General features: G+C 49.0%; 68 protein-coding genes and 2 other annotated features. All 68 genes read right to left on the reverse strand.

The features are described from left to right. Positions 1-437 precede the first annotated feature (437 nt). The 68 genes from KNP64_RS13310 to KNP64_RS13645 all read right to left on the reverse strand — a co-directional run bounded on the left by KNP64_RS13310 (position 438) and on the right by KNP64_RS13645 (position 53,417). A complete protein-coding gene (locus tag KNP64_RS13310; RefSeq protein ID WP_138858568.1) occupies positions 438-1,088 on the reverse strand; it encodes a KinB-signaling pathway activation protein in 651 nt (216 codons plus the stop codon). Between the two features lie 10 nt (positions 1,089-1,098). Continuing rightward, complete coding sequence (locus KNP64_RS13315) at positions 1,099-2,130, reverse strand: Mrp/NBP35 family ATP-binding protein (protein WP_021066632.1); 1,032 nt, start codon at positions 2,128-2,130, stop codon at positions 1,099-1,101. Positions 2,131-2,272: 142 nt separating this feature from the next. Then, complete coding sequence (gene rpsI / locus KNP64_RS13320) at positions 2,273-2,665, reverse strand: 30S ribosomal protein S9 (protein WP_021066631.1); 393 nt, start codon at positions 2,663-2,665, stop codon at positions 2,273-2,275. A 25-nt stretch (positions 2,666-2,690) separates the two neighbouring features. Continuing rightward, entirely contained in the window at positions 2,691-3,128 is a 438-nt protein-coding gene (gene rplM, locus KNP64_RS13325) for a 50S ribosomal protein L13 (RefSeq protein WP_034781675.1), read from the reverse strand. Between the two features lie 154 nt (positions 3,129-3,282). Next, on the reverse strand, positions 3,283-4,023 hold the full coding sequence (gene truA / locus KNP64_RS13330; RefSeq protein WP_034781678.1) for a tRNA pseudouridine(38-40) synthase TruA: 741 nt from the start codon (positions 4,021-4,023) through the stop codon (positions 3,283-3,285). Further along, on the reverse strand, positions 4,020-4,811 hold the full coding sequence (locus tag KNP64_RS13335) for an energy-coupling factor transporter transmembrane component T family protein (protein WP_214793942.1): 792 nt from the start codon (positions 4,809-4,811) through the stop codon (positions 4,020-4,022). Before KNP64_RS13335 ends, truA begins: the two co-directional genes overlap by 4 nt. Next, positions 4,808-5,686: an energy-coupling factor transporter ATPase gene (locus tag KNP64_RS13340; protein ID WP_214793943.1), complete on the reverse strand. Its 879-nt coding sequence runs from the start codon at positions 5,684-5,686 to the stop codon at positions 4,808-4,810. The genes KNP64_RS13335 and KNP64_RS13340 overlap by 4 nt, the downstream gene beginning before the upstream one ends. Beyond that, positions 5,662-6,498 (reverse strand): energy-coupling factor transporter ATPase, encoded by an 837-nt coding sequence (locus KNP64_RS13345; protein ID WP_021066626.1) that lies wholly within the window; start codon positions 6,496-6,498, stop codon positions 5,662-5,664. The genes KNP64_RS13340 and KNP64_RS13345 overlap by 25 nt, the downstream gene beginning before the upstream one ends. Positions 6,499-6,567: 69 nt before the next feature. Beyond that, the gene (gene rplQ / locus KNP64_RS13350) at positions 6,568-6,921 is read right to left on the reverse strand and encodes a 50S ribosomal protein L17 (protein ID WP_012727650.1); all 354 of its coding nucleotides are present in this window, start codon (positions 6,919-6,921) and stop codon (positions 6,568-6,570) included. 24 nt (positions 6,922-6,945) lie between these two features. Next, on the reverse strand, positions 6,946-7,890 hold the full coding sequence (locus tag KNP64_RS13355; RefSeq protein ID WP_021066625.1) for a DNA-directed RNA polymerase subunit alpha: 945 nt from the start codon (positions 7,888-7,890) through the stop codon (positions 6,946-6,948). Between the two features lie 92 nt (positions 7,891-7,982). Then, complete coding sequence (rpsK, locus tag KNP64_RS13360; RefSeq protein ID WP_114166700.1) at positions 7,983-8,378, reverse strand: 30S ribosomal protein S11; 396 nt, start codon at positions 8,376-8,378, stop codon at positions 7,983-7,985. 16 nt (positions 8,379-8,394) lie between these two features. Continuing rightward, the gene (gene rpsM / locus KNP64_RS13365; protein WP_024372197.1) at positions 8,395-8,760 is read right to left on the reverse strand and encodes a 30S ribosomal protein S13; all 366 of its coding nucleotides are present in this window, start codon (positions 8,758-8,760) and stop codon (positions 8,395-8,397) included. A gap of 19 nt (positions 8,761-8,779) precedes the next feature. Further along, positions 8,780-8,893, reverse strand: coding sequence for a 50S ribosomal protein L36 (gene rpmJ, locus KNP64_RS13370; protein WP_003156543.1), 114 nt, complete (start codon positions 8,891-8,893; stop codon positions 8,780-8,782). A gap of 30 nt (positions 8,894-8,923) precedes the next feature. Continuing rightward, positions 8,924-9,142 (reverse strand): translation initiation factor IF-1, encoded by a 219-nt coding sequence (gene infA / locus KNP64_RS13375; RefSeq protein WP_021066622.1) that lies wholly within the window; start codon positions 9,140-9,142, stop codon positions 8,924-8,926. Between the two features lie 105 nt (positions 9,143-9,247). Continuing rightward, positions 9,248-10,006, reverse strand: a complete 759-nt coding sequence (gene map, locus KNP64_RS13380; protein ID WP_034781687.1) for a type I methionyl aminopeptidase — start codon at positions 10,004-10,006, stop codon at positions 9,248-9,250. Next, the gene (locus KNP64_RS13385; protein WP_029594431.1) at positions 10,003-10,653 is read right to left on the reverse strand and encodes an adenylate kinase; all 651 of its coding nucleotides are present in this window, start codon (positions 10,651-10,653) and stop codon (positions 10,003-10,005) included. Before KNP64_RS13385 ends, map begins: the two co-directional genes overlap by 4 nt. Before the next feature lie 78 nt (positions 10,654-10,731). Continuing rightward, positions 10,732-12,021 carry a preprotein translocase subunit SecY gene (secY, locus tag KNP64_RS13390; RefSeq protein WP_138858565.1) on the reverse strand — a complete coding sequence of 430 codons (1,290 nt, stop codon included), beginning with the start codon at positions 12,019-12,021 and terminating at the stop codon, positions 10,732-10,734. Then, positions 12,021-12,461, reverse strand: coding sequence for a 50S ribosomal protein L15 (rplO, locus tag KNP64_RS13395; protein ID WP_021066618.1), 441 nt, complete (start codon positions 12,459-12,461; stop codon positions 12,021-12,023). Before rplO ends, secY begins: the two co-directional genes overlap by 1 nt. Before the next feature lie 31 nt (positions 12,462-12,492). After that, positions 12,493-12,678: a 50S ribosomal protein L30 gene (gene rpmD, locus KNP64_RS13400; protein ID WP_214709841.1), complete on the reverse strand. Its 186-nt coding sequence runs from the start codon at positions 12,676-12,678 to the stop codon at positions 12,493-12,495. 15 nt (positions 12,679-12,693) lie between these two features. Next, a complete protein-coding gene (gene rpsE, locus KNP64_RS13405) occupies positions 12,694-13,194 on the reverse strand; it encodes a 30S ribosomal protein S5 (protein ID WP_034817136.1) in 501 nt (166 codons plus the stop codon). 20 nt (positions 13,195-13,214) lie between these two features. Next, a complete protein-coding gene (gene rplR / locus KNP64_RS13410) occupies positions 13,215-13,577 on the reverse strand; it encodes a 50S ribosomal protein L18 (protein WP_138858564.1) in 363 nt (120 codons plus the stop codon). A 34-nt stretch (positions 13,578-13,611) separates the two neighbouring features. Beyond that, complete coding sequence (gene rplF / locus KNP64_RS13415) at positions 13,612-14,151, reverse strand: 50S ribosomal protein L6 (RefSeq protein ID WP_034781691.1); 540 nt, start codon at positions 14,149-14,151, stop codon at positions 13,612-13,614. Between the two features lie 33 nt (positions 14,152-14,184). After that, entirely contained in the window at positions 14,185-14,583 is a 399-nt protein-coding gene (gene rpsH, locus KNP64_RS13420; RefSeq protein WP_021066614.1) for a 30S ribosomal protein S8, read from the reverse strand. Positions 14,584-14,614: 31 nt separating this feature from the next. Then, a complete protein-coding gene (rpsN, locus tag KNP64_RS13425) occupies positions 14,615-14,884 on the reverse strand; it encodes a 30S ribosomal protein S14 (protein WP_021066613.1) in 270 nt (89 codons plus the stop codon). A 20-nt stretch (positions 14,885-14,904) separates the two neighbouring features. Then, on the reverse strand, positions 14,905-15,444 hold the full coding sequence (gene rplE / locus KNP64_RS13430; protein ID WP_016508927.1) for a 50S ribosomal protein L5: 540 nt from the start codon (positions 15,442-15,444) through the stop codon (positions 14,905-14,907). Between the two features lie 32 nt (positions 15,445-15,476). Continuing rightward, on the reverse strand, positions 15,477-15,785 hold the full coding sequence (gene rplX / locus KNP64_RS13435) for a 50S ribosomal protein L24 (RefSeq protein ID WP_021066612.1): 309 nt from the start codon (positions 15,783-15,785) through the stop codon (positions 15,477-15,479). Between the two features lie 37 nt (positions 15,786-15,822). Then, positions 15,823-16,191 carry a 50S ribosomal protein L14 gene (gene rplN / locus KNP64_RS13440; protein WP_012727667.1) on the reverse strand — a complete coding sequence of 123 codons (369 nt, stop codon included), beginning with the start codon at positions 16,189-16,191 and terminating at the stop codon, positions 15,823-15,825. A 43-nt stretch (positions 16,192-16,234) separates the two neighbouring features. Then, positions 16,235-16,495: a 30S ribosomal protein S17 gene (gene rpsQ / locus KNP64_RS13445; RefSeq protein WP_021066611.1), complete on the reverse strand. Its 261-nt coding sequence runs from the start codon at positions 16,493-16,495 to the stop codon at positions 16,235-16,237. Between the two features lie 33 nt (positions 16,496-16,528). Then, positions 16,529-16,732, reverse strand: a complete 204-nt coding sequence (gene rpmC, locus KNP64_RS13450) for a 50S ribosomal protein L29 (RefSeq protein ID WP_012727669.1) — start codon at positions 16,730-16,732, stop codon at positions 16,529-16,531. Further along, on the reverse strand, positions 16,719-17,156 hold the full coding sequence (rplP, locus tag KNP64_RS13455; RefSeq protein WP_016508922.1) for a 50S ribosomal protein L16: 438 nt from the start codon (positions 17,154-17,156) through the stop codon (positions 16,719-16,721). The genes rpmC and rplP overlap by 14 nt, the downstream gene beginning before the upstream one ends. Before the next feature lie 32 nt (positions 17,157-17,188). After that, on the reverse strand, positions 17,189-17,848 hold the full coding sequence (rpsC, locus tag KNP64_RS13460; RefSeq protein ID WP_128124031.1) for a 30S ribosomal protein S3: 660 nt from the start codon (positions 17,846-17,848) through the stop codon (positions 17,189-17,191). Between the two features lie 13 nt (positions 17,849-17,861). Continuing rightward, a complete protein-coding gene (gene rplV, locus KNP64_RS13465) occupies positions 17,862-18,194 on the reverse strand; it encodes a 50S ribosomal protein L22 (RefSeq protein WP_034781699.1) in 333 nt (110 codons plus the stop codon). Positions 18,195-18,214: 20 nt separating this feature from the next. After that, on the reverse strand, positions 18,215-18,490 hold the full coding sequence (gene rpsS / locus KNP64_RS13470; RefSeq protein ID WP_012727673.1) for a 30S ribosomal protein S19: 276 nt from the start codon (positions 18,488-18,490) through the stop codon (positions 18,215-18,217). A gap of 66 nt (positions 18,491-18,556) precedes the next feature. Further along, a complete protein-coding gene (rplB, locus tag KNP64_RS13475) occupies positions 18,557-19,387 on the reverse strand; it encodes a 50S ribosomal protein L2 (protein WP_034781701.1) in 831 nt (276 codons plus the stop codon). 34 nt (positions 19,388-19,421) lie between these two features. Then, the gene (gene rplW / locus KNP64_RS13480) at positions 19,422-19,703 is read right to left on the reverse strand and encodes a 50S ribosomal protein L23 (protein ID WP_034781704.1); all 282 of its coding nucleotides are present in this window, start codon (positions 19,701-19,703) and stop codon (positions 19,422-19,424) included. Beyond that, a complete protein-coding gene (gene rplD / locus KNP64_RS13485; protein WP_034781706.1) occupies positions 19,703-20,326 on the reverse strand; it encodes a 50S ribosomal protein L4 in 624 nt (207 codons plus the stop codon). Before rplD ends, rplW begins: the two co-directional genes overlap by 1 nt. 28 nt (positions 20,327-20,354) lie before the next feature. Further along, on the reverse strand, positions 20,355-20,981 hold the full coding sequence (rplC, locus tag KNP64_RS13490; protein WP_034781707.1) for a 50S ribosomal protein L3: 627 nt from the start codon (positions 20,979-20,981) through the stop codon (positions 20,355-20,357). Positions 20,982-21,042: 61 nt separating this feature from the next. Then, positions 21,043-21,351 carry a 30S ribosomal protein S10 gene (gene rpsJ, locus KNP64_RS13495; RefSeq protein WP_012727678.1) on the reverse strand — a complete coding sequence of 103 codons (309 nt, stop codon included), beginning with the start codon at positions 21,349-21,351 and terminating at the stop codon, positions 21,043-21,045. Positions 21,352-21,729: 378 nt separating this feature from the next. Then, the gene (locus KNP64_RS13500) at positions 21,730-22,239 is read right to left on the reverse strand and encodes a nucleotidyltransferase family protein (protein WP_214712652.1); all 510 of its coding nucleotides are present in this window, start codon (positions 22,237-22,239) and stop codon (positions 21,730-21,732) included. Between the two features lie 110 nt (positions 22,240-22,349). After that, complete coding sequence (tuf, locus tag KNP64_RS13505) at positions 22,350-23,537, reverse strand: elongation factor Tu (RefSeq protein ID WP_131437953.1); 1,188 nt, start codon at positions 23,535-23,537, stop codon at positions 22,350-22,352. A gap of 115 nt (positions 23,538-23,652) precedes the next feature. Beyond that, positions 23,653-25,731 carry an elongation factor G gene (fusA, locus tag KNP64_RS13510; RefSeq protein WP_214709845.1) on the reverse strand — a complete coding sequence of 693 codons (2,079 nt, stop codon included), beginning with the start codon at positions 25,729-25,731 and terminating at the stop codon, positions 23,653-23,655. Positions 25,732-25,847: 116 nt separating this feature from the next. Further along, the gene (rpsG, locus tag KNP64_RS13515; RefSeq protein ID WP_021066600.1) at positions 25,848-26,315 is read right to left on the reverse strand and encodes a 30S ribosomal protein S7; all 468 of its coding nucleotides are present in this window, start codon (positions 26,313-26,315) and stop codon (positions 25,848-25,850) included. Between the two features lie 47 nt (positions 26,316-26,362). Next, positions 26,363-26,785, reverse strand: a complete 423-nt coding sequence (rpsL, locus tag KNP64_RS13520) for a 30S ribosomal protein S12 (RefSeq protein ID WP_012727683.1) — start codon at positions 26,783-26,785, stop codon at positions 26,363-26,365. Positions 26,786-27,073: 288 nt separating this feature from the next. After that, on the reverse strand, positions 27,074-30,673 hold the full coding sequence (gene rpoC / locus KNP64_RS13525) for a DNA-directed RNA polymerase subunit beta' (protein WP_138858562.1): 3,600 nt from the start codon (positions 30,671-30,673) through the stop codon (positions 27,074-27,076). A gap of 22 nt (positions 30,674-30,695) precedes the next feature. Further along, positions 30,696-34,244 carry a DNA-directed RNA polymerase subunit beta gene (gene rpoB / locus KNP64_RS13530; RefSeq protein ID WP_034781750.1) on the reverse strand — a complete coding sequence of 1,183 codons (3,549 nt, stop codon included), beginning with the start codon at positions 34,242-34,244 and terminating at the stop codon, positions 30,696-30,698. Between the two features lie 193 nt (positions 34,245-34,437). Continuing rightward, positions 34,438-35,034 carry a class I SAM-dependent methyltransferase gene (locus KNP64_RS13535; RefSeq protein ID WP_214793945.1) on the reverse strand — a complete coding sequence of 199 codons (597 nt, stop codon included), beginning with the start codon at positions 35,032-35,034 and terminating at the stop codon, positions 34,438-34,440. An 85-nt stretch (positions 35,035-35,119) separates the two neighbouring features. Next, on the reverse strand, positions 35,120-35,485 hold the full coding sequence (gene rplL, locus KNP64_RS13540) for a 50S ribosomal protein L7/L12 (protein ID WP_024372175.1): 366 nt from the start codon (positions 35,483-35,485) through the stop codon (positions 35,120-35,122). A gap of 59 nt (positions 35,486-35,544) precedes the next feature. Continuing rightward, positions 35,545-36,051 (reverse strand): 50S ribosomal protein L10, encoded by a 507-nt coding sequence (gene rplJ, locus KNP64_RS13545; RefSeq protein ID WP_138858561.1) that lies wholly within the window; start codon positions 36,049-36,051, stop codon positions 35,545-35,547. 45 nt (positions 36,052-36,096) lie between these two features. Further along, positions 36,097-36,250 (reverse strand) — a sequence feature (ribosomal protein L10 leader region). 59 nt (positions 36,251-36,309) lie between these two features. Next, positions 36,310-36,996, reverse strand: coding sequence for a 50S ribosomal protein L1 (gene rplA, locus KNP64_RS13550; RefSeq protein ID WP_034781720.1), 687 nt, complete (start codon positions 36,994-36,996; stop codon positions 36,310-36,312). A 98-nt stretch (positions 36,997-37,094) separates the two neighbouring features. Further along, positions 37,095-37,520: a 50S ribosomal protein L11 gene (rplK, locus tag KNP64_RS13555; RefSeq protein WP_021066593.1), complete on the reverse strand. Its 426-nt coding sequence runs from the start codon at positions 37,518-37,520 to the stop codon at positions 37,095-37,097. A gap of 148 nt (positions 37,521-37,668) precedes the next feature. Further along, positions 37,669-38,220: a transcription termination/antitermination protein NusG gene (gene nusG / locus KNP64_RS13560; protein WP_034781725.1), complete on the reverse strand. Its 552-nt coding sequence runs from the start codon at positions 38,218-38,220 to the stop codon at positions 37,669-37,671. 17 nt (positions 38,221-38,237) lie between these two features. After that, positions 38,238-38,408 carry a preprotein translocase subunit SecE gene (gene secE / locus KNP64_RS13565; protein ID WP_012727692.1) on the reverse strand — a complete coding sequence of 57 codons (171 nt, stop codon included), beginning with the start codon at positions 38,406-38,408 and terminating at the stop codon, positions 38,238-38,240. Between the two features lie 34 nt (positions 38,409-38,442). After that, positions 38,443-38,589 carry a 50S ribosomal protein L33 gene (gene rpmG / locus KNP64_RS13570; protein ID WP_034781727.1) on the reverse strand — a complete coding sequence of 49 codons (147 nt, stop codon included), beginning with the start codon at positions 38,587-38,589 and terminating at the stop codon, positions 38,443-38,445. A gap of 127 nt (positions 38,590-38,716) precedes the next feature. Beyond that, the gene (sigH, locus tag KNP64_RS13575) at positions 38,717-39,358 is read right to left on the reverse strand and encodes an RNA polymerase sporulation sigma factor SigH (RefSeq protein WP_034781729.1); all 642 of its coding nucleotides are present in this window, start codon (positions 39,356-39,358) and stop codon (positions 38,717-38,719) included. 221 nt (positions 39,359-39,579) lie between these two features. Continuing rightward, entirely contained in the window at positions 39,580-40,107 is a 528-nt protein-coding gene (locus tag KNP64_RS13580) for a YacP-like NYN domain-containing protein (RefSeq protein ID WP_034781731.1), read from the reverse strand. Continuing rightward, complete coding sequence (gene rlmB, locus KNP64_RS13585) at positions 40,104-40,856, reverse strand: 23S rRNA (guanosine(2251)-2'-O)-methyltransferase RlmB (protein ID WP_034781752.1); 753 nt, start codon at positions 40,854-40,856, stop codon at positions 40,104-40,106. The genes KNP64_RS13580 and rlmB overlap by 4 nt, the downstream gene beginning before the upstream one ends. Before the next feature lie 106 nt (positions 40,857-40,962). After that, a complete protein-coding gene (locus tag KNP64_RS13590) occupies positions 40,963-41,370 on the reverse strand; it encodes a Mini-ribonuclease 3 (protein WP_138858558.1) in 408 nt (135 codons plus the stop codon). After that, complete coding sequence (cysS, locus tag KNP64_RS13595; RefSeq protein WP_138858557.1) at positions 41,367-42,764, reverse strand: cysteine--tRNA ligase; 1,398 nt, start codon at positions 42,762-42,764, stop codon at positions 41,367-41,369. The genes KNP64_RS13590 and cysS overlap by 4 nt, the downstream gene beginning before the upstream one ends. Then, positions 42,733-43,422, reverse strand: coding sequence for a serine O-acetyltransferase (gene cysE, locus KNP64_RS13600; RefSeq protein ID WP_138858556.1), 690 nt, complete (start codon positions 43,420-43,422; stop codon positions 42,733-42,735). The genes cysS and cysE overlap by 32 nt, the downstream gene beginning before the upstream one ends. Before the next feature lie 49 nt (positions 43,423-43,471). Next, positions 43,472-43,675 (reverse strand) — a binding site (T-box leader). Continuing rightward, positions 43,672-45,129 (reverse strand): glutamate--tRNA ligase, encoded by a 1,458-nt coding sequence (gene gltX / locus KNP64_RS13605; protein ID WP_214712664.1) that lies wholly within the window; start codon positions 45,127-45,129, stop codon positions 43,672-43,674. Its footprint overlaps the feature before it by 4 nt. 45 nt (positions 45,130-45,174) lie before the next feature. Further along, the gene (gene ispF / locus KNP64_RS13610) at positions 45,175-45,648 is read right to left on the reverse strand and encodes a 2-C-methyl-D-erythritol 2,4-cyclodiphosphate synthase (protein ID WP_021066582.1); all 474 of its coding nucleotides are present in this window, start codon (positions 45,646-45,648) and stop codon (positions 45,175-45,177) included. Further along, on the reverse strand, positions 45,645-46,322 hold the full coding sequence (gene ispD, locus KNP64_RS13615; RefSeq protein ID WP_138858554.1) for a 2-C-methyl-D-erythritol 4-phosphate cytidylyltransferase: 678 nt from the start codon (positions 46,320-46,322) through the stop codon (positions 45,645-45,647). The genes ispF and ispD overlap by 4 nt, the downstream gene beginning before the upstream one ends. Before the next feature lie 59 nt (positions 46,323-46,381). Continuing rightward, on the reverse strand, positions 46,382-47,446 hold the full coding sequence (locus tag KNP64_RS13620; RefSeq protein WP_034781740.1) for a PIN/TRAM domain-containing protein: 1,065 nt from the start codon (positions 47,444-47,446) through the stop codon (positions 46,382-46,384). Between the two features lie 115 nt (positions 47,447-47,561). Next, complete coding sequence (radA, locus tag KNP64_RS13625; protein WP_034781742.1) at positions 47,562-48,938, reverse strand: DNA repair protein RadA; 1,377 nt, start codon at positions 48,936-48,938, stop codon at positions 47,562-47,564. A 54-nt stretch (positions 48,939-48,992) separates the two neighbouring features. Continuing rightward, positions 48,993-51,428 (reverse strand): ATP-dependent Clp protease ATP-binding subunit, encoded by a 2,436-nt coding sequence (gene clpC, locus KNP64_RS13630; RefSeq protein ID WP_214764617.1) that lies wholly within the window; start codon positions 51,426-51,428, stop codon positions 48,993-48,995. A 24-nt stretch (positions 51,429-51,452) separates the two neighbouring features. After that, positions 51,453-52,496 (reverse strand): protein arginine kinase, encoded by a 1,044-nt coding sequence (locus KNP64_RS13635; protein WP_205729346.1) that lies wholly within the window; start codon positions 52,494-52,496, stop codon positions 51,453-51,455. Further along, entirely contained in the window at positions 52,496-52,930 is a 435-nt protein-coding gene (locus tag KNP64_RS13640) for a UvrB/UvrC motif-containing protein (protein WP_034781746.1), read from the reverse strand. The genes KNP64_RS13635 and KNP64_RS13640 overlap by 1 nt, the downstream gene beginning before the upstream one ends. A 19-nt stretch (positions 52,931-52,949) precedes the next feature. After that, complete coding sequence (locus tag KNP64_RS13645; RefSeq protein ID WP_114166644.1) at positions 52,950-53,417, reverse strand: CtsR family transcriptional regulator; 468 nt, start codon at positions 53,415-53,417, stop codon at positions 52,950-52,952. Positions 53,418-53,631 lie beyond the last annotated feature (214 nt).

Here is a 53,631-nt window from a genome sequence, read left to right on the forward strand (position 1 = left end):
GCCAGCGTTCGTCCTGAGCCAGGATCAAACTCTCCAAAGAATTTGATATAGCTCTTTAAAAATGACGAAGCTTGCGCTTCATTCAAAAAATGTAAAACATTTTTGCCTCATCGTTCAGTTTTCAAAGACCAAGTGTCTGTCGTGTTAGCGACTTTTTAATAATAGCGATTTGACTTTTGAAAGTCAACCGTTTTTTATTATTTTTTTCATCCGCTTTCTGTTGTTCAGATTTGAACAGCAGCGACGTTTATTAATATATCAGCGCCCCGCATTTTCGTCAACTGTTTTTCTAAAAAAACTTTATTTTCTTCGGGAATCTTTTTTCCAACGTTGAAAACCGACTTTCCTCACATAAAAACAACGTAGAGTCCTCCCACCTAGGGCGACGCTACGTTGTTGAAGAGTGTAACTATCGAGTGCTTCCGTTCCTATTGATGTTAGGACGATTTAGAAGACACCCGCTTCTTAGATTTAGCTTTAGCCTGATTCTTCGTCGATGGTTTGGCATCCTCTGCTTGAGCAGGCGCTTGGAATCGATGTAGCATCAATACTTGATACGCGTTAGCAAATACGAGCGTCGCTAACGCTGGCCACAAGAGCGCAATCTCATCCGTCGCCTGGAGGGCTGGAATCCATTCGATCAATGTTATAACGATCATCAAGAAGAGCGTCGGGATGAACGCACTCGCGTTCGTCTGTTTCGCCTTACTCGTTGCGATAATCCATGAAACGATCACTAACACGACCATCTCCCCGATATACCGCCACATATGATCGTTACCAAAAGCGAGCATACGAAGGTAAACCGCATCAAATAGTGCGAAGGCGATTAACAGCACTTGTACACGATTCCATAGTTTTGGACCACGGAACAAATCCAAACCGACCCGGTGGACAATCAAGTAGGCGAAGAAGCCCATCATGCTAATCCCGGTCCATGTGCTCGAGTAACTGAGTGCCGTCACAATCGCTTCCCACGATTGACTCACTAAATAGCCAGGATTGGCCAGCAAGTTCATGACGAACCCAAACAACGTCCCGAAGACGAGCGTCGTCCAAAATAACCTTAAAAATCCTTGTACCTTCATCTCTAAACCATTACCCTTCTATCTGTTGAATGACCGCTTGCGCTAGTCCGTCGTATGTCTTCTCAAACGGATGCCCATCTCGGTAAACCGATGGTGCAAAGTCTTCTTCATTCTCATACGGCTGACCGAGCGGAATTTGCGCGAGCAATTTGCTCTTCAACGCTTCAGACAATTTTTCGCCGCCGCCATAGCCGAAGACGTACTCTTTCTCCCCTGTCACTTTACTTTCAAAATACGCCATGTTTTCGATGATACCAAGCACTTTGTGGTTTGTCTTGATGGCCATTGCCCCAGCACGCGCAGCGACAAAAGCAGCTGTTGCGTGTGGCGTCGTGACGATCAACTCTTGACATGCCGGGAGCATCGAATGAATATCGAGGGCGACATCACCCGTCCCTGGCGGCAAATCGAGGAGCAAGTAGTCTAGGTCGCCCCACTCAACATCGTTGAAGAAGTTATTAAGCATCTTCCCGAGCATTGGTCCACGCCAGATGACTGGAGCGTTATCTTCTACAAAGAAGCCCATCGAAATCACTTTCACGCCGAAACGCTCGACAGGAATGATTTTCTCGCCACGGACGACCGGCCGCTCTTCAATCCCGAGCATGTCAGGTACACTGAAGCCGTAAATATCCGCATCAATCAATCCGACCTTCTTCCCTGCCCGCGCTAGCGCGACTGCCAAGTTGACCGAGACTGTCGATTTCCCGACGCCACCTTTGCCCGAAGCAATCGCAATAAATGTCGTGCCAGCATTTTCACGGAGAATAGCTGGCTTCGTCGCTTCTTTCAAACTTTCGTCATTGAGCGCCTCGAAGCGAAGACCGACCGTCTTGAATCCTTTTCCTTTGAGCAACGTGACAATCTCTTGTTGAAGTTGGAGTTGCTCGCCGCTCCCGGTTTGACCGAGTGCCACTTTTACACTGACATAATCTTCTTTAATGCGAATATCCTTCACGCCAGCTGTATCTCCAAGCGTACGGTTGATTGTTGGATCGATCAACCCCGCCAATTCTTCACGAACTTGTTCTACTGTAAGCATGTGGTTTCCCCCTAATTTCTGTCTCGCTAACAGTATATCAAAAAAAGCGTTTTCTTGAGGGAATGGAAATCAACAATTTCATGAGTAACAAAAAAACTCTCTACCCCGATGGGCAGAGAGTTTGAACCAAATTGTTCGAAGATTAACGCTTCGAGAATTGTGGTGCGCGACGTGCAGCTTTAAGACCGTATTTTTTACGTTCTTTCATGCGAGCGTCACGAGTCAAGAAGCCTTTTTCTTTGAGGCTTGGACGGAATTCTGGGTCCGCTTGAAGAAGCGCACGTGATACGCCGTGGCGAATTGCTCCAGCTTGTCCAGTGAATCCACCACCGTTAACGTTAACGATTACATCGTATTTACCTTCTGTTTCAGTCAATACGAGTGGTGATTTTGCCATCATGATCAAAGTCTCATGTCCGAAGTATTCTGAAATATCACGGCCATTTACAACAACTTTGCCGTCACCTGCAACGAGGTGAACGCGAGCCACCGAGTGTTTGCGGCGGCCTGTTCCGTAGTAACGTACATCTGCCATCGTTTAGTTCCTCCCTGTGTCCCGATTAACCGCGAAGTTCGTAAACTTCTGGTTTTTGTGCTGCGTGGTTGTGCTCAGCTCCAGCGTAAACGTGGAGTTTAGTGAATGATTGACGACCAAGTGATCCTTTTGGAAGCATCCCTTTGATTGCGAGTTCAAGCATACGCTCTGGGCGTTTTGCGAGAAGCTCTTTTGCAGTTTGTGATTTCAAACCGCCTGGATGACCTGAATGACGGTAGTAAATCTTGTCGTTCATTTTGTTACCAGTTAAGTGGATTTTCTCAGCGTTGATGATGATGACGTGGTCTCCGCAATCAACGTTTGGTGTGAAAGTCGGCTTGTGCTTACCGCGAAGAAGTGATGCTACTTCACTAGTCAAACGACCAAGTGTTTTGCCTTCTGCGTCGATAAGGAGCCATTTGCGTTCTACTTCAGATGCTTTTGCCATGAATGTCGTGCGCATGTGGAATACCTCCTAAAATGTCTGTTTGCTTAATTTTTTTAGTGCTTGTTTGATGCTTTATCATAATCCTAGTTTACGGGGCTAAGATTGTGGTTCATCTCTCAATGTGAAAATGAAATGCCAATGAATATAATACGATTTTATAGAGGGAATGTCAATCTACTTTTTCATAATTCACATTCCACAAGTATAGACCGTGCGGTGGGGCTGTAATCCCAGCGCTACGCCGGTCTTTTGAGGCGAGCATCCGGCTCACGTCTGCCGGCTCATATTTCCCACGCCCGACCTCTAACAACGTCCCTACCATAATACGGACTTGGTTATAAAGAAAGCCCGAGCCGACGAAACGAATATACATCTCATCGCCCGCTTCGACGAGCTCCGCTTCATAGATTGTGCGGACACGATCCTCTACCTCAGCCTTCGTCACTGAAAAGGAGGTGAAGTCGTGAGTCCCGACGAGCATGCGTAGCGCCTGTCGGATCCGCTCATGGTCGAGCGTGTACGTGACCGTTACAGCATGGTGGCGCCGGAACGGGTCCGCGTCGCTTCGGAAGAAATAGCGATACTCTTTCCGTTTTGCCCCGTAACGCGCGTGAAACGACGTATCGACCTCTTCGGCGGATCGGACAAGAATATCATCGGGCAACATCGCATTCAGCGCTTTGACGAACCGGTCGGCTGGCATAGCGAGGTGCGTATCGAAGTGTAGCACTTGCCCCCGAGCATGCACACGGGCGTCCGTACGACCCGAGGCCACTACTTTGACGGTCTGACTATGCATCCGCGCCAGCACACCCTCTACTTCGGCTTGAACCGTATTTCCGTTCGGTTGGACCTGATAACCGGCATAGTTCGTTCCATCATACGCAATCGTCAATTTAATTCGCTTCATCCTATCCCTCGCAATCCAATCAAGATGAGTGTGATGACCACGAAGATGATGAGTAACACCGTGTCACGACGGTGCCACGTCATCTCACGCAAGCGCGTCCGTCCTTCACCCCCACGGTACCCGCGGGCCTCCATTGCCGTAGCGAGGTCCTCAGCACGTTTAAATGCCGACACAAACAATGGGATCATGAGCGGGACGACTGCCTTCAAGCGATCCTTGAGCGGACCGCTCTTCAAATCGACGCCTCGCGCCTGCTGAGCCTTCATGATGCGATCGGTCTCGTCGGCCAAGGTCGGAAGGAACCGAAGCGAGATCGACAGCATGAGGGCGATCTCATGGGCAGGCACTCGGAATCGTTCGAGGGGGCGGAGCCCTGCTTCAATCGAATCGGTCAGTTCCATCGGTGTGGTCGTCAGTGTGACGAGTGTCGTCAACATGACGAGATAGAAGAAACGGAGCGAGACGATCAAGCCCATCCGGACGCCTTCCGAATAAATCGCGAACGGACCGAGTGCAATCAACTCCGTCCCGTCCCGGTTAAAGAACAGTTGCAACAACAGTGTAAAAATGATGAGGAATAAAATCATCTTCAATCCATTCCATAAATACCGCCATGACAATTGAGACAGTCTCACGGCGAACAAGGTAAAGCCGAGCAAGAACACGTTCGTCCATAAGTTATCAGCCAAAAAGACGATTGGAATGAAGCCGAGGATGAACAACGTCTTGGCTCGCGCATCAAGTGTATGGAGCCATGAATGTCCGGGAATGTACTGTCCGATGATCATGTCGCTCTCCCCTTTCTCAATTCGAGCGCGATCCAGTCCGCCAATTCGTCTTCGGTCCGTAAGGCCGGTGTCGTGACACCGAACGCAGGGGCAAGCTCACTCGCGAAGCGAAGCACATGCGGGATTTCAAGCTGGAGCCCTTTGACAAGCGCCTCATCTTTGAACAAGTCAAATGGATTCCCATCAAAGGCGACCTCGCCCCGTTCCATGACGACGACTCGTTCTGCGTACGCTAACACGTCGTCCATATCGTGCGAAACGAGAATGAGCGTCAAATCGAGTTCTTGTTTTAGCCGTTTGAATAACGCCAGCATCTCACGACGGCCGAGCGGGTCGAGTCCGGCCGTCGGCTCATCTACGACGAGAACGTCAGGTCGACTAGCGAGCACGCCGGCAATGGCGACGCGACGCATCTGTCCGCCCGAGAGATCGAACGGGGAACGGCTCCATAACGTTTCATCCAGGCCGACGAGGCGCAACGCAGCATGAGCCCGCTCTTTCGCTTCGTCTTCAGACGCCCCAAAGTTTCGTGGACCAAACATGACGTCGCGTTCGACCGTCTCTTCAAATAGTTGATGCTCCGGATATTGAAAGACGAGCCCAACGCGGCGCCGAAGCGGTAGCAGGCTTTGCTTTTTGTCGCGACGCTTCGTAATCGCACGGACTTCGATGTCATCGACGACGACACGCCCTTTTGTCGGTCGCAGCAGTCCGTTCATATGTTGAACGAGCGTTGACTTGCCTGACCCAGTATGGCCAAGAAACGCAACAAGCGCCCCCGACGGAATCATTACATTCACATCGCGCAGCGCGGTTCGTTCAAACGGAGTATTCAATTGATATTGGTAAGTCACTTCTTCAATGCTAATCGGCATAGATGGTTCACCAACTCCGAATGTTGTAGCATCAGACGATCGAGTGGTATGCCCCGTTCCTTCAGTTCGAGTTGCATCCGGACAATAAACGGTACGTCGAGCTGGATAGCTCGTAACGCCTCCGGATTTTGAAACACGTCTTCGGGTGTGCCGGTCATCGCAATCTTGCCTTTTGACAATGCAATGATACGGTCGGCAAACAACACTTCGTCGAGCTCGTGGGTAATGGCGACAACGGTCATCCCTTCTGAGACGAGCTGTTGTACCGTTTCAATCACCTCTTTGCGCCCAATCGGGTCGAGCATTGAGGTAGCTTCATCGAGCACGAGGACATGCGGGCGCATTGCGAGTGCCGAAGCAATCGCAACGCGCTGCTTTTGTCCACCGGATAACTGATGCGGTTCACGGTCCGCTAGTTCCGATAATCCAACGCGCGCTAGACTGTCATCAATTCGACGAACCATTTCTTGACGTGGAAGTCCCATGTTTTCGAGAGAAAATGCCACATCATCGCGCACGGTCGCCCCGACAAACTGGTTGTCAGGATTTTGGAAGACGACACCGATCCGTTTCCGAACGTCCCACACGTCTGTGGCGTCCGTTGGATCGAGTGTCTCAACCCGGACTTCTCCTTCTTGAGGAAGCAAAAGCCCATTCCACAACTTCGTCAAAGTCGACTTGCCAGAACCGTTATGGCCAACGATAGCGAGCCATTCCCCTTTGTATACGTCGAGTGACAGCCCATTTAAGGCTGGCTCGGTTTGTCCCGGGTAACGAAACACGATATCGCGTACCATAATTTGAGATTCCATCTGCCGACTCCTTTCCGATGTGGAAACAGGGCAATACGTCACCGCATGCCCTGTTGACTGCCTAATGAATTAGACGAGTTCGATGATTACGACTTCTGCACCGTCACCGCGGCGTGGGCCGACTTTCATGATGCGTGTGTATCCACCTTGACGTTCAGCGTAGCGTGGTGCCACGTCTTCGAACAATTTTTGGATTGCGTCTTTTTCTCCAGCGTTCTCTTTACGAACGAATGAAGCTACTTGACGACGGGCATGAAGATCGCCGCGTTTCCCAAGAGTGATCAATTTTTCAACGACTGGGCGAAGTTCCTTCGCTTTTTGTTCAGTTGTTTGAATGCGCTCGTTGATAATAAGGTCAGTTGCAAGATCACGTAAAAGTGCCTTACGTTGTGAGCTTGTACGGCCGAGTTTCGAATAAGCCATTACATTTCCCTCCTTCGGTTGAACTTAGTCTTCTTTACGCAAGCCCAAACCGAGCTCGTCCAACTTGAGTTGAACTTCTTCGAGTGATTTACGTCCGAGGTTACGAACTTTCATCATCTCTTCCTCTGATTTGTTTGCGAGTTCTTGAACAGTGTTGATGCCTGCGCGCTTCAAGCAGTTGTACGAACGAACTGAGAGATCGAGTTCTTCGATCGTCATTTCGAGTACTTTTTCTTTTTGGTCTTCTTCTTTCTCGACCATAATTTCTGCATTGAGAGCCTCGTCAGTCAAGCCAACAAAGATGTTCAAGTGTTCTGTCAAAATTTTCGCCCCGAGCGATACCGCTTCTTCCGGACGGATTGAACCATCTGTCCACACGTCTAATAGAAGCTTATCGAAGCTAGCATCTTGACCGACACGTGTTTTATCTACTTCGTAGTTCACGCGTTGAATCGGTGTGTAGATCGAATCGATTGGAATAACGCCAATCGGCATATCATCACGTTTGTTATCTTCTGCCTGGACGTAACCACGACCACGGCGAGCAGTCAAACGCATGCGAAGCGTCGCGTTATCAGCGAGAGTCGCGATGTGGAGCTCAGGATTCAAGATTTCAACGTCGCTATCATGGGTAATGTCTGCCGCAGTGACAGCACCGGCACTTGAAACGTTAATCTCAAGCGTTTTCTCTTCGTCCGAGTACACTTTGAGAGCCAACTTCTTGAGGTTTAATACGATTTGCGTGACGTCTTCGACGACTCCGTCAATCGTAGAGAACTCATGAAGAACGCCATCGATTTGAACCGCTGTTACCGCTGCACCAGGGAGCGATGACAAAAGAATTCGACGTAGTGAGTTGCCGAGAGTAGTGCCATATCCACGTTCAAGCGGTTCCACCACGAATTTACCAAACGTAGCATCCTCGCTGATTTCGACCGTTTCGATCTTTGGTTTTTCAATCTCGATCATCTGAACCCCTCCTTGAGTGTATCCTGCCATGCAGCGCGAGCTGCATTGTATATGCTGTTTGTGCTAGGTAAGCCCTTCACACGCACAAGCGATTATACGCGGCGACGTTTCGGAGGGCGGCAACCGTTGTGCGGAACTGGTGTTACGTCACGGATTGCAGTTACTTCAAGACCAGTAGCTTGGAGGGCACGGATAGCCGCTTCACGTCCAGCACCAGGACCTTTAACGTTAACTTCTACTGTACGCATACCGTTGTCCATTGCAACTTTCGCTGCAGTTTCAGCAGCCAATTGTGCTGCGAACGGAGTCGATTTACGTGATCCTTTAAATCCAAGGTTACCAGAAGTAGCCCATGAGATCGCGTTACCTTGCGTGTCAGTGATTGTAATGATTGTGTTGTTGAATGTAGAGCGGATGTGTACCACACCGGCTTCAACATGTTTTTTGACTTTACGTTTTGAACGTACATTTTGCTTACGTTTCGCCATTGTTCAATTCCCTCCTTTACTTCTTCTTGTTCGCTACTGTACGGCGTGGGCCTTTACGAGTACGCGAGTTGTTCTTCGTGTTTTGTCCGCGAACAGGGAGACTACGACGGTGACGAACACCGCGATATGCGCCGATCTCGATCAAACGTTTAATGTTGAGTGAAACTTCACGGCGAAGGTCACCTTCAACTTTAATTCCGTCAATTGCTTCACGGATACGGTTGATTTCGTCTTCTGTAAGATCACGTGTGCGTGAATCTTCAGATACGTTTGCAGCCTTCAAAATTTCTTGTGCTCTTGTTTTACCAATACCAAAGATGTATGTGAGCGAAATAACGATACGTTTTTCGCGTGGAATATCTACACCAGCAATACGTGCCATGTGTGCACCTCCTCTTAGATTAACCTTGTTTTTGTTTGTGTTTCGGGTTTTCGCAAATTACCATTACTTTACCCTTACGACGAATAACTTTACATTTTTCGCAGATCGGTTTTACCGACGGTCTTACTTTCATGATTATACCCTCCTCCTGGAAAAATCGGAGTTACTTGTAACGGTACGTAATCCGCCCGCGAGTCAAGTCGTACGGAGACAACTCGACAGTTACGCGGTCACCTGGAAGGATTCGAATGTAGTGCATCCGAATTTTCCCTGAGACGTGCGCGAGCACCGTGTGGCCGTTTTCTAACTCCACTTTAAACATTGCGTTTGGAAGTGGTTCGACAACAGTGCCTTCCACTTCAATGACATCTTGTTTCGCCATCATTTATTCCCCTTTCTATATGAAGATATTTAGGAGCACAGACGATCTATCGCATTGTACTGTGAGAGAAGGATCCGTAACGGATCAGCACGAAGCAATAGAGCCTCATTCACCGGAATCGAGTTTCGTTAAAATCTCGTATCCATCGTCTGTGATGGCGATGGTGTGCTCAAAGTGGGCGCACATGCTACCGTCCACTGTCACAACTGTCCAGTTGTCAGCCAGTGTCCGAACATAGCGTTGACCAGCGTTGACCATTGGTTCAATGGCTAACGTCATTCCAGTCTTCAGGCGCGGCCCTTTCCCCGGTGGACCATAGTGCGGAATTTGCGGTTCTTCATGCAAATTTTGTCCGACACCATGACCGACGTATTCGCGGACGACAGAGAAATCATGAGATTCCACATACGCTTGAATCGCATGCGAAATGTCTGTCAAACGCTGTCCAGCCTTAGCGTGCTCCAATCCTTTATACAGACTTTCTTCAGTCACGTCAAGTAACTGCTGTGTCTCTTCCGAGATTGTTCCCACTGGATACGTCCAAGCGGAATCTCCATGGTATCCGTTATAGTAGGCACCGATGTCGATCGAGATGATATCCCCATCGTTCAATACCCGTTTTCCGGGAATCCCATGAACAAGCTCTTCGTTCACTGAAGCACAAACGCTACCGGTAAACCCGTTATAGCCTTTGAACGACGGTGTCGCACCTTGGCTGCGAATGTATTCTTCCGCGATCCGGTCGAGCTCAAGCGTCGTAATACCTGGTTTGATGTGCTCTTTGAGCACCTGGTGTGTTCGAGCAACAATTTGCCCAGCCTCACGCATAATCGCTATTTCACGAGGCGTCTTCGTGATGATCATTCAGTACCACCGAGTAACGCTTTGACATCGGCGTATACGACATCGATTGGACGATCTCCATCCAATGTACGAAGATACCCTTTTTCAGCGTAAAAGTCAATGAGTGGTTTCGATTGCTCGATGTTGACGTCAAGGCGACGGCGGACCGTTTCCTCTTTATCGTCTTCACGTTGCATGAGAGCCGACCCATCCACATCACAGATGCCTTCCACTTTAGGTGGGTTGAAGATCACGTGATATGTCGCACCACACGTCGGGCAGATCCAACGACCTGTCAAACGCGGGACGAGAATTTCCGCATCCACATCGATATTCACGACATGGTCAATCTGTTTTCCCAAATCTTTAAGCAAACTTTCGAGTGCCTCTGCTTGAGCAACAGTACGCGGGAATCCATCGAGCAGGAAGCCGTTTTTCGTATCATCTTGACTCAAGCGTTCGCGTACGATTCCGATTGTTACCTCATCCGGTACGAGTTCGCCTTTATCCATGAACGATTTTGCTTCTTTGCCGAGTGGCGTTCCGCCTTTGATTGCCGCACGAAACATGTCGCCTGTCGAAATGTGTGGGATTTGGTACTCTTCAACGATTTTAGCCGCTTGAGTCCCTTTCCCTGCACCCGGTAAGCCCATGAGTACTAGATTCATCTCAGTTAGCCTCCAGTTTTGATTTTCACAACACGTCGTAAACACGACAGGAAGGAAGGGTGTACCCTTCCTTCCGCTTTAACGGATAAAGCCTTTGTAGTGTCGTTTTACGAGTTGACTCTCGATTTGTTTCATCGTTTCGAGGGCTACCCCGATGACGATCAACAAGCTCGTTCCTCCGATTTGCACCGAAGTTGGGAGACCGGCAAGCTTAATGAAGATTGTCGGCATGATCGCTACGAGCGATAAGAAAATCGCTCCGAAGAATGTCAAACGATAGAGCAACTTCGTGATGTACTGTTCTGTTTGCGCCCCAGGACGAATCCCAGGAATATAGCCACCTTGCTTCTGCAGGTTTTCTGCCATCTGTTCAGGATTGACCTGAATGAATGTATAGAAGTAAGCGAACGCGATGATGAGCGCTACGTAGATCGACATTCCGATTGGAGCTGTCGTATCGAAGTAAGTCTGCAACTTCTGCGTCGTTTCCGGAGAAGCAATGAAGCTTGCAACAGTTGGTGGTGTCACCATGAAGGAAATCGCGAAGATAACCGGGATGACACCGGCAGCGTTTAGTTTGATTGGCAAGTGCGTCGACTGACCGCCCACAGGGGTACGGTTCGCCGTGCGTTTTGCGTATTGAATCGGAATTTTGCGAGCAGCCTGTTGAACATAAATGATCCCCATGGTCACCGCAAGGATAACGAGCAATAGCACAACCAAGTAAACGATGTTAATGAATAACGCATCTCCAGCATTTTGGAGCTTCGTTTCATAAATCTGCGTGAAGATTCTTGGGAACCCAGCGACGATACCGGCGAAGATAATGATGGAAATACCATTCCCAACACCTTTCTCCGTCGTCATCTCACCGAGGAACATCAAGAACGCCGTACCGGCAGTCAGTACGATCGCGATCACGAAATAGGTTGCCGTGCCCCACGTCTCATTGACGAGACCTGGATAGAGGCGGTTAAATCCAAACGACAATGATGTCGCTTGAATAAACCCTAACATGATCGTCCCATAGCGCGTGACCGTCGCTAGCTTTTTACGGCCAGACTCGCCTTGTTTTGCCCATTCGGCAAACTTCGGAACGACGTCCATTTGTAAGAGCTGCACAACGATCGATGCCGTGATGTACGGCATGATCCCCATTGCGAACAGGGAGAAGTTCTGTAAAGCATTTCCTCCAAACAAGTTCAAGAAGTCGAGAAGACCTCCTGAGTCAAAACGCAACACATCCGTATTCACCATCGGCACCGGGATATGGGCCCCGATGCGGAAAATGATGATGATTGCGAGTGTGAAGAGAATACGCTGTCGAATATCTTTCACGCGCCACATATTGGAGATCGTCTGAAACATCAGATCACCTCAACTGAACCGCCAGCTGCTTCGATCGCTTCTTTCGCTGCACCCGAGAATTTGTTGGCTTTAACAGTCAATTTTGTTTCAAGCTTGCCGTTAGCAAGTACTTTGATTCCGTCTTTAGCAGAGCTGACAACACCAGTCTCGATTAAGAGTTCTGGAGTAACTTCAGTACCTGCTTCGAAACGGTTAAGCGTGTCTAGGGAAACAACTGCATACTCTTTACGAGTAGGGTTGTTGAAACCGCGTTTTGGAAGACGACGGTAAAGTGGGTTTTGCCCACCTTCAAATCCTGGACGAACGCCACCGCCCGAACGAGCTTTTTGACCTTTATGTCCACGGCCAGAAGTTTTACCGTTACCAGTCGCCATACCGCGACCGACACGGTTGCGTTCGTGACGCGAACCTGGAGTTGGCTTCAATTCATGGAGTTTCATAGTGGCACCTCCTTATTTAATAAAATCTGGATTATTCGTTGATTTCGTTTACAGTCACAAGGTGCGACACCTTTTTGATCATACCGCGCATCGCTACGTTGTCAGGGACAACGACAGTCTGATGCATTTTACGAAGACCGAGTGTACGTACTGTTACACGCTGATCCTCAGGACGACCAATGATGCTGCGTGTGAGGGTGATTGCGAGTTTCGCCATGTCTAATTCCCTCCCTTATTTAAGAAGTTCTTCTACGCTTTTACCGCGTAGTTTAGCAACTTCCTCTGCTTTTTTAAGCTCTGTCAAGCCTTGTACCGTCGCACGGACGATGTTGATTGGTGTGTTAGATCCAAGCGATTTCGAAAGGATGTCACCTACACCTGCAAGTTCGAGCACTGCACGAACTGGTCCACCTGCGATAACCCCAGTACCTTCAGAAGCTGGTTTCATGAATACACGACCTGCTCCGAATACTCCTGTGATTTCGTGTGGAATTGTTGTACCGACCATCGGTACTTGAACCATGTTTTTCTTAGCGGCTTCAATAGCCTTGCGGATCGCTTCTGGCACCTCTTGTGCCTTACCTGTACCGAAACCGACGTGACCATTCTTGTCACCTACGACGACGAGAGCGGCGAAACGGAAGCGACGGCCACCTTTCACGACTTTCGCGACGCGGTTTACGGTAACAACGCGTTCTTCGAGTTGTTCCATGTTAACGTCTAACTGGCGCATCGAGTGTCCCCTCCTTTTTGTTAGAATTTAAGACCTGCTTCACGAGCTGCTTCAGCAACAGCTTTGACGCGGCCATGATAGAGGTATCCACCACGGTCGAACACAACAGTGTCGATACCTTTCTCGAGTGCACGTTCAGCTGCAAGTTTACCAACAGCTTTCGCTGCTTCAACGTTGCCGCCGTTTGTAAGATCGAGAGCTTTATCTTTCGAAGATGCTGACACAAGCGTTGTTTGTGCTGCATCATCGATGAGTTGAACGTAGATGTGCTTGCTCGAGCGGAATACGTTCAAACGTGGACGAGCTGCTGTCCCCGCGATCGTACGACGTACACGAGCATGACGTTTCTTACGAACTGCATTTTTGTCTGCTTTTGTGATCATTTATGCCACTCCTTTCCGTTCATTTCGTGACGAATTACTTACCAGTCTTACCTTCTTTACGGCGAATACGTTCATCAGAGTAACGAACACCTTTACCTTTGTAAGGTTCTGGAGCACGGTACGAGCGGATTTGAGCTGCAACGTGACCGACGCGCTCTTTGTTAATCCCTTTAACGACGATTTGCGTGTTTGAAGGAACTTCGATCTCGATACCTTCTTCAGCAACGTACTCGATTGGGTGCGAGTAACCGAGGCTGAGGACGAGTTTGTTACCTTGCTTAGCTGCACGGTAACCAACCCCTGAGATCTCAAGTGTTTTCTGGAATCCGTTAGACACACCTTCCACCATGTTGGCGATAAGGGCACGTGTCGTCCCGTGGATCGTACGGTTCTCTTTCGAGTCATCCGGACGAACGACGTTCAATTCGTTCTCTTCAACTTTGATTTCCAAGGCTGGGTTAGCTGAAAGCGAAAGTTCACCTTTAGCACCTTTTACTGTGACCGTGTTGTCTTCTGCAACCGTGACAGTAACGCCAGCTGGAATCGTAACTGGTTTTTTACCAATACGTGACATTGATTACACCTCCGTTCTTGTTAGAAAAGTGACTTACCAGATGTAGGCGAGCACTTCGCCGCCGACTTGTTGTTGGCGAGCTTCTTTATCAGTCATAAGACCTTTTGATGTCGAAAGAACTGCGATACCGAGTCCTCCGAGTACTTTTGGTACTTCATCAGCTTTTGCGTATACACGAAGACCTGGTTTCGAAATGCGTTTGAGACCAGTGATAACACGTTCGTTGCTTGCTCCGTATTTAAGGAACAGACGAAGTGTACCTTGCTTAGCGTCCTCGATATATTCAACATCGCGAATGAAACCTTCACGCTTGAGGATCTCTGCAACCTCACGTTTGATATTAGAAGCTGGAAGCTCTAATTTTTCATGGCGAACCATGTTAGCGTTACGGATACGTGTAAGCATATCTGCAATTGGGTCTGTCATTACCATGCGATGTACCTCCTTTCACACTGTTAGTGGATTACCAACTTGCTTTTTTAACACCAGGGATTTGACCTTTGTATGCAAGATCACGGAACTTGATACGGCTGATCCCGAATTTACCCATGTAACCATGTGGACGACCTGTGATGCGGCAACGGTTATGAAGACGCACAGGTGAAGAGTTACGTGGCAATTTGCTGAGTCCGATGTAGTCGCCTTCAGCTTTCAATTGTGCACGTTTCTCAGCGTACTGGGCAACGAGTTTCTCGCGTTTTTGTTCGCGATTCACCATTGACTTTTTAGCCATGTTGTCGACCTCCCTTTAGATTATTTTTGGAATGGCATTCCGAGAAGTGTGAGCAATTCACGAGCTTCTTCGTCTGTGTTCGCTGTTGTAACAACAACGATATCCATACCGCGTACTTTTGTTACTTTATCGTAATCGATCTCAGGGAAAATAAGTTGCTCTTTCACACCAAGCGTGTAGTTACCGCGTCCGTCGAATGCTTTCTTCGATACACCGCGGAAGTCACGTACACGTGGAAGTGAAACAGTTACCAATTTGTCGAGGAAATCGTACATACGCTCGCCACGAAGAGTAACCTTCGCACCGATTGGCATGCCTTCACGAAGTTTGAAACCAGCGATTGATTTCTTAGCCTTTGTTACGAGTGGTTTTTGACCAGAAAGAATTGATAATTCTTCCACTGCCATGTCAAGAGCCTTCGAGTTCGAAACAGCGTCACCTACACCCATGTTGATGACGATCTTGTCGACCTGTGGGACTTGCATGACTGAGTCATAGTTGAATTTATCCATCATCGCTTTCACGATGTCGCTTTTATACTTCTCTTGCAAACGGTTCATAGTCGAATGGACCTCCTTTCGTCACGTTCTTCTTATTTATCGAGTACTTCGCCCGATTTCGCGACACGAACTTTTTTACCATCGACTACTTTGAAACCAACGCGAGTCGGTTTGCCCGTTTTAGGGTCGAGTGGCATGACGTTCGAGACGTGAATTGGTGCTTCGATTTCAAGGATACCGCCTTGTGGATTCGCTTGTGATGGTTTCGAGTGTTTTTTAATCACGTTGATACCTTCTACGACTACGCGGTTCTTGCTTGGCATAGCTTTGAGGATAACCCCTTGCTTGCCTTTATCTTTACCAGACATTACCTGGACTGTATCGCCTTTTTTAACATGCATCGTTTTGCGCACCTCCTTATAGGATTGAAATTGGAAATTAAAGTACTTCCGGTGCCAACGAAACGATCTTCATGAATTCTTTTTCACGAAGTTCACGTGCAACTGGCCCGAAGATCCGAGTGCCGCGTGGGCTCTTGTCATCTTTGATGATGACTGCTGCGTTCTCATCGAAACGGATGTACGAACCATCTTTACGACGAGCGCCGCGTTTTGTACGAACGACAACTGCTCTGACAACGTCACCTTTTTTAACAACGCCACCTGGTGTTGCTTGTTTTACCGTCGCGACGATGATGTCACCGATGTTGGCAGTCTTACGACCTGAACCACCGAGGACTTTAATTGTCAACAGTTCACGCGCGCCAGAGTTGTCTGCTACTTTCAAGCGAGATTCTTGTTGAATCATGCGAGTGTACCTCCCTCCGGATGTTTATAGATCCGAACTGTTATTAGATGATTACTGATTCTTCTACTACTGTTACGAGACGGAAACGTTTGTCTTTAGAAAGCGGACGTGTTTCCGCGATGCGGACGACATCGCCGATTTTAGCGACATTGTTCTCATCGTGCGCTTTAAATTTCTTCGTGTAGTTTACACGTTTGCCATAAAGCTTATGACGTACTTTTGTTTCAACTGCAACGACGATCGTTTTGTCCATTTTGTCAGACACGACGCGTCCAGTGAGTACTTTACGCTTATTGCGTTCCATGAGTGTTACCTCCTCTTAAAGAATCCGATTAGATTAGCCGTTGTTGATGCCGAGTTCGCGTTCACGAAGAATCGTTTTAGCACGCGCAATCGACTTGCGTACTTCACGGATACGAGCAGGATTCTCAAGCTGACCTGTAGCTAATTGGAAACGAAGGTTAAAGAGTTCTTCTTTCCATTCGCCTACTTTACCGTTGAGCTCTTCAGTTGTTGATTGACGGAGATCAGTTGCTTTCATTCGTATCACCACCATTTTCTTCACGTTTCACGAACTTACATTTCACTGGAAGTTTGTGCGCTGCAAGACGAAGTGCCTCACGTGCAACTTCCTCAGATACACCCGCGATTTCGAACATTACTTTGCCAGGCTTAACTACAGCCACCCAGCCTTCTGGAGCACCTTTACCCGAACCCATTCGGACTTCGAGAGGCTTTTTCGTGTATGGCTTGTGTGGGAAGATCTTGATCCACACTTTACCACCACGTTTCATATAACGTGTCATTGCGATACGTGCTGATTCGATTTGACGGTTTGTGATCCAGCTCGCTTCGAGCGATTGGAGACCGAATTCACCGAAATGTACTGTTGTGCCGCGTTTTGCATTTCCGCGCATTTTACCACGGTGTACACGACGATATTTCACGCGTTTAGGTAACAACATAGTGTGTTGCCTCCTTCCTGAAAGAGTGTTTATTATTCAGCGTTTTTAGCTGTGTTGTTTTTTGTTGGAAGAACTTCACCATGGTACAACCAGACTTTAACTCCGATTTTACCATAAGTTGTGTCAGCTTCAGCTGTTCCGTAATCGATATCGGCACGGAGTGTGTGAAGTGGAACTGTTCCTTCTGAGTACTTCTCTGAACGAGCGATATCAGCGCCACCAAGACGACCAGAAACTTCTGTTTTGATCCCTTTGATGCCAGTGCGCATCGAACGTTGGATTGATTGCTTCATTGCACGACGGAATGACACACGGCCTTCCAATTGACGAGCGATGTTTTCAGCAACAAGTTTAGCGACAGCGTCCGCGTTTTTCACTTCAACAACGTTGATGTGAACACGTTTGCCTTCAGCAAGCTTGATGATGTTTTTGCGGAGTGACTCGATTTCCGAACCACCCTTACCGATAACCATACCTGGTTTCGCAGTGTGAAGCGAAATGTTCACGCGATTTGCAGCGCGTTCGATTTCTACTTTAGAAATACTAGCATCCTTCATTTTGTTTTCGATGTATTCACGAATAACGAAGTCTTCATGAAGGAGATCTGCGTAGTCTTTCTCAGCGTACCAACGCGAATCCCAGTCTTTGATAATACCAACGCGAAGACCGTGCGGATTTACCTTTTGACCCACTACATATCCCTCCTTATTTCTCAGTTACCACGATGTGGATGTGGCTTGTGCGTTTGTTAATACGGCTTGCGCGACCCATCGCACGTGGGCGGAAGCGTTTGAGTGTTGGACCTTCGTTGACGTAGATTTCCGACACCACAAGGTTCTCAATATTCATATCGTAGTTGTGCTCTGCGTTTGCAATCGCTGACTTCAATACTTTTTCAACGATTGGCGACGCTGCCTTGTTCGTGTGAGCAAGGACAGAGAGCGCTTCGCCGACTTGTTTCCCGCGAATTAAGTCTACAACGAGACGTGCTTTGCGAGGAGCAAGACGGACCATATTAGCTGATGCTTTAGCTTGCATGGATTTGACCTCCCCTCAAATTACCGTTTCGTTTTCTTGTCTGATCCGTGACCTTTGTACGTGCGTGTTGGAGCGAATTCACCAAGTTTGTGACCGACCATGTCTTCTGTCACGAATACTGGTACGTGTTTACGACCATCGTGTACACCGAACGTGTGACCCATGAATTCTGGGAAGATTGTCGAGCGACGTGACCAAGTTTTGATGACTTGCTTCTCACCAGATTCGTTGAGTTTGTCAACTTTAGCGAGCAAATGGTGATCTGCGAATGGACCTTTTTTCAAGCTGCGACCCATGATAGAACCTCCCTTTGGAATGATTCGGGAACGGCTCTTTCGAACCGCCCGAGAATCATGTAGTAATTATTTCTTGCGACGACGAAGAATGTACATGTCGCTCGATTTGTTTTTCTTACGAGTTTTAAGACCAAGAGCTGGTTTACCCCAAGGAGTAAGTGGGCCCGAACGACCGATAGGCGCACGACCTTCACCACCACCGTGTGGGTGATCAACCGGGTTCATTACAGAACCACGTACTGTTGGGCGTTTGCCTAACCAACGTGAACGTCCTGCTTTACCGATGTTTACGAGTTCGTGTTCTTCGTTACCAACTGAACCGACTGTCGCGCGGCAAGTGCCGAGGAACAAGCGTGATTCACCTGATTGAAGACGAACGATGACGTACTTGCCGTCACGTCCTTGGATTTGTGCCGATGCACCAGCCGCACGAACAAGCTGACCGCCCTTACCAGGCTTAAGCTCGATGTTGTGGATAGTAGTACCGACAGGGATGTTCACGAGTGGAAGAGCGTTCCCCACTTTGATATCCGCCTCAGGACCAGACATGATTTCCATGCCTACTTTGATGCCCTTAGGAGCGAGGATGTAACGCTTCTCACCATCTGCATAGTTGATGAGGGCGATGTTCGCTGAACGGTTTGGATCGTATTCGATCGTAGCAACGCGTCCGACGATGCCATCTTTGTTACGTTTGAAATCGATGATACGGTATTTGCGTTTGTGCCCGCCACCTTGGTGACGTACAGTCAAACGACCTTGGTTGTTACGACCGCCTTTTTTCGAAAGCTTTTCAGTTAACGATTTTTCAGGACGGTTCGTTGTGATCTCTGCAAAGTCGAGAGATGTCATGTTACGGCGACCGTTAGTGGTCGGCTTAAACTTTTTAATTGCCATCGAGGATTCCCTCCTTTTCTTCTAAGGTAGTAAATTAACCGAGGAAGTCGATTGTGTTGCCTTCAGCAAGGGTTACGATCGCTTTTTTACGACGAGCTGTGTAACCAGAGTGACGACCGACACGTTTCGCTTTCGGTTTCATGTTCATTGTGTTTACCGAAGCAACTTTCACATTGAAGATTGTTTCGATAGCGTACTTCACTTGCGATTTAGTCGCTTTAACGTCGATCTCGAAAACGTATTTGTTAGCTTCCATGAGGCTAACAGAACGCTCAGTGATGATAGGACGTTTGATGATATCGTATGCTTGAGCCATTATGCAAGCACCTCCTCTACCTTCGCAACCGCATCTTTAGTGAAGATGACTTTGTCGTTAGCAACGAGGTCAAGAACGTTAACGCCTGCTGCCTCGATCACAGTCACTCCTGGGATGTTACGAGCTGCGAGAGCGATAGTCTCATTGTAGTCCGCTGTGACTACAAGAGCCTTACGTTCTACTGACAAGCTGTTCAATACAGCAGCCATGTCTTTTGTTTTTGGTGCATCGAAAGCAAGGCCTTCGAGGACGATCATTTCGTTGTTTTTCACTTTCGACGAAAGTGCCGAGAGAAGTGCTAAACGACGAACTTTTTTAGGAAGCTTGTAAGAGTATGAACGTGGTGTTGGACCGAAGACTGTACCACCACCAACCCATTGTGGTGAGCGGATAGAACCTTGGCGCGCACGACCAGTTCCCTTTTGTTTCCATGGTTTACGGCCGCCACCGCGTACTTCCGAGCGACCTTTCGTATCGTGAGTACCTTGACGGCGTGATGCTTGTTGCATGACGATCGCGTCGTAAAGTACTGAGTCGTTAGGCTCGATACCGAAAATGGCTTCTGCCAATTCGATCTCGCCAACTTGTGAACCTGTTTGGTTAAGCAAAGCTACTTTAGGCATTCGTAATTCCTCCTTTCCGTGCAGTTAATTAGTTACCTTTTACCGCTGTTTTGATGATGACGTTCGACTTGCGAGCGCCTGGGATTGCGCCTTTAACGAGTACAAGGCCGCGTTCCGCGTCAACTTTGACAACTTCAAGGTTTTGAATCGTTTTACGCTCGCCACCCATTTGACCAGGAAGAAGCTTCCCTTTAAATACGCGGTTAGGAGCTACAGGACCCATCGAACCAGGACGACGGTGGTAGCGCGAACCGTGAGCCATTGGTCCACGTGATTGTCCGTGACGCTTGATCGCACCTTGGAATCCTTTACCTTTCGATGTACCTGTTACGTCTACTAATTCACCTGCAGCGAAAATGTCCGCCTTGATCTCTTGACCGATTTCGTATCCTTCTACTGAAGTACGAATCTCTTTCATGAAGCGCTTAGGTGTCGCGTTTGCTTTCGCAGCGTGACCTTTTGCCGGTTTGTTTTGACGTGATTCTTTGATGTCGCCGAAACCGAGTTGAACTGCTTCGTAACCGTCTGTTTCAACTGTTTTAAGTTGAAGCACAACGTTCCCTTCGACAGCAACTACTGTTACCGGTACGACTTCGCCTGCTTCGTTGAAGATTTGAGTCATACCAAGTTTTGTTCCTAAGATTCCTTTAGCCATGAGATACACCTCCTGTTTAATAATTATTGTCTCTTCTGGCTAGTATCTACTATATGAAGAATTAAAGTTTGATTTCGATGTCAACACCTGATGGTAATTCGAGGCGCATAAGCGCATCAACCGTTTTTGGTGTTGGGTTAACGATGTCGATCAAGCGTTTGTGTGTACGCATCTCGAACTGCTCACGAGCATCTTTGTACTTGTGAACCGCACGAAGGATCGTGTAGATCGATTTTTCAGTTGGAAGCGGGATTGGTCCCGAAACCTTTGCACCTGAACGCTTCGCAGTATCAACGATTTTCTCAGCTGATTGATCGAGTACGCGATGGTCGTATGCTTTTAAACGAATACGGATTTTTTCATTTGCCATGTAAGTTTCCCTCCTTTGTCGCCTATTTTTAAAAATAGACAGTTCTCCGCGGAAATTTCCACACCGGCCATGGCAAAGCTGCCTGGCGTGTCATAACCTCCCGCTTCATCGCAGCGTGCTTGTGTCAGCAGAGGTATCCGATCATTGCAAATCAACGATTGGACCCGATTTCTGCTGTAAAGTCTCTCACCACTCGCACAAACACTTAATCATTATATCGAATCTACATATGAAATGCAAGATTTGATTTTTAAATTGCGCCGGATGTCTGATGAGTTGTTCAACGTTCACTAATGTAACAAGATTTGAACCCATTTGCAAGCTATTTTCCTTCTTTTGTTGAACTATTTGTTACAAGAACCGCCATGCCAACTCTACCTAGCGTTTCATACGTGCTCCGAAGCGTTCCGTGACGGATTCGATGACCGAGGCGGGGGCTCGTTTCAAGCAGGTTTGGACGATCGTTTCATTCATTGGATGAGTCTCGAAGTATTGCCTTAACCGTTCAAGCTTATCGATACGGTTCATTACCGTATACAGTACGACCCACTCTTCGAGATGCATCCAACTGCCGACCGGTTCAATATATGGATGTGTATAGATTCCATCAGTGCACTTCATCCGAAAACTAGCCATCACATCAATGTCTCCGCCCTCGAACTCATATTCGCCAAAATAGGTCGTTACGTAATCTGGATGAGGCGTCGACTCGACTTTTTTTCCAGCACGGCTCAGCACTTGATCGACTCGCTCGAATTGATCCGGTTCGACAAACACATCCAAGTCGTTCGCCGTTTCAATTATCCCATGATGCTTCAGTAACGTCGACCCACCGAACCGACACGCGATCCCGTTCAGCCGACATAACGTTTCGACTTGCTTCTCCATCTTCGTCTCCCCTTTCGTTCGACATATGTCCCATCTTACCACGTCTTGCCACAAAACAAAAAAGCAGCCCGCAAAATGCGGACTGCTTGAAAGGTCAGTGAATCAATCGATTACTCGATGATTTCAGTTACTGAACCAGCGCCTACTGTACGGCCACCCTCACGGATTGAGAAACGTGTTCCGTCTTCGATCGCGATTGTAGAAATCAATTCGATCGTCAACTCGATGTTGTCTCCTGGCATTACCATTTCAGTACCTTCTGGAAGGTGAACGATACCTGTTACGTCAGTTGTACGGAAGTAGAACTGCGGACGGTAGTTCGCGAAGAATGGCGTGTGACGGCCACCCTCTTCTTTAGAAAGAACGTAGATTGAAGCTTTGAATTTTGAGTGCGGCGTGATTGAACCTGGCTTAGCAAGTACTTGTCCACGCTCGATGTCTTCACGTGATACACCACGGAGAAGAGCACCGATGTTGTCGCCAGCTTCAGCGTAGTCGAGAAGCTTACGGAACATCTCTACACCAGTACATACAGTTTTCTTAGTTTCTTCTGTAAGACCAACGATTTCAACTTCGTCGTTGACGCGGAGAACACCACGCTCAACACGACCAGTCGCTACAGTACCGCGACCAGTGATTGAGAATACGTCCTCAACTGGCATCATGAATTCTTTGTCCGTGTCACGAACTGGCTCAGGGATGTACTCATCAACTGCGTTCATGAGTTCCATGATTTTTTCTTCCCACTGAGCTTCGCCGTTAAGCGCGCCAAGTGCAGAACCTTTGATTACAGGAAGGTCGTCGCCTGGGAAGTCGTACTCAGAAAGAAGTTCACGGATTTCCATTTCAACGAGCTCGAGGAGTTCTTCGTCGTCAACCATGTCAACTTTGTTCATGAATACGACGATGAAAGGAACACCTACTTGACGTGAAAGAAGGATGTGCTCACGTGTTTGTGGCATTGGGCCATCAGTTGCCGAAACAACGAGGATCGCGCCGTCCATTTGTGCAGCACCAGTGATCATGTTTTTAACATAGTCAGCGTGACCTGGGCAGTCAACGTGTGCATAGTGGCGTTTTTCTGTTTCGTACTCGATGTGAGCTGTTGCGATTGTGATACCGCGCTCACGCTCTTCAGGAGCACCATCGATTGCGTCAAACTTTGTAGCTGTTTTCCCTTGTGCTTTTGAAAGTACAGCTGAGATCGCTGCAGTCAAAGTTGTTTTACCGTGGTCGACGTGGCCGATTGTACCAACGTTAACGTGCGGTTTAGAACGGTCGAATTTTTCTTTACCCATTCTAGATTCCTCCTCTATTAGACAATTAGTTTTTTATTTAACTAGGAAGACGTAGGCTACTTTTAACATACGTCCTCCTTAGCTTACAACAATCAATTAAGCGTTACAACCGTTATTAGCCGTTCGCTTTTTTGATGATTTCTTCTGCGATTGACTTCGGTACTTCTTCATAGTGATCGAAGTGCATCGAGTACGTTCCGCGTCCTTGCGTACGTGAACGAAGCGATGTCGCATATCCAAACATTTCTGAAAGTGGAACCATTGCTTTAACGACTTGAGCGTTACCGCGTGCTTCCATACCTTCTACGCGTCCACGGCGTGACGTGACGTCACCCATGATGTCTCCCAAGTATTCTTCTGGGATGACAACTTCAACACGCATCATTGGCTCAAGGATGACAGCTTTCGCTTGATCCTTAAGTTGTTTTACCGCCATCGAAGCAGCAACTTTAAACGCCATCTCGTTCGAGTCGACATCGTGGTACGATCCGAAGACGAGAGCAGCTTTAACGTCAACTACTGGGTAACCCGCGAGGATACCGTTTTCGAGAGCTTCTTCAATCCCGCTTTGAACAGCTGGGACGTATTCACGTGGTACAACACCACCGACGATTTTGTTCTCGAATGCGAATCCAGCGCCTTCTTCGTTCGGCTCGAATTCTACGACAACGTGACCGTACTGACCGCGACCACCTGATTGACGTACGAATTTCGAATCGATCTTCGCAGCGCCACGGATTGTCTCACGGTAAGCAACTTGTGGTGCACCTACGTTAGCTTCTACTTTGAATTCGCGACGCATACGGTCAACGAGGATATCAAGGTGAAGCTCACCCATACCAGAGATGATTGTTTGACCAGTCTCTTGGTTTGTTTCAGTGCGGAAAGTTGGATCCTCTTCTGCGAGTTTCGCGAGAGCTTGACCCATCTTGTCTTGGTCAGCTTTCGATTTAGGCTCGATTGCGACCGAGATAACTGGTTCTGGGAATGTCATTGACTCGAGAACGACGTTGTCTTTCTCTGAGCAAAGCGTATCACCAGTCGTAGTATCTTTAAGACCAACAGCTGCGGCGATGTCACCGGCATATACCATTGGAATTTCTTCACGGCTGTTCGCGTGCATCTGAAGGATACGACCGAGGCGCTCGCGCTTACCTTTAGTCGAGTTCTTCACATACGAACCAGCTTGTGCTGTACCAGAGTACACACGGAAGAATGTCAATTTACCGACGTAAGGGTCAGTCATGACTTTGAACGCAAGTGCCGAGAATGGCGCTTCGTCCGAAGGTTCACGCGTGATTTCTTCTTCTGTATCGAGGTTAACCCCTTTGATTGACTCAACGTCAACTGGTGACGGGAGGTAATCAACAACAGCGTCCAACATCAATTGAACACCTTTGTTTTTGAAGGCCGAACCAACGAGTACAGGGTAGAATTCTACGCTAAGCGTTGCTTTACGAATACCAGCTTTGAGTTCTTCAATTGAGATCTCTTCGCCTTCGAGGTATTTCATCATCAACTCTTCGTTGTAGTCCGCAACCGCTTCGATCAATTGACCACGAAGTTCTTCAGCTTGGTCAGCCATGTCAGCTGGGAAGCCATCGATTACTTCGATGTCAGTACCGAGGTCGTTTGAGTACATGTACGTCTTCATCTCAACGAGGTCAACGATTCCTTTGAATTCGTCTTCCGCGCCAATTGGAAGTTGGATTGGGTGTGCATTTGCTTGGAGACGCTCGTGAAGTGTTTTCACCGAGTACAAGAAGTCCGCACCGATCTTATCCATCTTGTTGACGAATACGACACGTGGAACACCATAAGTCGTCGCTTGACGCCATACAGTTTCTGTTTGTGGTTCAACACCTGACTGTGCGTCAAGTACTGCAACTGCGCCATCAAGTACACGGAGTGAACGTTCAACTTCAACTGTGAAGTCTACGTGTCCAGGTGTATCGATGATGTTTACACGGTGGCCATTCCACTGTGCAGTTGTCGCAGCAGAAGTGATCGTGATTCCACGCTCTTGCTCCTGCTCCATCCAGTCCATTTGTGAAGCTCCTTCATGAGTTTCACCAATTTTGTGGATACGACCTGTGTAATAAAGAATACGTTCAGTTGTTGTCGTTTTACCGGCATCAATGTGAGCCATGATCCCGATGTTACGAGTATTCTTTAGGGAGAATTCTCTTGCCATACTGGGTATTCTCCTTCCGCATGTGTTTTTCGTGTGCTGGCACACGATATGATTATACCCGAAAGCCACTCCATTAAGCCACCGCTTGGTGACGTGGAGTGGACTTTACGTTTAAATTACCAACGATAGTGAGCAAACGCTTTGTTTGCTTCTGCCATCTTATGCATGTCTTCGCGTTTCTTAACTGAAGCACCAGTGTTATTGGCTGCATCCATGATTTCGTTCGCGATACGTTGCTCCATCGTTTTCTCGTTGCGGAGACGAGCGTAGTTCACGAGGTAACGAAGACCAAGTGTCGTACGGCGCTCTGGACGAACTTCAACAGGAACTTGGTAGTTTGCTCCACCGACACGGCGAGCTTTAACTTCAAGTACAGGCATGATGTTGTTCATTGCTTCTTCGAACACTTCCATAGGCTCTTTGCCTGAGCGTTCAGCGATGAGGCCAAATGCGTTGTAAATGATAGTTTGAGCTGTACCTTTTTTACCGTCTAACATGACACGGTTAATGAGGCGAGTTACCAATTTCGAGTTGTAGATCGGATCTGCGATAACGTCACGACGTTCTGCACGGTTTTTACGCATCCGAGTACCCTCCTTTCAAAATTTCAGTAGTTTTTAGTTAGCGAGAATTACTTCTTCGCAGCTTTCGGACGTTTCGTACCGTATTTAGAACGGCCTTGCATACGTCCGTCAACACCTGCAGTGTCAAGCGCACCACGAACGATGTGGTAACGTACCCCTGGTAAGTCTTTTACACGTCCTCCACGGATAAGAACAACGCTGTGCTCTTGAAGGTTGTGGCCAATACCTGGAATGTACGCAGTCACTTCGATTTGGTTAGTCAAACGAACACGAGCATACTTACGTAATGCCGAGTTCGGTTTCTTCGGAGTCATTGTACCAACACGTGTACAAACACCACGTTTCTGTGGCGAGCTCACGTTTGTTTGTGACTTGATGAAACTGTTGTAACCTTTGTTAAGTGCTGGAGAGTCAGATTTAACGACTTTCGATTTACGTCCTTTACGGACTAACTGGTTGATAGTAGGCATCTTTGAAGATCCTCCCTTCCTGAATTATGCTATTTTCTAGACCCACCGACCCGGGTGGTTCATTTAAGGTCATAACGAAACGCTTTTACGAGGCGTAGGCATTCCATGACCTCGCAAAAACGTGAGTTATACCTTGAAAGTGGCAATAATAGCAGCCAAACCTTTCCGGAGAAAGATTGGGTGACGTCCAAGTAGCTTGCCGACTGCTGGACATCGTTGTCATCGACAACAACCGATTGGCGGCACTAAATCATAGTAGCACCGCCAACCCATGCTGTCAAGACGTTTTTATTCTACCGTCGTGTCTTCGAGAACGGCTTTCGTCTCTTCTTCTTTGAGTTCGACATCGCGGTAAACCGGCATCCCAGTACCAGCTGGAACGAGTTTCCCGATGATGACGTTCTCTTTGAGTCCGAGGAGATAGTCGCGCTTACCTTTAATGGCAGCATCCGTCAATACACGAGTCGTTTCTTGGAACGAAGCGGCTGAGAGGAACGAATCTGTCTCAAGCGATGCTTTCGTGATTCCGAGAAGGACCGGTTTCGCTGTTGCCGGGCTCTTGCCATCGCGGAGAGCATCTTTACATGCTTCTTTGAAGACGCTGATGTCGACGAGCGAACCAGGGAGAAGCGGTGTGTCACCAGATTCGATGACTTTAACGCGGCGAAGCATTTGGCGAACCATAACTTCGACGTGCTTATCTCCGATTTCTACCCCTTGCATGCGGTAAACTTTTTGTACTTCTTGGAGAAGATAGTTTTGAACACCAGAGACCCCACGGACGGCGAGCAATTCTTTCGGATCGATCGACCCTTCTGTGAAGACTTCTCCGGCCTCTACCGTATCTCCGATTTGGACACGGAGACGTGCTCCGAACGGAATCGTGTACGTGCGTGTTTCACTGAGTCCTTCGACCGTAAGTTCACGCTTGTCACGCGATTCTGTAAAGTCGATAACCGTACCAGGGATTTCCGAGATGACTGCTTGCCCTTTCGGGTTACGAGCCTCGAATACCTCTTGGATACGCGGAAGACCTTGTGTGATATCATCCCCGGCTACCCCACCTGTGTGGAAGGTACGCATTGTAAGCTGCGTTCCTGGCTCACCGATTGATTGCGCGGCGATGATTCCGACAGCTTCGCCGACTTCAACATTTGAGCCAGTCGCCAAGTTGCGGCCGTAACATTTCTTACATACGCCATGTGACGTGTTACATGTAAAGGCTGTACGGATTTCAACTCGTTCGATTCCAGCGTCGACGATGTCGCGAGCGAGATCTTCGGTAATCAATTGGTTCTTCTCGACCATGACTTCACCCGTTTCCGGATGTGCCACTGTCTCGAACGCTGTACGGCCGACGAGGCGGTCATACAAGTTTTCGATTTCTTCCGTGCCTTCGCGGAGAGCGGCGACGCGGATTCCGCGGTCCGTTCCACAATCTTCTTCACGGATGATGACATCTTGAGCTACGTCTACAAGACGACGCGTCAAGTAACCTGAGTCAGCCGTCTTAAGGGCTGTATCGGCAAGACCTTTACGCGCACCGTGCGTCGAGATGAAGTACTCTTGTACCGTCAGACCTTCACGGAATGAAGATTTGATCGGAAGTTCGATGATGCGGCCAGATGGAGCGGCCATCAAACCACGCATCCCTGCGAGCTGCGTGAAGTTGGACGCGTTACCACGGGCACCTGAGTCAGACATCATGAAAATTGGGTTCAAGCGATTGAGGGATTTCATCAATCGTGATTGAATCTCATCCTTCGCTTCGTTCCAAGAGCGTACAACGCGCTCGTAACGCTCATCTTCAGTGATGAGACCGCGACGGAATGACTTCATGATTTGATCGACTTGAGTTTGCGCTTCATCAAGGATCTCTTGTTTGTCCGGAAGAACGATGATATCAGCGATTCCGACCGTCACACCGGCTTTCGTCGAGTGTTTAAAGCCGAGATCTTTCATCCGGTCAAGCATGCGGCTTGTTTCAGTCGTTTCGAACTTCTGGAACACTTCCGCGATGACTTTTCCAAGGAATCCTTTTTTGAACGGCTCAACCAAAGGACGTGAGGCGATTTCTTCCGCCACGTTGGCACCTTTGTCGATGAAGTACTTGTCAGGCGTTGCTTCCTGCAAGTTTTCCATCGTCGGCTCGTTCAAGTATGGGAACGTGTTCGGCAAGATCTCGTTAAAGATCATCTTACCGACCGTTGTGATCAACAATTTCTCGTTTTGCTCATCTGTGAACGTCGGGTTGTTGAGCGTGCGTGCTGGAAGAGCGACACGTGTATGCAAGTGGACATAGCCATTTTGATACGCGATGAGCGCTTCGTTCACGTTCGACAAAATTTTCCCTTGTCCGACGGCATCGTCGCGTTCAAGCGAGATGTAGTAGTTACCGAGGACCATATCCTGCGATGGTGTAACAACTGGTTTTCCGTCTTTCGGGTTCAAGATGTTTTGCGCTGCGAGCATGAGAAGACGAGCTTCCGCTTGTGCTTCAGCAGAAAGTGGGACGTGAACCGCCATTTGGTCACCATCGAAGTCGGCGTTATAAGCCGTACATACGAGCGGGTGAAGGCGAATCGCGCGACCTTCGACGAGAATCGGTTCGAAAGCTTGAATCCCTAGGCGGTGAAGCGTTGGGGCACGGTTCAAGAGAACCGGATGCTCACGAATGACTTCTTCGAGGACGCCCCAGATTTCTGGTTGCATCTTCTCAATCTTACGTTTGGCGTTCTTGATGTTCGACGCGATGCCGCGACCGACAAGTTCTTTCATCACGAACGGTTTGAAGAGTTCAAGGGCCATCTCTTTCGGGAGACCACATTGGTACATCTTCAAGTTTGGACCAACGACGATAACCGAACGTCCTGAATAGTCGACCCGTTTACCAAGAAGGTTTTGACGGAAACGACCTTGTTTCCCTTTCAACATGTGTGAAAGTGATTTCAATGGACGGTTACCTGGACCTGTTACCGGACGACCACGACGACCGTTGTCGATGAGGGCGTCAACCGCTTCTTGAAGCATACGCTTCTCGTTTTGCACGATGATGTTCGGCGCGCCGAGATCGAGCAAACGTTTAAGACGGTTGTTCCGGTTGATGACTCGACGATACAAATCGTTCAAGTCAGATGTCGCAAAGCGTCCACCGTCGAGCTGCACCATCGGGCGAAGCTCAGGCGGAATGACAGGAAGTACTTCGAGGATCATCCAATCTGGATCATTGCCTGATGTGAAGAATGCATCGAGCACTTCAAGGCGTTTAATCGCACGTGTACGACGCTGACCTTGAACTGTCTTCAATTCTTCGCGGAGTTCTCCGACTTCCTTCTCGAGTTGTACGTCTTGAAGGAGTGTCCGGATCGCTTCCGCACCCATGTCTGCTTTGAAGTCACTACCGTATTTTTCACGGTAGAGACGATATTCTTTTTCCGAGAGAAGTTGTTTCTTCTCGAGCGGAGTGTCACCTGGCTCCGTCACGACGTACGACGCGAAGTAGATCACTTCTTCGAGTGCACGTGGTGACATGTCGAGAACAAGCCCCATTCGGCTTGGAATCCCTTTGAAGTACCAGATGTGCGAAACTGGTGCCGCGAGCTCGATATGGCCCATACGCTCGCGACGCACTTTCGCTTTCGTCACTTCAACGCCACAGCGGTCACAAATGACTCCTTTATAACGGATCCGTTTGTACTTTCCGCAGTAACATTCCCAGTCTTTCGTAGGACCGAAGATTCGTTCACAGAACAATCCGTCCTTCTCTGGTTTGAGTGTACGATAGTTGATCGTTTCCGGCTTTTTGACTTCCCCGTAAGACCACGAACGGATCTTCTCAGGTGAAGCCAAGCCGATTTTCATATATTCAAATCGATTAACATCTACCAAGGGGCCGACCTCCCTTTTCGCCTTATTCCTCTTCCGTAACAGTCGGTTGAACGACTTGTTCTAACGCCGATGTTGCGTTCGGGATGTTGTCGTCATCTTCATCTTTCATTTCAACTTCTTCATCGTCCGCAGACATCATCTTGACTTCCATACCGAGCGCTTGGAGCTCTTTGATCAAGACGCGGAACGACTCAGGAACGCCCGCTTTCGGAACGCTCTCACCTTTCACGATGGCCTCGTATGCTTTCACACGGCCAACCGTGTCATCCGACTTGATTGTAAGGATCTCTTGGAGCGTGTAGGCTGCGCCGTACGCTTCAAGTGCCCATACTTCCATCTCACCGAAACGCTGTCCACCGAACTGTGCTTTACCACCGAGCGGTTGTTGTGTGACGAGCGAGTATGGTCCTGTCGAACGAGCGTGAAGTTTATCATCAACCATGTGCGCGAGTTTGATCATATACATGACACCGACCGAGACGCGGTTATCGAACGCTTCACCAGTACGACCGTCATAGAGACGAGTCTTGGCATCTTTGTCCATTCCAGCTTCTTCAATCGTTGCCCATACGTCTTCCTCACGCGCACCATCGAATACAGGTGTCGCCACTTTGATGCCGAGCTTTTTAGCCGCCATTCCAAGGTGGAGTTCGAGTACCTGACCGATGTTCATCCGTGATGGTACACCTAGTGGGTTAAGCATGATGTCAATCGGTGTGCCGTCCGGCATGTATGGCATGTCTTCTTCAGGGAGGATCCGCGAGATAACACCTTTGTTACCGTGACGTCCCGCCATCTTATCCCCTTCGTGAATCTTACGTTTTTGAACGATGTAGACACGAACCATTTGGTTCACGCCTGGTGAGAGTTCGTCACCGTTTTCACGATCGAACACTTTGACGTCCAAGATGATGCCGTCGCCGCCGTTTGGTACACGGAGTGACGTATCACGGACTTCACGTGCTTTCTCACCGAAGATCGCGTGCAAGAGACGCTCTTCCGCCGTCAATTCAGTCACGCCTTTAGGCGTTACTTTACCGACGAGGATATCGCCATCCTTGACTTCCGCACCGATGCGGATGATTCCACGATCGTCCAAGTTGCGAAGCGCGTCATCGCCGACGTTTGGAATATCACGTGTGATTTCCTCAGGTCCGAGTTTCGTGTCGCGTGATTCTGACTCGTACTCTTCGATATGAATCGATGTGTACACGTCATCTTTCACGAGACGCTCACTCATGATGATCGCATCCTCATAGTTGTAACCGTCCCATGTCATGAAGGCGACAACGACGTTACGGCCGAGCGCGAGCTCACCCATATCCATCGATGGACCGTCAGCAAGGATTTCTCCTTTTTCGACACGGTCGCCAGCAGCGATGATCGGCTTCTGGTTGTAGCATGTCCCTTGGTTCGAACGGACATACTTTTGAAGTTTGTAGCGGTCAAGATCACCCGACACCTCAGAACCATTCACGTCAGACGTGCGGCGGACCAAGATTTCGCGCGCTGTGACACGCTCGACGACACCTGGGAATTTCGCGATAATCGCGGCTCCAGAGTCTTTCGCTGACACGTACTCCATCCCAGTACCGATAATCGGTGAATCAGGTTGGAGAAGCGGTACAGCTTGACGTTGCATGTTCGCTCCCATGAGGGCACGGTTCGAGTCATCGTTCTCGAGGAACGGGATACATGCCGTCGCGGCAGAAACAACCTGTTTCGGCGAAACGTCCATGTAATCGACTCGGTTTGGCTCAACTGACAAGTTTTGTCCGCGGAAACGGCAAAGGACTTGTTCGTTGGCGAAACCGCCTTCTTCTGTGAGTGGCATGTTCGCCTGGGCGACGACGTAGAGATCTTCTTCATCCGCCGTCATATATTGAATCTCGCTCGTGACGAGACCTGTTTCTGGGTCGACTCGACGGTACGGTGCTTCGATGAAGCCGTACTCGTTTACTTTCGCATAAGACGAAAGCGAGTTGATGAGACCGATGTTCGGTCCTTCTGGTGTTTCGATTGGACACATCCGACCGTAGTGCGAATAGTGAACATCTCGAACTTCGAAACCGGCACGCTCACGTGTCAAACCACCCGGTCCAAGTGCAGAGAGACGACGCTTGTGCGTGAGCTCTGCGAGCGGGTTTGTTTGGTCCATGAACTGTGACAACTGCGAGCTACCAAAGAACTCTTTTAGCGACGCGATTACCGGGCGAATGTTGATGAGTGCCTGTGGTGTGATCGCATTTTGATCTTGAATCGACATCCGCTCTTTAACAACACGTTCCATACGAGAAAGCCCGATCCGGAATTGGTTTTGGAGAAGTTCTCCGACTGAACGAAGACGACGGTTTCCTAGGTGGTCGATGTCATCTGTTGTTCCGACTTCGTGTAGCAAGTTAAAGAAGTAGTTGATCGATGCGATGATATCAGCCGGCGTGATGTGTTTCACGCTGCGGTCGATATTGCCGTTACCGATAATGTTCAAGATACGCTCTCCATCTGGGTCATCTGGTGAGATAACTTTAATCGATTGAAGACCGAACGGTTCACCTTCAGCGACGCCGCCTGTCGGCTCAGCATCCATATAACCGAGGCCGTTTTCCAAATGTGGAAGAACGCGGTCAAGGTTGCGACGATCGAGGATTGTTCCAGCTTCAGCGATGACTTCGCCTGTTTCTGGGTCAACGAGCGTCTCGGCCAATTTTTGACCGAAGAGACGGTTTTTAAGATGAAGTTTTTTGTTCATCTTGTAGCGACCGACGTTTGCAAGGTCATAACGTTTTGGGTCGAAGAAACGAGATACGAGAAGTGACTTCGCGTTCTCAACCGTTGGTGGTTCACCAGGGCGGAGACGTTCGTAAATTTCGATCAACGCTTTTTCTGTTGATTCTGTATTATCTTTTTCAAGGGTATTGCGAAGATATTCATCATCCCCGAGAAGGTCGATAATCTCTTGGTCCGTACCGAATCCGAGGGCACGCAACAACACTGTTACCGGGATCTTACGGGTACGGTCGATACGAACGTAAACGATATCTTTGGCATCTGTCTCAAGTTCGAGCCATGCACCGCGGTTCGGAATGACTGTCGCACCGAAACCACGCTTACCGTTTTTATCGAGTTTGGCGTTGTAATAAACGCTCGGCGAACGAACAAGCTGGGAAACGATAACGCGTTCTGCACCGTTAATGATAAATGTTCCCGATTCTGTCATGAGTGGGAAATCTCCCATGAACACTTCTTGTTCTTTGAGCTCACCTGTTTCTTTGTTTTGTAGACGTACTTTTACGCGCAATGGCGCAGAGTAAGTAACGTCTCGCTCCTTCGATTCATCAATCGAATACTTCGGCTCACTGAGCGAATAATCGATGAACTCGAGCACAAGGTTTCCAGTGAAGTCGGAGATTGGCGAAATGTCCGTAAACATCTCTTTCAATCCTTCACGTAAGAACCACTCGTAAGAAGCAGTTTGAATTTCAATCAAATTCGGAAGCTCTAATACCTCACTGATACGGGCAAAGCTTCTTCTCTGACGGTGACGACCGTACTGAACAAGTTGACCAGTCAACTGATTCACCTCTCAGACCCCCAATTCTCTATCGAATTTTTCGGGCGTAATAATCGAACATTGTCATTGAATGTCGTCTCTTTTCCGCGTCTAAAAAGCGGCAAACGCGGCAGTTCAAGGCGAATTCCATTCCAATGGCATTTTATAATGTTAGCATATACGTTATAGCGAGTCAACAAGACTTCACCGTTTGTCAAGAGCGAATTGCTCGGAAAATGAAATAGCCTTTTTCTTTCACAACCGTCTCGATTTGACCAAACACATCTTCAAGCAACTTCTTGGCAGAAGGCGCTCCTTGTTTCTTTTGGATGACGACATAGAGCGCTCCACCTACGACGAGATGCGCATGCGCGCCTCGCAGAATCGTGTGGACCACTTGCTTTCCGGCCCGAATTGGCGGATTGGTCACGATTGCGGCGAACTGTTCGTCACCGACCGCGTCGTAAACGTGGCTGAGCCGCGTCTCGATCGTCACTCCGTTCTGGGCGGCGTTTTGCTCTGACAAGGCAAGCGCTCGCTCGTTCACGTCGACGAGGAGTGCTTCACGCCCAGAGGCGTCGGCAAGCGAGATCCCCATCGGACCGTAGCCACAGCCCACATCTAAAATGCGCCCTTCGACGTCAGGCACTTCAAATGATTCGATTAAGAGACGTGACCCAAAATCGACCGATCCTTTCGAGAACACGCCGCGGTCCGAGGTGAAGCGATATGTCTTCCCTCGCAACTCGTACGTCCATGTCTCAGGGGCACTTTTCGAACTAGGGTCGTTCGTATAGTAATGATCTCCCATGCATTGAACCTCCTAACCCACTCTTCAAGGAAATAAAAGAAGCTCGCCATAGCGAGCTTCTATAGATTGTGAAGTAAAAGTTGGATTACTTAACTTCGACAGTTGCGCCAGCTTCTTCAAGCTTAGCTTTGACTGCGTCTGCGTCTTCTTTAGAAACGCCTTCTTTGACTGGAGCCGGAGTTCCGTCAACGAGTGCTTTCGCTTCTTTAAGACCGAGGCCTGTAAGTTCACGAACTGCTTTGATGACGTTGATTTTACCAGCGCCAGCGTTTGTGAGGATTACGTCGAATTCAGTTTGCTCTTCAGCTGCTGCTGCGCCTGCACCTGCAACTGCTACTGGAGCTGCTGCTGATACGCCGAATTCTTCTTCGATTGTTTTTACGAGTTCGTTAAGTTCGAGAACCGTCATTGATTTGAGGTCTTCGATGAATTGCTCTTTGTTGAAAGCCATTATGGTTTTCCTCCTTTGATATTGTAAAGATTGGTTTTGGTTACGCTACGAGACAAAAATTAAGCAGTTTGCTCTTCTTTTTGTTCTGCGATTGCGTTTGTTGCGACTGCGAGCCCACGGATTGGAGCTTGAAGGACGCTGAGAAGCATCGAGAGAAGACCATCGCGTGATGGAAGTTCTGCAAGGGCTTTAACTTCTTCGAGTGAACTTACTTTGCCTTCGATGATTCCGCCTTTCAATTCGAGCGCTTTGTGCTCTTTCGAGAAGTCGTTCAAGATCTTCGCAGGGGCAACAACGTCTTCGTTAGAGAAGGCGATTGCTGTAGGACCTGTGAAGACTTCGTCAAGACCTTCGAAGTTCGACTGAACTGCCGCGCGGCGAAGAAGACCGTTTTTGTATACTTTGAACTCGATTCCAGCGTCACGGAGTGATTTACGGAGTGTAGTCACTTCTTCAACTGTAAGTCCACGGTAGTCAACAACGATTGTTCCGACGCTCGCTTGCATTTTTTCAGCGATCTCATCGACGAGTGCCGATTTTTGAGATACGATTTTTTCGCTTGCCATGTGTTTGCACCTCCTAGTCAATTCTTATACCGGACGAGAGGCTGCTCTCCAAAAAGAAATCCCTCGTATGAAGACATACGAGGGCGTAATTGTTTGAAAGTAAACCTGTGACAACAGGCTCAAGTTCGAGCAAAGACACCTCGGAAGGGTTTACGGACCGATGTCCACCTTCTGTCTACGGTAATCCAACATATTCAGTTGAACGTGTATTACTTTAACAGCGGTATCACACGTTGTCAACAGTTTATTTCAAGTAGATTACTTGATGAAGTCGGCAGTCGCGACACGGATTCCAGGACCCATTGTCGAAGAAAGCGCGATGTTTTTAAGGTAAGTTCCTTTTGCAGTAGCAGGCTTCACTTTCATGAGTGTCTCGATGATTGTCTCGATGTTCTCAGAGAGTTTTGTTGCTTCAAATGACTTCTTACCAACTGGTACGTGGATGTTACCGGCTTTATCAACGCGGTATTCTACTTTACCAGCTTTGATGTCCGCGATTGCTTTCGCAACGTCGAACGTGACTGTGCCTGTTTTCGGGTTAGGCATGAGGCCTTTTGGTCCGAGAACGCGACCAAGTTTACCAACTTCACCCATCATGTCAGGTGTCGCAACGATTACATCGAAGTCGAACCATCCTTGTTGGATTTTAGTGATGAACTCAGAGTCACCGACGTAGTCAGCGCCAGCCGCTTCAGCTTCTTTAACTTTTTCGCCTTTTGCGAAGACGAGAACTTTTTGTGTTTTACCAGTACCGTGTGGAAGTACGACGGCACCGCGGATTTGTTGGTCCGCTTTCTTCGGATCTACGCCGAGACGGACAGCAACTTCGATTGTTTCATCGAATTTAGCAGTAGCTGTTTTCTGAACGAGTTCAACGGCCTCAGCGAGTTCGTATGACTTCATGCGGTCAACAAGCTTAGCTGCTTCTTGGTGTTTTTTACCCATGATTCTTTTCCTCCTTGTGGTTAGCGGAATTTCCTCCCACATAATGAAGGGATTGAAGGTGAGCATAATATTCACCGACAATCCCAGAGACTAATAAATTAGTCTTCGATTACAATACCCATACTACGCGCAGTACCTTCAACCATAAGCATCGCTGTTTCAACAGACGACGCGTTAAGGTCAGGCATTTTAAGTTCAGCGATTTCGCGAACTTTATCACGCTTAACCGTTGCTACCTTCTTACGGTTTGGTTCACCAGAACCGCTCTCGATACCAGCAGCTTTCTTCAAAAGAACTGCAGCTGGTGGAGTTTTCGTAATGAATGTAAACGAACGATCTTCGTATACCGTAATGACTACAGGAATAATCAATCCGGCTTGGTCTTGTGTACGAGCGTTGAACTCTTTACAGAATCCCATGATGTTAACACCTGCTTGACCAAGTGCTGGACCTACTGGTGGTGCTGGGTTAGCTTTACCAGCTGGGATTTGAAGTTTAACGAGTTTAGTAACTTTTTTCGCCACGAGACACACCTCCTTAAGTCTAAAATGTGGTTTCTTGGACGTTGTGCGCCCTCCCACTCAATCTATTAGGTCGAGTTTGTACCGAAATATAGCACAACATCAAACATTTCCGATTGTACCATCCGCTTCCGAGAATGGCAAGTGGGTATTAGTTAATTTTCTGAACTTGTTCGAAATCAAGCTCAATTTTTGTTTCACGGCCGAACATGTCAACGACAACTTTGAGCTTCTCTTTATCGGCTTCGATTTCATCAATCGTTCCTTCAAAGTTCTCAAATGCGCCTTCTTTGACACGGACGAGGTCGCCGAGTTCGTAGTTGTAACGATCTTTCTTCTCGATGAGACCCATCTGTGACAAGACGTTCGTCACTTCGTCCGGTTGAAGCGGGATCGGCTTGGCGCCGCCGCCCGTTGAACCGAGGAAGCCGGTGACGTTCGGCGTGTTCCGCACGACATACCACGAGTCGTCAGTCATGACCATCTCGACGAAGACGTAACCTGGGAAGCTCTTCACTTCTTTTTCTTTAATCTTCTTCTCGCCACTCTTGAGCGTGACTTCTTCTTGCGTTGTTTCAGTCGGAACGAGGACGCGGAAAATTTTATCTTCCATGTTCATCGAACCGATCCGACGTTCTAGGTTTTCTTTGACGTTGTTTTCAAATCCAGAATACGTCTGGACAACAAACCATTGTTTCTCCACGGCTTTCACCTCTTTCCTTAGTTGATTAATAGGTTGACGAGATAGCTGACACCAGTATCTACGCCGAACACGAACAGGCCGATCACGACGACCGTCGCGATGACCGTGATGGTATATTTTGTGAGCTCTTTACGAGTCGGCCAACTCGTTTTCTTTAACTCTTTCCATACATCGCGCAAAAAGTTCATGGTAGCTTCCTCCTACGTTGAATGCCAATCTACATTACTTCGATTCTCGGTGTGTCGTATGCGCATTGCAACGCCGACAGAACTTTTTCAGCTCGAGCCGTGTCGTCACGTCATCTTGTTTCATGGTCGAATAACCGCTCGACCCGCAATCCGAACACGCGAGACTTACTTTCTTTGCCATTCATGAGCGCCCCTTTCGACAGCTCTCCTATAAAAAAGAGCGAAAAAAAAACGCCTCCTGTAAATGGCGTCTACGGACAAGGCGCTGCCTTAAAAGTATCACATAGGAGGCGTGCGGTCAATATCGGTTAGCTCGTCATCGTTTTGACGTCGACATGCCGCTCAAACTTTTTCTTCACGCGCTGTAACGCGTTGTCAATCGATTTCACATGACGGTCGAGGTCGTCCGAGATTTCTTGGTACGAACGGCCATCCAAATAAAGACGCAACACTTTTCGTTCCAAGTCACTCAGGAGCTCTTCCATCTTTTCTTCCATGAATAGTTGTTCTTCTCGCGTCACGAGCAAATCCTGCGGGTCCGTCGGATGCGGCGGCAAGATGACATCGAGCAGTGTCCGATCCGACTCGTCGTCAAAGATTGGCTTGTCGAGCGAGACGTAAGAATTGAGCGGGATATGCTTTTGACGGGTCGCCGTTTTGATGGCAGTGATCATTTGACGGGTGATGCACATCTCGGCAAAACTTTTAAACGAGGCGAGCCGCTCATCGCGGTAATCCCGGACACCTTTATACAGACCGATCATGCCTTCTTGCACGATGTCCTCGTGATCGGCACCGATCAAAAAGTAAGACCTTGCCTTCGCCCGGACGAAATATCGGTAACGTTCAATCAAAAACTCAAGAGCGTCGCTATCCCCCTCATTACGCGCAAGAAAGACCAGCTCTTCGTCGGACATGCTTTCGAATTGCTCGTATGGCCATCCGTTCATGTTTCATACCCCCCGGCGATTGATGAACTTATGTAAGTTTGTGCTCTCATTATAGGCGTCGGTTAAAACAACCGTCAAATAAAATTCTAAAAATTCCGTCAATTACATATCGTGTAACTCATACATCTATTAGTATACAACATTTCTTTCCAAATAAATGTCAAATTAAAAACAAAAGACGAGTCCATTTGATGAACTCGTCTGTGATATCCTTCACCGCCTCATTTACGACGGCGTATTTCTTCCAATCGGGCTCTTATGTCTGGTGAAAGGTCAATCGTTTTTCGATTCGACCGATCCTGCTCGAGTGCCGACCGTTCTTTTTCGATCAACACCTGGGCGTGCTTCCAATCCTTCAGTAACTCATTGGCAGGAACCCGGAGCGCTCCTTGTCCGAAGATAACCCACTGTTCGGTGAAGTCGTTCGTCGCGACAAACAACGTCACGAGCCGATCATCGACAAGGGCGTGCGCACGGCGTTCAATCCATTCATCCGCCGTCTCGTTTTCTTTCGTATAGACGACCGCGACACGACTCTGATTCGCTTTCGATTCCCGCCCGTATCGCATATGGGCATCGAAGACGATTGTCACTTCGCGACCCGTGACCGCTTGGTACTCGGCCATCGCTTCAATCAAATCGTTTCGTGCTTTCTCAAAATCGATGTCTCGCAGCTTTCGAAGGTGCGGCCATGCGCCAATAATGTTATATCCATCCACGAGGAGCAATTCCCGTTTCTTGATGCTCATGACAATGGGTTACGTGAGCGATGCACTTCATACAAGAGAAGCGCGGCCGCGACCGAGGCGTTCAGCGATGTGACGTGACCGACCATCGGCATGTGGACGAGGAAGTCACACGATTCGCGTACGAGGCGGCTCATCCCTTTACCTTCACTACCGATGACAACGACGAGCGGCATGTTCCCATCGAGGCGACGATAATCTTGGCTCTCGCTCGCGTCTGTCCCGACAACCCATAGTCCTTTCTCTTTCAGTTCTTCAAGCGTCCGCGTCAAGTTTGTGACGCGTGCGACCGGAATGTACTCGATTGCGCCTGTCGAAGCTTTCGCCACCGTCTGCGTCAAACCGACCGAGCGGCGCTTCGGAATGATAATCCCGTGCGCCCCGACCGCATCCGCTGTCCGTAAAATCGAACCCAGGTTATGCGGGTCTTCGAGTTCATCGAGCAGAATGAACAACGGCGTTTCTCCTTTTGACTCGGCAAGGGCGAACATATCTTCAATCGACTTATATTCGTAGGCGGCGACCGCGGCGACAACACCTTGGTGATGTTCGCTACCGGCCATTTTCTCGAGTTTCGTTTTCGGGACGAACGAGACTTGAACCGATGCCTCGTTGGCCATGCCGATGATTTGAGCGAGCGGCCCCTTCTGTTGCCCTTCCATAATAAAGACCTTGTTCATATCGCGACCGCTCCGGAGCGCTTCCATCACCGGGTTGCGCCCGTAAAGGAAGTCGATTCCTTCCTCGAGCACGTCGACTTCTTGATAGTCTGGTCGTTCTAGTTTTTGGCGCTTCGGTCGATCATTTCGTTCGCCGCGTGGACGATCAAATGAGCGTTGCTCATGCGCCCTTCCTCCGTCATGTCGTTTCGAATGACTCGGTTTCGAGCCATGTGAACGCTTGTTCGATGAGTTCTTCAAGACGATCCCTTCTTTCCATTAGATATGTGTAACCAATCAATGCTTCGAACGCTGTCGAATAGCGATACGTATGAACATCTGTCCGCTTCGGGATTGAACCGGATTTCGCGTTCTTCCCACGGCGGACGACAGCCGCTTCATCATCACTCAAGACACCTGTCTCGAGCCAGTGGGTCACGATCCCAGCCTGCGCTGCCGCATTCACGTAGCGGATGGCGCCACGGTGTAGGTCGTTCGGCTTCGTCATCCCTTGTCCGAGCAGTCGTTTGCGTACCGCCATCTCATAGACGGCGTCCCCCATATAGGCGAGGGCGAGGGCGTTCAGTTGAGGGGCGAGTTGTTTCATAACCGCTTCCACCGCACCCCTTGGGCTGTATCTTCGAGTTGAATCTTCTGTTCTTTCAAGAGATCTCGAATCTCATCGGCACGCGCGAAATTCCGCTCCGCCCGAGCCGTGTTCCGCTCTTGAATCAATTGATCAATTTCCGCGTCAAGAAGCTCTAGCTCTTTCTTGATTGTCAAACCAAGCACACCTGTCAATTCTTCGAAGAGAGCGATCACGTGTTCGAGCGTGACTTTTGAGACGTGGTCCGCTTTTGCGTAGATGTTCGCTTCACGTGCCAAGTCAAATAGGACAGTCACTGCATTCGCCGTATTGATATCATCATCCATCGCTTCGATAAACGTTGTTTTAATCGTCGCAAGCTTGCGTTCCATCGCCTCGCTCGGCTCTTCAAGGCCGGCCGTGACCGATAAGCGGTATTCAACGTTTTGATACGACTCCTTGATGCGATCCCATCCGTTCGCCGCTTGCTCGATCAACTCACGGCTATAGTTGATCGGATGACGATAGTGGACCGATAACATGAAGAAGCGGAGCACCATCGCATCCACTTCCTTCAACGCCTCATGGACGAGCAGGAAGTTCCCGAGCGATTTTGACATCTTTTCATTTTCGATATTGATGAATCCGTTATGCAGCCAATAGTTGGCGAACTTCGTATGGTTGCACGCCTCCGATTGGGCAATCTCGTTCTCGTGGTGCGGGAACTTCAAGTCATGGCCCCCGGCGTGAATGTCGATCGTCGTGCCAAGGTGTTTTTTCGCCATCGCTGAACACTCGATGTGCCAGCCTGGACGACCTTGTCCCCATGGACTCTCCCATGCCGGCTCACCTGGTTTCGCGGCTTTCCACAAGACGAAATCGAGCGGGTCTTCTTTCTTTTCCCCGACGTCGACACGTGATCCCGCGCGTAAGTCTTCAATCGACTGCTGGCTCAATTTGCCATACGTCTCAAACTTACGCGTCCGGAAATAGACGTCCCCGCCTGCTTCATACGCAAAGTCCTGCGTCTCGAGTTCGCGGATGAATGTGATAATCTCTTCCATCGTGTCCGTGACACGTGGATGGACGTCCGCCGGCAATACGTTCAAGGCACCCGTGTCTGCCAAATACGCGTCGATATACCGATTCGTCAACGTACCGACGTCTTCTCCGAGCTCATTGGCGGTCCGAATGATTTTATCGTCGACATCTGTAAAGTTGAGGACGTATTTGACGTCATAGCCTCGATACGCTAAATAACGACGAACTGTATCGAAGGCGATGGCCGGCCGGGCGTTACCGACGTGAATGTAATTGTAGACGGTCGGTCCACATACATACATCGACACTTTCCCAGGTACGATTGGTACAAACGGCTCTTTTTTATTCGTGAGGCTGTTGTAAAACTGAATCATGTGTATTCTCCTCCATCCGTTTCTCTAATGAAGCAAGTTTGTCTTCTAGCTGAGCGACGGCACGTTCCAGCCGCTCTTGGCACTCGCGGTCCGGGTCGGGGAAGCGGTGATCGAGATCATGCTGCTTAACCCGTTCGCCGTTCCGGATGACGACCCGGCCTGGAATCCCAACGACCGTCGAGTCGGATGGGACGTCTTTTAAAACGACAGAACTCGCCCCGATTTTGACGCAATCGCCAATCGTGATATTGCCGAGCACTTTCGCCCCGGCAGAGATGAGGACATCATTCCCGATCGTCGGGTGACGTTTCCCTTTCTCTTTTCCCGTTCCGCCGAGCGTCACGCCCTGATAAATCGTTACATTGTTACCGATAATCGCCGTCTCACCAATGACGATGCCAAACCCGTGATCGATAAAGAGACGTTCACCGATGACCGCACCGGGATGAATCTCAATTCCCGTCAACCAACGGCTCGTCTGCGCGATTAACTTCGCCATTAACTTGACTTTGCGCGTCCATAGACCGTGCGCGATTCGATGTGCCCACAGGGCGTGTAACCCTGGATAGGTCAAGACGACCTCTATTTTTGATCTTGCGGCCGGGTCGAGTTCGAGCACGTTTCGTATATCGTCGCTCACACTTTTCCAAAATCCCATAATTGTTCTCCTTTTCCATATCAAAAACAAAGACGCCCCTGTGCCAAGGCACAGAGACGCCGTAAGCGCGGTTCCACTCTGTTTGGGAAAGTTCCCCTCTCATGTCTCGTTAACGCCGAGTCGCGGTCCCGACTACGTATCGCCGGAACGGCTCCGAGGTGCACTTCGACGGGGGACGCTTCTAGAACTTCCAGCCTAGGTTCTAGTCTCTGTTAAGTGTCATACCGCTTACTTTCCTCATCGTTGCCTTTAAGCTAATAATGTTGTGAGACGTGCCAAGACACGCTCTTTGCCAATTAGTGAAATGGCGTTCGGAAGCTCTGGTCCGTGCGTCTGCCCGGTCGTCGCGACCCGGATCGGCATGAACAAGTTCTTTCCTTTTTGGCCAGTCGCCTTTTGTGTCGCTTTCGTCGCTGCTTTGACGGCTTCCGGTGTGAAGTCTTCGATTGTTTCAAGTTGAGCCTTGAATTCGGCGAGGACAGCCGGTACCGTTTCTCCAGCGAGGACCGCATTGGCCTCTTCGTCGTATTCGACCTCGTCTTTAAAGAACAGGTCCGTCAACGTCACGATTTCAGCACCGTGTGTCATTTGTTCTTTATAGAGGGCGATCAACGCTGTCGCCCAATCGGCTTGTTCTATCGACAAGGCGTTCGGTAAACGTCCTGCTTCTTGTAAGAATGGTAAACTGAGTGCCACCACTTCGTCAAGCGAAGCCTGTTTCATATAGACGCTGTTGATCCAAGCAAGCTTCTGTTGGTCAAAGACGGCCGGGCTCTTCGACAAACGACTCGCATCAAACATCTCGATGAACTCTTCTTTCGTGAAGATCTCCTCTTCTCCGACCGGCGACCAACCGAGGAGCGAGATGAAGTTAAAGAGTGCCCCTGGAAGGTATCCGAGATCAGCGTATTGTTCGATAAACTGAATGATCGACTCATCACGCTTCGATAACTTCTTATGGTTCTCGTTATAAATCAATGTCATATGACCAAACGCCGGATAGTCCCAACCGAGCGCGTCATAGACCATCATCTGTTTCGGTGTGTTGGCGATATGATCATCCCCGCGCAACACGTGGCTGATTTTCATCAAGTGATCGTCGACGACGACAGCGAAGTTATACGTCGGGATGCCGTCCTGTTTGACGATGACCCAGTCTCCGAAGTCTTTCGACTCGAACGAGACGTCGCCTTTGACGACATCGGTCCACTTATATGTGACCGACTCTGGTACACGAATCCGAATCGACGGTTTACGTCCTTCGGCTTCGAACGCAGCTTGCTCTTCGTCGCTCAAGTTACGATGTGCACCCGAATACCGCGGTGCCTCGCCGCGTGCGATTTGAGCCTCACGCTCCGCCTCGAGTTCTTCAGACGTCATATAGCACTTGTATGCGAGCCCCTTGTCCATCAACTCGTTCACGTATTGATTGTAAAGGTCGAGGCGTTCCATTTGGAAGTACGGGCCGAAGTCGCCGCCGCGGCCTGGGCCTTCATCCCAATCGATGCCGAGCCATTCCAAGTATTTCATTTGGCTCTCGACACCGTTCTCGACGTTCCGTTTCTGGTCCGTATCCTCGATTCGGAGAATCATCTTCCCGCCAGCATGGCGAGCATATAAATAGTTAAATAGCGCGGTCCGGGCGTTCCCGATATGAAGGTGACCCGTCGGACTCGGCGCATAGCGTACGCGCACTTCACTCATAATATTTCCACCTTTCTTCTCTTCTGCCCAAATAGTATACCACTTTTGTCAAGCGCGGTTGAGCAGGATGACCGCCTGAGCGGCAATTCCTTCTTCACGTCCGGTGAAGCCTAGCTTTTCAGTCGTCGTCGCTTTGACGTTCACTTGGCTGATGTCCGCTTCGAGCAACTCGGCGATGACCGCTCGCATATCGTCGATGTACGTGCGAAGCTTCGGCCGCTCCGCCATCACTGTCGCATCGACGTTGCCGAGCACATAGCCTTCTGCTTTGACGAGTTGCCACACGTGTTGTAACAATACTTTCGAGTCTGCATCCTTAAACTCAGGGTCCGTGTCCGGGAAATGCTTGCCAATATCGCCCGCTGCAATCGCCCCGAGCGCCGCGTCGGCAATCGTATGCAACAAGACGTCCGCATCTGAGTGGCCAAGTAGACCGCGGTCATGCGGAATCTCGATTCCTCCTAAAATAAGCGGACGCCCTTCCGCGAACGCGTGTACATCAAATCCTTGTCCGATTCTCATCGATAATCCTCCTTCGTTAAAATCGCTTCTCCAAACAATAAATCTTCTGGGGTTGTCATTTTAATGTTGTGGTAATCCCCCGGGATAATCGTCACCCGTTGCCCGGTCCATTCGAATAGACTGGCATCATCCGTGCCGATAAAACGAGCAGCTTCTGCCCGCTCATGGGCGGCTTGAATGGCGCCTGCCGGAAACGCTTGGGGCGTCTGCGCCAACCATAGTGCCTCACGCGGCACCGTCTGCGTGATGTGTCCGTCCATCACTTGTTTCACCGTATCTTTGACCGGAACAGCGAGAATCGCCCCTGCCGTCTTGGCCGCTTCGGCGATGGCATGAAGTTGGTCAAGGCGCACAAATGGCCGTGCCCCGTCATGAATCAAGACGACATCTTCGGGATTGACGACTTGCAATCCGGCTCGAACGCTCTGTTGTCGTTCTTCCCCACCCGTCACGTATGTAATCGGGGTCTCTAAATGATGCAACTGTCGCTCGAACCACCCTTGTTCCTCAGGGCGCACTGCGAGCACGATGCGCTCACACCATGCATCTTTCGAGAACGCTTCGACCGTCCATACGATAATCGGCTTCCCTTGTAACGTCAGCATCAATTTATTCTCATCGGCTCCCATCCGCTTCCCTTTCCCTGCGGCTGGGATGACCACTGTATAACGCACCATTCCATTCACCTCTGTTCGTGAAAAAAGAGAGCGCTAATGCGTCTCTTTTTCCATGCTTATTCAGGACGCGCAAAAATCATACGGCCAGCCGATGTTTGAAGAACGCTCGTCACGACAACAGGCAATGTCTTCGAAATCAACTTGCGCCCACCTTCAACGACGACCATCGTGCCGTCTTCGAGGTACGCGACGCCTTGATTTTGTTCTTTACCTTCTTTAATGACCGTCACGACCATCTCTTCCCCCGGGATGACAATCTGTTTGACTGAATTTGCCAAATCATTAATGTTCAGCACAGGGACATTTCGAACTTCGCACACTTTATTCAAGTTGTAGTCGTTCGTGACGACAATCCCTTTTTTCAATTCGGCCAACTTGATCAATTTAATGTCCACTTCGGCGACGTCTTCAAAGTCCCCATCATAGATTTCTACTTCGATGCGGTCGTTGTCTTGTAACTCCTTCAAAATATCAAGACCGCGACGACCACGGTTCCGCTTCAACGTATCCGACGAATCGGCGATATATTGAAGCTCGCCGATGACGAATTGTGGCACGATGAGCGTGCCTTCGATGAAACCGGTCTTCGAAATGTCGGCGATCCGACCGTCGATAATGACGCTCGTATCCAAAATTTTATCGTTCGAGCGGCGCAACGGTTCTGCTTCCGGCTTCTCGCGTTCACTCTTGACGAACAGTTTAATCCATTCGTTCCGCTTCCGATAGCCGACAGCGAAACCGAAGTACCCGAACAAGGCGGTCACGAAAATCGGTACGATTTTGCTGAGTAAGAAGATATTTGTTACTTCTAATGAGACACTGATCAAAAAGGCAATCAACAAACCAATAATCAATCCGATCGACCCGAACAAAATATCACCGACCGGTAAACGGACGAGCCGTTCTTCAACAAAACGGATAAATTTAACGACCCCATCGGTCAAGAATAAACTAAGAATGAAGAAGATAAGTCCACCAATCAAACTAGCCACATAAGGAATCGTCAACCAAGCCGGTACATTCACTCCGAGGTCACCTAACAGCAACATCGCTTCGATAATACCGAACCAACCGACGACGAGTCCGATTAAAATAAATCCGATTCGTACAGCAATCTTCACTCATTCCACCTCCTTTATTATGAATTAAAATTTCAAGAAATTAACACTTTCATTGTAACATGGTTTTTTTGAAAGCGTTCGTTACAAAGCGTTAAAAACTGCCGGAAGCGCCCCGTCAGAACGGGATGGCAAGTTGTAGCGCTTCATCGACAGTACTGACACCGACGACATCGATACCAGGTGGGGCCGTCCAGCCCCCGAGGTTATTTTTCGGGATAATCGCCCGCGTAAATCCGAGCTTGGCCGCTTCGGCGACACGCTGTTCAATCCGTGACACCCGACGCACTTCCCCGGTCAATCCAACTTCGCCGATGCACACATCCGTCGGACGGGTCGGACGATCGCGGAAACTTGACGCGATCGAGATACAAATCGCCAAATCGATCGCAGGCTCATCCAACTTGACACCGCCCGCCGCTTTTAAATAAGCATCTTGCGTTTGGAGTAAAAGCCCTGATCGTTTCTCAAGGACGGCCATGAGGAGCGCGACCCGGTTCTGGTCGATCCCTGTTGCCATCCGACGTGGATTTCCGAATGAGGTCGGGGAAATTAATGCCTGCAGCTCGACGAGCACCGTCCGCGTCCCTTCCATCGACGCGACGACAGTTGAGCCCGAGACACCGGCAGTCCGTTCTTCTAGGAAAATTTCAGACGGATTGAGCACTTCTTCGAGACCGCCTTCCTTCATTTCAAAGATACCGATCTCGTTCGTCGATCCGAACCGATTTTTGACGGCCCGTAAAATACGGAACGTGTGGTGACGTTCGCCTTCAAAGTAAAGGACGGCATCGACCATATGCTCGAGCAGACGAGGTCCCGCAATCGAACCTTGTTTCGTCACGTGACCGACGATAAAGACGGCAATTCCACGGGTCTTGGCGATTTTCATGAGCGCTGCCGTACATTCCCGAACTTGGGCGACACTACCTGGCGCCGACTGGATCTCATCCATATAGACGGTTTGAATCGAGTCGATAATGACGAACCCTGGTTCCTCTTCATCGATGACCCGTTCAATCATCAACATATCCGTCTCCGCGAGGACATATAAGTCCTCGGTCGGGAGGCCAAGCCGCTCGGCGCGAAGTTTCGTCTGTTTGAGCGATTCTTCCCCGGAAATATAGAGCACTTTCCGTCCACTGTGCGCCAAATGGGCGCTCACTTGAAGCAAAATCGTCGACTTTCCGATTCCCGGATCGCCACCGACGAGGACGAGTGAGCCTGGAACGATTCCGCCCCCGAGCACACGGTCAAACTCTTGACTGTTCGTATGGACCCGCGTCTCTTCTTGTGACACAACGTCCGACAGACGCTCCGGCTTCAGCTGTCTCGAGGAGCTATGAACGAAGGCGGCCCCCCGCTTTGCCTTTTTCTCTTCGACAAACTCTTCAACAAGTGTGTTCCATTCATTACATCCTGGGCAACGCCCCATCCATTTTGCGGATTCGTACCCGCATGACTGACATACGTATTTCGTTTTAATTTTTGCCATGATGTTCCTTTCCGTCTAAAAAAGCCCCCTCACATGAGAGAGGGAGCCTTGTAGTTACTGAACGACACCTTCATTACGGACGACGAATTCGCCGTCTTGTACATCGAGCGCCACTTTGCTGCCTTTTGTGATGCTGCCGCTGAGCATCGCCTCTGAGAGTCGGTCCTCAACCTCACGCTGGAGCGCACGGCGGAGTGGACGAGCCCCGTATTCCGGGTCGTACCCGACTTCAGCGATTTTCTCGAGCGCTGATTCGGTGAGACTGAAATCAATGCCTTGTTCTCCGAGACGTTTCGTAAGTGTCTCGGCCATAAGTTTGACAATTTCTTGGATGTGCTCTTTTTGGAGCGAGTGGAAGACGGTGATCTCGTCAATCCGGTTCAAGAACTCGGGACGGAACGCTTTTTTCAACTCTTCCGTGACTTTGTCTTTCATTTCGGTATATTCACGTTTCACATCATCTTCAACCGTGAACCCGACATATTTGTTGCGTTTGAGGGCTGCCGCACCGACGTTTGACGTCATGATGATGACCGTGTTCCGGAAGTCGACCGTACGCCCTTTCGAGTCAGTCAAGCGACCGTCATCTAGCACTTGAAGCAAGATGTTGAACACTTCAGGGTGGGCCTTCTCAATCTCATCAAGCAAGATGACCGAATATGGCTTGCGACGAACCTTCTCAGTCAATTGACCACCTTCTTCATAGCCGACGTAACCTGGAGGCGATCCGACGAGACGGCTCGTCGCGTGTTTCTCCATATACTCAGACATGTCGATTCGGATGATGGCGTCTTCGTCACCGAACAACGCTTCAGCCACGGCACGAGCCAACTCGGTTTTCCCGACACCAGTTGGTCCGAGGAATACGAACGAACCGATCGGACGTTTCGGATCTTTCAATCCGGCACGAGCCCGGCGAATCGCCCGCGAAATCGATTTGACGGCCTCATCTTGACCGATGACCCGGCCGTGGAGAATCGATTCGAGTTTGAGGAGACGATCTGTCTCTTCTTCGGCAATCTTCGTCACCGGGACACCTGTCCAGTTGGCGACGACTTGCGCGATATCTTCTTTCGTTACTTCGAGTTTTTCATTCCCTTGCTTATTCTGCCATTCCGACTTGAGCTGTTCGAGCTCATCCCGAAGTTTCTGCTCGGTATCACGTAACGAGGCAGCCTTCTCGAACTCTTGACTCTGTACAGCCGAATCTTTCTCTTTGCGAATCGACTCAAGACGAGCCTCGAGTTCTTTCAAATTCGGCGGTGCCGTGAACGAACGAAGTCTTACTTTCGAAGCAGCCTCATCGACGAGGTCGATCGCTTTATCCGGAAGGAAACGGTCCGAGATGTAGCGGTCCGAGAGAACGACGGCTTCATGAATCGCTTCATCTGTGATCGTGACGCGATGGTGCGCCTCGTAACGGTCACGTAACCCGAAGAGGATTTGTTCTGCCTCATCCGTTGTCGGTTCATTGACTTGGATCGGTTGGAACCGGCGTTCGAGTGCCGCATCTTTCTCGATATACTTCCGGTACTCATCAAGTGTCGTCGCTCCGATACATTGGAGTTCACCACGTGCGAGTGACGGTTTCAAAATGTTCGACGCGTCGATTGCGCCTTCAGCGCCGCCAGCTCCAATCAATGTGTGCAATTCGTCGATGAAAAGAATGACGTTCCCAGCTTGGCGAATCTCATCCATTACCTTTTTCAATCGGTCCTCAAATTCACCGCGGTATTTCGTTCCAGCGACGAGTGTTCCCATATCAAGTACCATGACACGTTTATTACGAAGAGTTTCTGGAACTTCGTTATTAATGATCTGTTGAGCGAGACCTTCGACGACTGCCGTTTTCCCGACCCCTGGTTCCCCAATGAGGACCGGGTTATTTTTTGTCCGGCGAGACAACACTTCGATGACGCGTTGAATCTCGCCAGCGCGGCCGATGACTGGGTCAAGACGCGACTCACGCGCCTGTTGGGTCAAGTCACGGGCCAAGCCGTCTAGCGTTGGTGTCGCGGCACTCGTTCCAGGTTGTGACGCATTAGAAGATGACTCCGTGTTTCCTAAGAGTTGAAGTACTTGCTGACGTGCCTTCGTCAAACTGACACCAAGGTTATTCAAGACACGAGCCGCCACACCTTCACCTTCACGAATCACGCCGAGTAAAATGTGCTCGGTGCCAACGTAAGAATGTCCAAGTTTTCGAGCCTCGTCCATCGAGAGTTCGATTACTTTTTTTGCACGCGGTGTATAGTGAATCGTTGAGCCGTTTTCTGATCCACGGCCAATGAGTGCCTCTACTTCTTGTTGAATTTTTTCAGACGTGAGTCCGAGGGCGAACAGTGCTTTAGCAGCAATCCCTTCCCCTTCACGGACGAGTCCGAGTAAAATATGTTCTGTACCAATATTATGATGGCCAAGTCGTACCGCTTCCTCTTGTGCTAAAGCTAATACGCGCTGAGCTCGTTCTGTAAATCGACCAAACATCATTGACAAAACCTCCTTAAAGTTGGATCAAACTAAGCCATGATCTAACGTTCGACGAACGAGAGTCGCTCGTTCGCGATTTCGTTCTTTCGTAGATAATGTTTTCCCGAAATGTTTTTGTAGGAAACCTGATTGAAGCTTTACAATTAATTCGTGAAACTGAGGTGGACTCCAGTCGGACAAAATACCAAGGTCACTCGCCAAATGCAAATCCGACAGACGTTCAATCGCTTCTGTCGATGATAACAGTTTCGCATAACGTAAAATTCCGTATGAGCGATAAAACTGGTCCTCTAACTCGTCTTGGTTACGGGCCAGTAGCTCTTCCCGTGCTTGTCGTTCCGCCTGAATGACTTGCTCCGTAACTTCCATAAAATCTGTCAACAACTGTGATTCATGACTGCCGAGTGTGCGTTGATTCGATAATTGAAACAATCGTCCCGCCGCGTCGCTACCTTCTCCATACCGTCCCCGAATCGTATATCCGAGCTTGCGAAGCTCTTTCAATATAGGAGTAATTCGCCCTGTCAACGTTAGCCCTGGAAGATGGAGCATCACTGACGCTCGAAGTCCTGTACCGATATTACTTGGACAAGTCGTTAAATATCCGAGCTGTTCGTCATATGCGTATGGGAGAGATTCGCCACAGAGAACATCGACTCGTTTCGCGAGTTCAAACGCTTCTTCCACTTGATAACCCGGGAGTAACGTTTGAATTCGTAAGTGATCTTCCTCATTAATAAGCACACTGATCGTTTCATCTTCACTTAACAAGACGGCACTTTCTTCTTTTCCAGCAATCGTTGGGCTAATCAAATGTTTTTCAACGAGTGCTTGTCGTGTCACTACATCGTAAGTGCCCATGTGCAAATATTCGAAGCCTTGCAATCCGCCAAGTGACGTTTCAACACGTTGACAAAGCTGATGTTGACTTTCTTTAGATAAAACCGGAGAAAAGACTGTATCTTTTAAGTTACGCGCTAGACGGATACGAGTAGAGATGACTAAGTCATCAAGTTTCGCTCGCTCTTTCATCTTCGGACCGAGTGGATGCTTGAGAAATGGTTCCATCATGCCTCACCTTGTCCTTTCAGCTGAATTATTTCTTTTTTAATTCGCGCTGCACGTTCATAATCTTCTTGTTCGACGGCTCGTTGTAACTCCCCTGCTAACTTTTGGAGTCGCTCTTCGATTCGCTCGTCGGGTGTGCGCAAGGCATCAGGCATCGAACCGACGTGAACATCATGGCCTTGCTGGTACTGCCGAGTGATTTTAATCAGTTCATCACGAAATACCGTATAACAAGTAGCGCATCCAGCTTTTCGTAAATGAGCCAGCTCGTTTTGTGTCAGTTGACACGTGGGACAGCGTTTCACGACCGGTACATAACCTGACATGATTTCTACTGTACAATTACGACATAGTTTACGCGTTACAGGAATTCCATTCTCCACTACTTGAATTTCATTGACGGCAGGTCGCCGTTTGCATCGTTCACATAGCATAGATGTATGCCTCCGTCAGTCAATGGTAACTAAGTAATTTCATTAATGCGAGTAACTGTTGTCTTCGAATCAAGTGTCGATCTTCAGCGTTCAAGCCGAGCGCTTCATCTGACAACAAGTGGTACAGCAAACGAACTTCTCGTTCACTTAACATTCCTTCTTCAAACAAGCGAATCAATATATTCTCGACAAGTTGTTCAGAAAGACGAGGATGATCGTGTAAAATATCCATCAAACTAGCCAACACGTCTTGTTTTTCATGCAAAATCACACGACGAATGCGAATATATCCTCCGCCTCCACGCTTACTTTCGACCAAATATCCCTTTTCGACCGTAAAACGCGTGTTGATGACGTAGTTGATTTGAGACGGAACACACTCGAAACGCTTAGCGATATCTTGCCGTTTAATTTCAATCGCTTCGGCCTGGCTCTCCTTCAGCACTTGTTTTAAATACTGTTCGATTACATCCGATATGTTTCTCATCTCCACCACCCTCTGACCATCTTTGACTTTTGACTATATTCTATCATTGATTCAAAAAAAGGCAAACGAAAAGCGATGTCGCAGTTGCGACATCGCTAGATATACAAAAAAAGAACGACCAAGCGGATGCTTGATCGTCCTTCGCGTTGGCCTGGCAACGTCCTATCCTCACAGGGGGAGACCCCCAACTACTTTCGGCGCTGAAGCGCTTAAC

Origin of the sequence: Exiguobacterium sp. s64 (genome assembly GCF_018618035.1) — a bacterium.
Classification (GTDB): domain Bacteria; phylum Bacillota; class Bacilli; order Exiguobacteriales; family Exiguobacteriaceae; genus Exiguobacterium; species Exiguobacterium mexicanum_A.

What these genes read in the sequence shown, in the direction of transcription:
- KNP64_RS13310 (WP_138858568.1), bottom strand. Translation starts at nt 1,088, where the DNA reads ATGAAGGTACAAGGATTTTTAAGGTTATTTTGGACGACGCTCGTCTTC.
- KNP64_RS13315 (WP_021066632.1), bottom strand. Translation starts at nt 2,130, where the DNA reads ATGCTTACAGTAGAACAAGTTCGTGAAGAATTGGCGGGGTTGATCGAT.
- rpsI (WP_021066631.1), bottom strand. Translation starts at nt 2,665, where the DNA reads ATGGCAGATGTACGTTACTACGGAACAGGCCGCCGCAAACACTCGGTG.
- rplM (WP_034781675.1), bottom strand. Translation starts at nt 3,128, where the DNA reads ATGCGCACGACATTCATGGCAAAAGCATCTGAAGTAGAACGCAAATGG.
- truA (WP_034781678.1), bottom strand. Translation starts at nt 4,023, where the DNA reads ATGAAGCGAATTAAATTGACGATTGCGTATGATGGAACGAACTATGCC.
- KNP64_RS13335 (WP_214793942.1), bottom strand. Translation starts at nt 4,811, where the DNA reads ATGATCATCGGACAGTACATTCCCGGACATTCATGGCTCCATACACTT.
- KNP64_RS13340 (WP_214793943.1), bottom strand. Translation starts at nt 5,686, where the DNA reads ATGCCGATTAGCATTGAAGAAGTGACTTACCAATATCAATTGAATACT.
- KNP64_RS13345 (WP_021066626.1), bottom strand. Translation starts at nt 6,498, where the DNA reads ATGGAATCTCAAATTATGGTACGCGATATCGTGTTTCGTTACCCGGGA.
- rplQ (WP_012727650.1), bottom strand. Translation starts at nt 6,921, where the DNA reads ATGGCTTATTCGAAACTCGGCCGTACAAGCTCACAACGTAAGGCACTT.
- KNP64_RS13355 (WP_021066625.1), bottom strand. Translation starts at nt 7,890, where the DNA reads ATGATCGAGATTGAAAAACCAAAGATCGAAACGGTCGAAATCAGCGAG.
- rpsK (WP_114166700.1), bottom strand. Translation starts at nt 8,378, where the DNA reads ATGGCGAAACGTAAGCAAAATGTACGTTCAAAACGTAAAGTCAAAAAA.
- rpsM (WP_024372197.1), bottom strand. Translation starts at nt 8,760, where the DNA reads ATGGCACGTATTGCTGGTGTAGATATTCCACGCGAAAAACGTATCGTT.
- rpmJ (WP_003156543.1), bottom strand. Translation starts at nt 8,893, where the DNA reads ATGAAAGTAAGACCGTCGGTAAAACCGATCTGCGAAAAATGTAAAGTT.
- infA (WP_021066622.1), bottom strand. Translation starts at nt 9,142, where the DNA reads ATGGCGAAACAAGATGTCATTGAAGTGGAAGGCACTGTTGTCGAACCA.
- map (WP_034781687.1), bottom strand. Translation starts at nt 10,006, where the DNA reads ATGATCATCACGAAGACGCCTCGTGAAATAGCGATTATGCGTGAGGCT.
- KNP64_RS13385 (WP_029594431.1), bottom strand. Translation starts at nt 10,653, where the DNA reads ATGAATCTAGTACTCATGGGCTTACCGGGTGCAGGGAAAGGGACTCAA.
- secY (WP_138858565.1), bottom strand. Translation starts at nt 12,021, where the DNA reads ATGTTTCAGACGATCTCCAATATGTGGCGCGTGAAAGATATTCGACAG.
- rplO (WP_021066618.1), bottom strand. Translation starts at nt 12,461, where the DNA reads ATGAAACTCCATGAATTGAAGCCAACTCCAGGTTCGCGTCACGAACGC.
- rpmD (WP_214709841.1), bottom strand. Translation starts at nt 12,678, where the DNA reads ATGGCGAAACTCGCAATCACCCTCACACGCAGCATCATTGGTCGTCCT.
- rpsE (WP_034817136.1), bottom strand. Translation starts at nt 13,194, where the DNA reads ATGCGCCAGTTAGACGTTAACATGGAACAACTCGAAGAACGCGTTGTT.
- rplR (WP_138858564.1), bottom strand. Translation starts at nt 13,577, where the DNA reads ATGATCACAAAAGCAGACAAAAATGCAGTTCGTAAGAAACGTCATGCT.
- rplF (WP_034781691.1), bottom strand. Translation starts at nt 14,151, where the DNA reads ATGTCACGTATTGGTAAAAAACCAGTTACGATTCCAGCTGGCGTTACT.
- rpsH (WP_021066614.1), bottom strand. Translation starts at nt 14,583, where the DNA reads ATGGTAATGACAGACCCAATTGCAGATATGCTTACACGTATCCGTAAC.
- rpsN (WP_021066613.1), bottom strand. Translation starts at nt 14,884, where the DNA reads ATGGCTAAAAAGTCAATGGTGAATCGCGAACAAAAACGCGAGAAACTC.
- rplE (WP_016508927.1), bottom strand. Translation starts at nt 15,444, where the DNA reads ATGAACCGTTTGCAAGAGAAGTATAAAAGCGACATCGTGAAAGCGATG.
- rplX (WP_021066612.1), bottom strand. Translation starts at nt 15,785, where the DNA reads ATGCATGTTAAAAAAGGCGATACAGTCCAGGTAATGTCTGGTAAAGAT.
- rplN (WP_012727667.1), bottom strand. Translation starts at nt 16,191, where the DNA reads ATGATTCAACAAGAATCTCGCTTGAAAGTAGCAGACAACTCTGGCGCG.
- rpsQ (WP_021066611.1), bottom strand. Translation starts at nt 16,495, where the DNA reads ATGGAACGCAATAAGCGTAAAGTACTCACTGGACGCGTCGTGTCTGAC.
- rpmC (WP_012727669.1), bottom strand. Translation starts at nt 16,732, where the DNA reads ATGAAAGCAACTGATCTCCGTCAATCAACAACTGAAGAGCTCAACGGT.
- rplP (WP_016508922.1), bottom strand. Translation starts at nt 17,156, where the DNA reads ATGTTGTTACCTAAACGCGTGAAATATCGTCGTGTACACCGTGGTAAA.
- rplV (WP_034781699.1), bottom strand. Translation starts at nt 18,194, where the DNA reads ATGCAAGCTAAAGCATCAGCTAATATGGTCCGTCTTGCTCCTCGCAAA.
- rpsS (WP_012727673.1), bottom strand. Translation starts at nt 18,490, where the DNA reads ATGGGTCGCAGCTTGAAAAAAGGTCCATTCGCAGATCACCATTTGCTC.
- rplB (WP_034781701.1), bottom strand. Translation starts at nt 19,387, where the DNA reads ATGGCAATTAAAAAGTTTAAGCCGACCACTAACGGTCGCCGTAACATG.
- rplW (WP_034781704.1), bottom strand. Translation starts at nt 19,703, where the DNA reads ATGGCTCAAGCATACGATATCATCAAACGTCCTATCATCACTGAGCGT.
- rplD (WP_034781706.1), bottom strand. Translation starts at nt 20,326, where the DNA reads ATGCCTAAAGTAGCTTTGCTTAACCAAACAGGTTCACAAGTTGGCGAG.
- rplC (WP_034781707.1), bottom strand. Translation starts at nt 20,981, where the DNA reads ATGGCTAAAGGAATCTTAGGAACAAAACTTGGTATGACTCAAATCTTC.
- rpsJ (WP_012727678.1), bottom strand. Translation starts at nt 21,351, where the DNA reads ATGGCAAATGAAAAAATCCGTATTCGTTTAAAAGCATACGACCATCGC.
- KNP64_RS13500 (WP_214712652.1), bottom strand. Translation starts at nt 22,239, where the DNA reads ATGGAGAAGCAAGTCGAAACGTTATGTCGGCTGAACGGGATCGCGTGT.
- tuf (WP_131437953.1), bottom strand. Translation starts at nt 23,537, where the DNA reads ATGGGTAAAGAAAAATTCGACCGTTCTAAACCGCACGTTAACGTTGGT.
- fusA (WP_214709845.1), bottom strand. Translation starts at nt 25,731, where the DNA reads ATGGCAAGAGAATTCTCCCTAAAGAATACTCGTAACATCGGGATCATG.
- rpsG (WP_021066600.1), bottom strand. Translation starts at nt 26,315, where the DNA reads ATGCGTAAAAACCGTGCAGAACGTCGTGACGTTATCGCAGATCCGATC.
- rpsL (WP_012727683.1), bottom strand. Translation starts at nt 26,785, where the DNA reads ATGCCTACTATCAACCAGTTAGTCCGTAAAGGACGTAAATCGAAAGTC.
- KNP64_RS13535 (WP_214793945.1), bottom strand. Translation starts at nt 35,034, where the DNA reads ATGGGAGATCATTACTATACGAACGACCCTAGTTCGAAAAGTGCCCCT.
- rplL (WP_024372175.1), bottom strand. Translation starts at nt 35,485, where the DNA reads ATGGCTTTCAACAAAGAGCAATTCATCGAAGACCTCAAATCAATGACG.
- rplJ (WP_138858561.1), bottom strand. Translation starts at nt 36,051, where the DNA reads ATGGCAAGCGAAAAAATCGTATCTCAAAAATCGGCACTCGTCGATGAG.
- rplA (WP_034781720.1), bottom strand. Translation starts at nt 36,996, where the DNA reads ATGGGTAAAAAACACCAAGAAGCAGCTAAGCTTGTTGACCGCATGAAG.
- secE (WP_012727692.1), bottom strand. Translation starts at nt 38,408, where the DNA reads ATGAACTTTTTGCGCGATGTATGGAAAGAGTTAAAGAAAACGAGTTGG.
- rpmG (WP_034781727.1), bottom strand. Translation starts at nt 38,589, where the DNA reads ATGGCAAAGAAAGTAAGTCTCGCGTGTTCGGATTGCGGGTCGAGCGGT.
- sigH (WP_034781729.1), bottom strand. Translation starts at nt 39,358, where the DNA reads ATGAACGGATGGCCATACGAGCAATTCGAAAGCATGTCCGACGAAGAG.
- KNP64_RS13580 (WP_034781731.1), bottom strand. Translation starts at nt 40,107, where the DNA reads ATGAGCATCAAGAAACGGGAATTGCTCCTCGTGGATGGATATAACATT.
- KNP64_RS13590 (WP_138858558.1), bottom strand. Translation starts at nt 41,370, where the DNA reads ATGAAACAACTCGCCCCTCAACTGAACGCCCTCGCCCTCGCCTATATG.
- cysS (WP_138858557.1), bottom strand. Translation starts at nt 42,764, where the DNA reads ATGATTCAGTTTTACAACAGCCTCACGAATAAAAAAGAGCCGTTTGTA.
- cysE (WP_138858556.1), bottom strand. Translation starts at nt 43,422, where the DNA reads ATGGGATTTTGGAAAAGTGTGAGCGACGATATACGAAACGTGCTCGAA.
- ispF (WP_021066582.1), bottom strand. Translation starts at nt 45,648, where the DNA reads ATGAGAATCGGACAAGGATTTGATGTACACGCGTTCGCGGAAGGGCGT.
- radA (WP_034781742.1), bottom strand. Translation starts at nt 48,938, where the DNA reads ATGGCAAAAATTAAAACGAAATACGTATGTCAGTCATGCGGGTACGAA.
- clpC (WP_214764617.1), bottom strand. Translation starts at nt 51,428, where the DNA reads ATGATGTTTGGTCGATTTACAGAACGAGCTCAGCGCGTATTAGCTTTA.
- KNP64_RS13635 (WP_205729346.1), bottom strand. Translation starts at nt 52,496, where the DNA reads ATGGAACCATTTCTCAAGCATCCACTCGGTCCGAAGATGAAAGAGCGA.
- KNP64_RS13640 (WP_034781746.1), bottom strand. Translation starts at nt 52,930, where the DNA reads ATGCTATGTGAACGATGCAAACGGCGACCTGCCGTCAATGAAATTCAA.
- KNP64_RS13645 (WP_114166644.1), bottom strand. Translation starts at nt 53,417, where the DNA reads ATGAGAAACATATCGGATGTAATCGAACAGTATTTAAAACAAGTGCTG.